Origin of the sequence: Streptomyces sp. CC53, assembly GCF_001865245.1 — a bacterium.
GTDB lineage: Bacteria > Actinomycetota > Actinomycetes > Streptomycetales > Streptomycetaceae > Streptomyces.
On the sequence record NZ_MKXB01000106.1, the window covers coordinates 1 to 57,082 of the forward strand.

General features: G+C 73.6%; 54 protein-coding genes (1 of these 54 cut by a window edge). 40 read left to right on the top strand and 14 right to left on the bottom strand.

Translation table 11 applies throughout. The features are described 5' to 3' along the window. From ftsW to BJP40_RS10190, 9 genes are all read left to right on the top strand, one after another. Window positions 1-1,118 (top strand): putative lipid II flippase FtsW (ftsW, locus tag BJP40_RS10150; protein ID WP_071280090.1); only part of this gene is annotated, 1,118 nt, incomplete at its 5' end. Window positions 1,119-1,124: 6 nt separating this feature from the next. After that, entirely contained in the window at window positions 1,125-2,216 is a 1,092-nt protein-coding gene (murG, locus tag BJP40_RS10155) for an undecaprenyldiphospho-muramoylpentapeptide beta-N-acetylglucosaminyltransferase (protein WP_071265461.1), read from the top strand. 47 nt (window positions 2,217-2,263) lie between these two features. Next, the gene (locus BJP40_RS10160; RefSeq protein WP_071280091.1) at window positions 2,264-3,073 is read left to right on the top strand and encodes a cell division protein FtsQ/DivIB; all 810 of its coding nucleotides are present in this window, start codon (window positions 2,264-2,266) and stop codon (window positions 3,071-3,073) included. 279 nt (window positions 3,074-3,352) lie between these two features. Beyond that, a complete protein-coding gene (gene ftsZ, locus BJP40_RS10165; RefSeq protein WP_071280092.1) occupies window positions 3,353-4,582 on the top strand; it encodes a cell division protein FtsZ in 1,230 nt (409 codons plus the stop codon). A 7-nt stretch (window positions 4,583-4,589) separates the two neighbouring features. Next, entirely contained in the window at window positions 4,590-5,357 is a 768-nt protein-coding gene (gene pgeF, locus BJP40_RS10170; protein WP_071280093.1) for a peptidoglycan editing factor PgeF, read from the top strand. Further along, window positions 5,354-6,073, top strand: coding sequence for a YggS family pyridoxal phosphate-dependent enzyme (locus BJP40_RS10175; RefSeq protein ID WP_071280094.1), 720 nt, complete (start codon window positions 5,354-5,356; stop codon window positions 6,071-6,073). Before pgeF ends, BJP40_RS10175 begins: the two co-directional genes overlap by 4 nt. A gap of 124 nt (window positions 6,074-6,197) precedes the next feature. Beyond that, complete coding sequence (locus tag BJP40_RS10180) at window positions 6,198-6,815, top strand: cell division protein SepF (protein ID WP_071265471.1); 618 nt, start codon at window positions 6,198-6,200, stop codon at window positions 6,813-6,815. An 80-nt stretch (window positions 6,816-6,895) separates the two neighbouring features. Next, window positions 6,896-7,192 (top strand): YggT family protein, encoded by a 297-nt coding sequence (locus BJP40_RS10185; RefSeq protein ID WP_071265473.1) that lies wholly within the window; start codon window positions 6,896-6,898, stop codon window positions 7,190-7,192. A gap of 50 nt (window positions 7,193-7,242) precedes the next feature. Beyond that, complete coding sequence (locus BJP40_RS10190; protein ID WP_071280095.1) at window positions 7,243-8,322, top strand: DivIVA domain-containing protein; 1,080 nt, start codon at window positions 7,243-7,245, stop codon at window positions 8,320-8,322. Window positions 8,323-8,738: 416 nt separating this feature from the next. Here BJP40_RS10190 and ileS read toward each other — a convergent pair whose 3' ends face one another. After that, window positions 8,739-11,918, bottom strand: coding sequence for an isoleucine--tRNA ligase (ileS, locus tag BJP40_RS10195; protein ID WP_071280096.1), 3,180 nt, complete (start codon window positions 11,916-11,918; stop codon window positions 8,739-8,741). A 569-nt stretch (window positions 11,919-12,487) separates the two neighbouring features. Here ileS and BJP40_RS31620 point away from each other — a divergent pair. From BJP40_RS31620 to BJP40_RS10225, 5 genes are all read left to right on the top strand, one after another. After that, on the top strand, window positions 12,488-13,846 hold the full coding sequence (locus BJP40_RS31620; protein ID WP_079171062.1) for a TraR/DksA C4-type zinc finger protein: 1,359 nt from the start codon (window positions 12,488-12,490) through the stop codon (window positions 13,844-13,846). A 106-nt stretch (window positions 13,847-13,952) separates the two neighbouring features. Then, the gene (lspA, locus tag BJP40_RS10210) at window positions 13,953-14,513 is read left to right on the top strand and encodes a signal peptidase II (protein WP_071266763.1); all 561 of its coding nucleotides are present in this window, start codon (window positions 13,953-13,955) and stop codon (window positions 14,511-14,513) included. A 76-nt stretch (window positions 14,514-14,589) separates the two neighbouring features. Beyond that, window positions 14,590-15,531: an RluA family pseudouridine synthase gene (locus BJP40_RS10215; protein WP_071266761.1), complete on the top strand. Its 942-nt coding sequence runs from the start codon at window positions 14,590-14,592 to the stop codon at window positions 15,529-15,531. Continuing rightward, on the top strand, window positions 15,528-15,995 hold the full coding sequence (locus BJP40_RS10220; RefSeq protein WP_071280098.1) for a GNAT family N-acetyltransferase: 468 nt from the start codon (window positions 15,528-15,530) through the stop codon (window positions 15,993-15,995). Before BJP40_RS10215 ends, BJP40_RS10220 begins: the two co-directional genes overlap by 4 nt. A 527-nt stretch (window positions 15,996-16,522) precedes the next feature. Then, complete coding sequence (locus BJP40_RS10225; protein ID WP_071280099.1) at window positions 16,523-18,109, top strand: Na+/H+ antiporter; 1,587 nt, start codon at window positions 16,523-16,525, stop codon at window positions 18,107-18,109. A 12-nt stretch (window positions 18,110-18,121) separates the two neighbouring features. Here the strand turns inward: BJP40_RS10225 and BJP40_RS10230 are convergent, their stop codons facing one another. Beyond that, window positions 18,122-19,225, bottom strand: a complete 1,104-nt coding sequence (locus BJP40_RS10230) for a mechanosensitive ion channel family protein (protein WP_071266755.1) — start codon at window positions 19,223-19,225, stop codon at window positions 18,122-18,124. 39 nt (window positions 19,226-19,264) lie between these two features. On the opposite strand from BJP40_RS10230, the gene BJP40_RS10235 reads away from it, so the two are divergent. Beyond that, the gene (locus tag BJP40_RS10235; RefSeq protein WP_071280100.1) at window positions 19,265-19,834 is read left to right on the top strand and encodes a dienelactone hydrolase family protein; all 570 of its coding nucleotides are present in this window, start codon (window positions 19,265-19,267) and stop codon (window positions 19,832-19,834) included. Window positions 19,835-20,167: 333 nt separating this feature from the next. On the opposite strand, the gene BJP40_RS10240 is transcribed toward BJP40_RS10235, so the two are convergent. The 4 genes from BJP40_RS10240 to BJP40_RS10255 form a co-directional block, all read right to left on the bottom strand. After that, entirely contained in the window at window positions 20,168-21,181 is a 1,014-nt protein-coding gene (locus tag BJP40_RS10240; RefSeq protein WP_071280101.1) for a zinc metalloprotease, read from the bottom strand. Between the two features lie 297 nt (window positions 21,182-21,478). Then, a complete protein-coding gene (locus tag BJP40_RS10245; RefSeq protein WP_071280102.1) occupies window positions 21,479-23,155 on the bottom strand; it encodes an alkaline phosphatase in 1,677 nt (558 codons plus the stop codon). A gap of 143 nt (window positions 23,156-23,298) precedes the next feature. Beyond that, window positions 23,299-24,114 carry a DsbA family protein gene (locus BJP40_RS10250; RefSeq protein ID WP_071280103.1) on the bottom strand — a complete coding sequence of 272 codons (816 nt, stop codon included), beginning with the start codon at window positions 24,112-24,114 and terminating at the stop codon, window positions 23,299-23,301. A 107-nt stretch (window positions 24,115-24,221) separates the two neighbouring features. Then, window positions 24,222-24,923 carry a hypothetical protein gene (locus tag BJP40_RS10255; protein ID WP_371258622.1) on the bottom strand — a complete coding sequence of 234 codons (702 nt, stop codon included), beginning with the start codon at window positions 24,921-24,923 and terminating at the stop codon, window positions 24,222-24,224. A 487-nt stretch (window positions 24,924-25,410) separates the two neighbouring features. Between BJP40_RS10255 and dnaE the strand changes: the two genes are divergently transcribed. Next, on the top strand, window positions 25,411-28,947 hold the full coding sequence (gene dnaE / locus BJP40_RS10260) for a DNA polymerase III subunit alpha (RefSeq protein WP_071280105.1): 3,537 nt from the start codon (window positions 25,411-25,413) through the stop codon (window positions 28,945-28,947). A gap of 178 nt (window positions 28,948-29,125) precedes the next feature. On the opposite strand, the gene BJP40_RS34155 is transcribed toward dnaE, so the two are convergent. Next, entirely contained in the window at window positions 29,126-29,284 is a 159-nt protein-coding gene (locus BJP40_RS34155; protein ID WP_175499957.1) for a hypothetical protein, read from the bottom strand. 270 nt (window positions 29,285-29,554) lie between these two features. Between BJP40_RS34155 and BJP40_RS10265 the strand changes: the two genes are divergently transcribed. The 4 genes from BJP40_RS10265 to BJP40_RS10280 all read left to right on the top strand — a co-directional run bounded on the left by BJP40_RS10265 (window position 29,555) and on the right by BJP40_RS10280 (window position 33,664). Further along, window positions 29,555-30,910, top strand: a complete 1,356-nt coding sequence (locus BJP40_RS10265) for an NYN domain-containing protein (RefSeq protein ID WP_071280106.1) — start codon at window positions 29,555-29,557, stop codon at window positions 30,908-30,910. 80 nt (window positions 30,911-30,990) lie between these two features. Then, entirely contained in the window at window positions 30,991-31,965 is a 975-nt protein-coding gene (locus tag BJP40_RS10270) for an ABC transporter ATP-binding protein (protein ID WP_177204351.1), read from the top strand. Window positions 31,966-32,017: 52 nt separating this feature from the next. Further along, window positions 32,018-32,848 carry an ABC transporter permease gene (locus tag BJP40_RS10275; protein ID WP_071269045.1) on the top strand — a complete coding sequence of 277 codons (831 nt, stop codon included), beginning with the start codon at window positions 32,018-32,020 and terminating at the stop codon, window positions 32,846-32,848. Between the two features lie 114 nt (window positions 32,849-32,962). Beyond that, window positions 32,963-33,664 (top strand): DUF2567 domain-containing protein, encoded by a 702-nt coding sequence (locus tag BJP40_RS10280; RefSeq protein WP_226962694.1) that lies wholly within the window; start codon window positions 32,963-32,965, stop codon window positions 33,662-33,664. A 371-nt stretch (window positions 33,665-34,035) separates the two neighbouring features. On the opposite strand, the gene ybaK is transcribed toward BJP40_RS10280, so the two are convergent. The 4 genes from ybaK to BJP40_RS10305 all read right to left on the bottom strand — a co-directional run bounded on the left by ybaK (window position 34,036) and on the right by BJP40_RS10305 (window position 38,377). Continuing rightward, a complete protein-coding gene (gene ybaK / locus BJP40_RS10290; protein WP_071269044.1) occupies window positions 34,036-34,533 on the bottom strand; it encodes a Cys-tRNA(Pro) deacylase in 498 nt (165 codons plus the stop codon). A gap of 43 nt (window positions 34,534-34,576) precedes the next feature. Then, complete coding sequence (locus tag BJP40_RS10295; RefSeq protein ID WP_071269043.1) at window positions 34,577-35,314, bottom strand: LON peptidase substrate-binding domain-containing protein; 738 nt, start codon at window positions 35,312-35,314, stop codon at window positions 34,577-34,579. Window positions 35,315-35,325: 11 nt separating this feature from the next. Further along, window positions 35,326-36,396, bottom strand: a complete 1,071-nt coding sequence (locus BJP40_RS10300; RefSeq protein WP_071280138.1) for a hypothetical protein — start codon at window positions 36,394-36,396, stop codon at window positions 35,326-35,328. Window positions 36,397-36,814: 418 nt separating this feature from the next. Then, window positions 36,815-38,377, bottom strand: coding sequence for an oxidoreductase (locus tag BJP40_RS10305; RefSeq protein ID WP_071269651.1), 1,563 nt, complete (start codon window positions 38,375-38,377; stop codon window positions 36,815-36,817). Window positions 38,378-38,628: 251 nt separating this feature from the next. Between BJP40_RS10305 and hisD the strand changes: the two genes are divergently transcribed. The 8 genes from hisD to hisF all read left to right on the top strand — a co-directional run bounded on the left by hisD (window position 38,629) and on the right by hisF (window position 44,511). Continuing rightward, a complete protein-coding gene (gene hisD, locus BJP40_RS10310) occupies window positions 38,629-39,951 on the top strand; it encodes a histidinol dehydrogenase (protein ID WP_071280109.1) in 1,323 nt (440 codons plus the stop codon). After that, a complete protein-coding gene (locus BJP40_RS10315) occupies window positions 39,948-41,063 on the top strand; it encodes a histidinol-phosphate transaminase (RefSeq protein ID WP_071280110.1) in 1,116 nt (371 codons plus the stop codon). The genes hisD and BJP40_RS10315 overlap by 4 nt, the downstream gene beginning before the upstream one ends. After that, window positions 41,060-41,653, top strand: a complete 594-nt coding sequence (hisB, locus tag BJP40_RS10320) for an imidazoleglycerol-phosphate dehydratase HisB (RefSeq protein WP_071280111.1) — start codon at window positions 41,060-41,062, stop codon at window positions 41,651-41,653. The genes BJP40_RS10315 and hisB overlap by 4 nt, the downstream gene beginning before the upstream one ends. Window positions 41,654-41,732: 79 nt before the next feature. Further along, window positions 41,733-41,900: a hypothetical protein gene (locus BJP40_RS34160; RefSeq protein ID WP_175499907.1), complete on the top strand. Its 168-nt coding sequence runs from the start codon at window positions 41,733-41,735 to the stop codon at window positions 41,898-41,900. Window positions 41,901-41,907: 7 nt separating this feature from the next. Next, window positions 41,908-42,546, top strand: a complete 639-nt coding sequence (gene hisH / locus BJP40_RS10325) for an imidazole glycerol phosphate synthase subunit HisH (RefSeq protein ID WP_071280112.1) — start codon at window positions 41,908-41,910, stop codon at window positions 42,544-42,546. 74 nt (window positions 42,547-42,620) lie between these two features. After that, complete coding sequence (gene priA / locus BJP40_RS10330) at window positions 42,621-43,346, top strand: bifunctional 1-(5-phosphoribosyl)-5-((5-phosphoribosylamino)methylideneamino)imidazole-4-carboxamide isomerase/phosphoribosylanthranilate isomerase PriA (protein WP_071268584.1); 726 nt, start codon at window positions 42,621-42,623, stop codon at window positions 43,344-43,346. After that, window positions 43,343-43,753, top strand: coding sequence for a RidA family protein (locus BJP40_RS10335; RefSeq protein WP_071280113.1), 411 nt, complete (start codon window positions 43,343-43,345; stop codon window positions 43,751-43,753). The genes priA and BJP40_RS10335 overlap by 4 nt, the downstream gene beginning before the upstream one ends. After that, the gene (gene hisF, locus BJP40_RS10340) at window positions 43,750-44,511 is read left to right on the top strand and encodes an imidazole glycerol phosphate synthase subunit HisF (protein WP_071280114.1); all 762 of its coding nucleotides are present in this window, start codon (window positions 43,750-43,752) and stop codon (window positions 44,509-44,511) included. Before BJP40_RS10335 ends, hisF begins: the two co-directional genes overlap by 4 nt. A 351-nt stretch (window positions 44,512-44,862) precedes the next feature. Here hisF and BJP40_RS10345 read toward each other — a convergent pair whose 3' ends face one another. Continuing rightward, window positions 44,863-45,234, bottom strand: coding sequence for a VOC family protein (locus BJP40_RS10345; RefSeq protein WP_071268587.1), 372 nt, complete (start codon window positions 45,232-45,234; stop codon window positions 44,863-44,865). A 15-nt stretch (window positions 45,235-45,249) separates the two neighbouring features. Further along, window positions 45,250-45,882 (bottom strand): TIGR03085 family metal-binding protein, encoded by a 633-nt coding sequence (locus tag BJP40_RS10350; protein WP_071268581.1) that lies wholly within the window; start codon window positions 45,880-45,882, stop codon window positions 45,250-45,252. A gap of 83 nt (window positions 45,883-45,965) precedes the next feature. Between BJP40_RS10350 and hisI the strand changes: the two genes are divergently transcribed. The 11 genes from hisI (at window position 45,966) to lgt (ending at window position 55,562) form a co-directional block, all read left to right on the top strand. Then, window positions 45,966-46,316: a phosphoribosyl-AMP cyclohydrolase gene (gene hisI / locus BJP40_RS10355; RefSeq protein ID WP_071280115.1), complete on the top strand. Its 351-nt coding sequence runs from the start codon at window positions 45,966-45,968 to the stop codon at window positions 46,314-46,316. 11 nt (window positions 46,317-46,327) lie between these two features. Continuing rightward, window positions 46,328-47,815: an anthranilate synthase component I gene (locus tag BJP40_RS10360; RefSeq protein ID WP_071268579.1), complete on the top strand. Its 1,488-nt coding sequence runs from the start codon at window positions 46,328-46,330 to the stop codon at window positions 47,813-47,815. Between the two features lie 19 nt (window positions 47,816-47,834). Then, window positions 47,835-48,518 carry a TIGR02234 family membrane protein gene (locus BJP40_RS10365; RefSeq protein WP_071280116.1) on the top strand — a complete coding sequence of 228 codons (684 nt, stop codon included), beginning with the start codon at window positions 47,835-47,837 and terminating at the stop codon, window positions 48,516-48,518. Between the two features lie 138 nt (window positions 48,519-48,656). Then, on the top strand, window positions 48,657-48,908 hold the full coding sequence (locus tag BJP40_RS10370) for an HGxxPAAW family protein (RefSeq protein WP_071268577.1): 252 nt from the start codon (window positions 48,657-48,659) through the stop codon (window positions 48,906-48,908). Window positions 48,909-49,057: 149 nt separating this feature from the next. Continuing rightward, window positions 49,058-49,669, top strand: a complete 612-nt coding sequence (locus BJP40_RS36265; protein WP_071280117.1) for a DUF2752 domain-containing protein — start codon at window positions 49,058-49,060, stop codon at window positions 49,667-49,669. Window positions 49,670-49,820: 151 nt separating this feature from the next. Continuing rightward, window positions 49,821-50,630 carry an indole-3-glycerol phosphate synthase TrpC gene (gene trpC / locus BJP40_RS10380; RefSeq protein WP_071273693.1) on the top strand — a complete coding sequence of 270 codons (810 nt, stop codon included), beginning with the start codon at window positions 49,821-49,823 and terminating at the stop codon, window positions 50,628-50,630. A gap of 9 nt (window positions 50,631-50,639) precedes the next feature. Further along, window positions 50,640-50,831 carry a tryptophan biosynthesis modulator TrpM gene (gene trpM, locus BJP40_RS36270; RefSeq protein ID WP_071280118.1) on the top strand — a complete coding sequence of 64 codons (192 nt, stop codon included), beginning with the start codon at window positions 50,640-50,642 and terminating at the stop codon, window positions 50,829-50,831. 185 nt (window positions 50,832-51,016) lie between these two features. After that, window positions 51,017-52,255: a tryptophan synthase subunit beta gene (gene trpB, locus BJP40_RS10390; RefSeq protein WP_071280119.1), complete on the top strand. Its 1,239-nt coding sequence runs from the start codon at window positions 51,017-51,019 to the stop codon at window positions 52,253-52,255. Beyond that, window positions 52,252-53,067, top strand: coding sequence for a tryptophan synthase subunit alpha (trpA, locus tag BJP40_RS10395; RefSeq protein WP_071280120.1), 816 nt, complete (start codon window positions 52,252-52,254; stop codon window positions 53,065-53,067). Before trpB ends, trpA begins: the two co-directional genes overlap by 4 nt. A gap of 83 nt (window positions 53,068-53,150) precedes the next feature. Next, window positions 53,151-53,996, top strand: coding sequence for a thioredoxin domain-containing protein (locus BJP40_RS10400; RefSeq protein ID WP_071280121.1), 846 nt, complete (start codon window positions 53,151-53,153; stop codon window positions 53,994-53,996). 588 nt (window positions 53,997-54,584) lie between these two features. After that, window positions 54,585-55,562: a prolipoprotein diacylglyceryl transferase gene (gene lgt / locus BJP40_RS10405; protein WP_071280122.1), complete on the top strand. Its 978-nt coding sequence runs from the start codon at window positions 54,585-54,587 to the stop codon at window positions 55,560-55,562. An 87-nt stretch (window positions 55,563-55,649) separates the two neighbouring features. Here lgt and rbsK read toward each other — a convergent pair whose 3' ends face one another. Next, window positions 55,650-56,579: a ribokinase gene (gene rbsK / locus BJP40_RS10410; protein ID WP_071280123.1), complete on the bottom strand. Its 930-nt coding sequence runs from the start codon at window positions 56,577-56,579 to the stop codon at window positions 55,650-55,652. Window positions 56,580-56,784: 205 nt separating this feature from the next. Here rbsK and BJP40_RS10415 point away from each other — a divergent pair, with 205 nt between their 5' ends. Beyond that, window positions 56,785-57,082: the 5' portion of a VIT1/CCC1 transporter family protein gene (locus BJP40_RS10415; protein WP_071280124.1), read on the top strand. 431 nt of this gene lie beyond the right edge of the window; only the first 298 of its 729 coding nucleotides appear in the window; the start codon lies at window positions 56,785-56,787; its stop codon lies off the right edge, out of view.

A 57,082-nucleotide genomic window follows, 5' to 3' on the forward strand; every position in this document is an offset into this window, starting at 1 on the left:
TCAAGGCGCTGGCGCTGGACCTGCCCGCCACGTACTTCTTCCGCAAGCAGTTCCTGGCCGCCGCCATCGGCGCCGTCCTGCTGCTGGCCGCCTCCCGGATGCCGGTCAGGCTGCACCGGGCGCTGGCGTACCCGCTCCTCATGGGCACCGTCTTCCTGATGGTGCTGGTGCAGATCCCCGGGATAGGGCACGAGGTCAACGGCAACCAGAACTGGATCCACCTCGGCGGCCCGTTCCAGCTGCAACCGAGCGAGTTCGGCAAGCTGGCGCTCGTCCTGTGGGGCGCCGACCTGCTCGCCCGCAAGCGGGAGAAGCGGCTGCTCGGCCAGTGGAAGCACCTGCTGGTGCCGCTGGTGCCGGTGGCCTTCCTGCTCCTCGGGCTGATCATGCTCGGCGGGGACATGGGCACGGCGATCATCCTCACGGCGATCCTCTTCGGCCTGCTGTGGCTCGTCGGCGCCCCGCCCCGGCTGTTCGTGAGCGTCCTCGCCGTCGCCGCGGCCATCGGGGTGATGCTGATCCGCACCAGCGCCAACCGGATGGCGCGGATCGGGTGCCTCGGCGCCACCGACCCGGGCCCGGGGGACCTGTGCTGGCAGGCGGTGCACGGCATCTATGCTCTGGCGTCCGGCGGATGGTTCGGTTCGGGGCTCGGGGCGAGTGTGGAAAAATGGGGCCAACTCCCCGAACCGCACACCGACTTCATCTTCGCCATCACCGGGGAGGAACTGGGACTGGCGGGGACGCTGTCGGTGCTCGCCCTGTTCGCGGCTCTAGGCTATGCGGGTATTCGCGTGGCCGGACGCACGGAGGACCCCTTCGTGAGGTACGCCGCGGGAGGCGTGACCACCTGGATCACGGCCCAGGCCGTGGTCAACATCGGTGCGGTGCTCGGCCTGCTGCCGATCGCCGGTGTCCCGCTCCCGCTGTTCTCCTACGGAGGGTCCGCCCTGCTGCCGACCATGTTCGCCGTCGGACTGCTCATCGCCTTCGCGCGGGAGGAGCCGACGGCGAAAGCGGCCCTGGCCGTGCGTCAGCCCCGGTCGGGCGGGAGGGCCGGGGTGAGTTGGATGTCGATGCGACGGCGCGTCAAGAAGCGCCCGTCCGGAGAGCGGTGAATTTCGGTGCATGTCGTACTCGCCGGCGGGGGGACCGCCGGCCACATCGAGCCCGCGCTCGCCCTCGCGGATGCCCTGCGCAGGCAGGACCCTTCCGTGGGGATCACGGCCCTCGGCACGGAGCGCGGCCTGGAGACCCGGCTCGTGCCCGAGCGGGGCTACGAGCTGGCACTCATCCCGGCCGTGCCGCTGCCCCGCAAGCCCACCCCCGAGCTGATCACCGTGCCCGGGCGGCTGCGCGGCACCATCAAGGCGGCCGAGCAGGTCCTGGAGCGCACCAAGGCGGACTGCGTGGTCGGCTTCGGCGGCTACGTGGCGCTGCCCGGCTACCTGGCCGCGAAGCGGCTCGGCGTGCCGATCGTCGTCCACGAGGCCAACGCCCGCCCGGGCCTCGCCAACAAGATCGGCTCCCGCTACGCGGCGGCCGTCGGCGTCGCCACCCCGGACAGCAAGCTCCGCAACGCCCGCTACATCGGCATCCCGCTGCGCCACACCATCGCCACCCTGGACCGCGCCCGGATGCGGCCCGAGGCCCGCGCTGCCTTCGGGCTCGACCCGAACCTCCCGACGCTGCTGGTCTCCGGCGGCTCGCAGGGCGCCCGCCGGCTCAACGAGGTCATCCAGCAGGCCGCCCCGGCGCTGCAGCGCTCCGGTATCCAGATCCTGCATGCCGTCGGCCCGAAGAACGAACTGCCCCACGTCGAGAACATGCCGGGGATGCCCCCCTATGTCCCGGTATCGTATGTGGATCGGATGGACCTCGCGTACGCCGCGGCCGACATGATGCTCTGTCGCGCGGGCGCGATGACCGTCGCCGAACTCTCCGCCGTCGGACTCCCCGCCGCGTACGTGCCGCTGCCCATCGGCAACGGCGAGCAGCGGCTCAACGCCCAGCCGGTGGTCAAGGCCGGCGGCGGCATGCTGGTGGACGACGCCGAACTCACCCCCGAGTGGGTCCAGGGCAACGTCCTCCCGGTCCTCGCCGACCCGCACCGGCTGTACGAGATGTCCCGTGCCGCCGCCGACTTCGGCCGCCGGGACGCCGACCAGCTGCTGGTCGGCATGGTCTACGAGGCGATCGCCGCCCACCGGGCCTGACCGCCCGGACGCGACAGCACGCCGCCAGGCGTGAGAAGGCAGGGAGCATGGCCGGACCGACGACCACCGAACGCGGCGCCCAGGGGCCGTCCGCGGGGGCGTCGTCGGGCCGGCCCTCCGGGGCGGCGCGGTCCCGGGGCGGGCCCGCACGCAGGTGGCCGCACCTCCGGCCGGTCCTGCTGTCCCTCGGCGGCCTGGCCCTCCTCGGCGGCGCCCTGTGGGCCCTGTACGGCTCCTCGTGGCTGAGGGCCGACCACGTCACCGTCTCCGGTACGCGCGTCCTGACCCCCCGTCAGGTTGAGGGCGCGGCCAGGGTCCCGCTCGGCGCGCCGTTGGCCTCCGTCGACACCGGCGCCGTCGAGGAGCGGCTGCTGCGTGAGCTGCCCCGGATCGACTCGGTGGACGTCGTCCGGTCCTGGCCGGACGGAGTCGGTCTGGAAGTGACCGAACGCACCCCCGTCCTGGTGCTCGAACAGGACCGGAAGTTCGTCGAAGTGGACGCCAAGGCCGTCCGTTTCGCCACCGCCGCGACCGCCCCGCGCGACGTCCCCCTCCTCCGACTCGACACCGCCGGCGCCCCCGGCCTGCGGCGCTTCGGTGAGGAGCGGCTCACCCGCGAGGCCGTCGGCGTGGTGACGGGACTGCCCGGCAGGCTCGCCCGCGAGGTGTCCTCCGTCCGCGTCCGCTCGTACGACTCGGTCACCCTGGAGCTGGCTGGTGGCCGGACGGTGTTCTGGGGGAGCGGTGAGCAGGGCGGTGCGAAGGCCCGTGCGCTCCTCGCACTGATGAAGGCGGCGCCCGGAGCGGACCGCTTCGACGTCAGCGCCCCGAGCGCCCCCGCCGCGTCACGGAGTTGACGCACATCTGCGCTGACCAGCACCCTGGTTGGTCAGCAACCCGGGTGATCACATAGGGTGAAAAGAAAAACGGGAGGTTCGGCGTGTTCGTTGAACGTGCGCCGCTTGTCGACTTAGTGTCCTGTTCGGAAGAGTCCAGGGAGCAGGCACACTGGTAACCCTAAACTTCAACGTTAGGGTTTGGGTCGGCGATTGGGACCGTCCCATCGGCATCCGTCGTCGCGGCGCGCCAGGCAGCGCGAAGCGGCGGCCCGTTAATCGAGGCGAGAGGCCTTCGACGTGGCAGCACCGCAGAACTACCTCGCAGTCATCAAGGTCATCGGTGTCGGCGGCGGTGGTGTCAATGCCATCAACCGAATGATCGAGGTCGGTCTCAAGGGCGTCGAGTTCATCGCCATCAACACGGACGCTCAGGCGCTGTTGATGAGCGACGCCGACGTCAAGCTCGACGTCGGCCGCGAACTCACCCGGGGACTCGGCGCCGGCGCCAACCCCGACGTCGGCCGCAAGGCCGCCGAGGACCACGCCGAGGAGATCGAGGAGGTCCTCAAGGGGGCCGACATGGTCTTCGTGACGGCGGGTGAGGGCGGCGGCACCGGCACCGGCGGCGCCCCCGTGGTCGCCCGCATCGCGCGCTCGCTGGGCGCCCTCACCATCGGCGTGGTCACCCGCCCCTTCACCTTCGAGGGCCGGCGCCGGGCCAACCAGGCCGAGGACGGCATCGCGGCGCTGCGCGAAGAGGTCGACACCCTCATCGTCATCCCCAACGACCGGCTGCTGTCCATCTCGGACCGCCAGGTGAGCGTGCTGGACGCCTTCAAGTCCGCCGACCAGGTGCTGCTCTCCGGTGTCCAGGGCATCACCGACCTCATCACCACCCCCGGTCTGATCAACCTCGACTTCGCCGACGTCAAGTCGGTCATGTCCGAGGCGGGTTCGGCGCTCATGGGTATCGGGTCCGCGCGCGGCGACGACCGCGCCGTGGCCGCCGCCGAGATGGCGATCTCCTCGCCCCTGCTGGAGGCGTCCATCGACGGCGCCCGCGGGGTGCTGCTCTCCATCTCTGGCGGCTCGGATCTCGGCCTGTTCGAGATCAACGAGGCCGCCCAGCTGGTCAGCGAGGCGGCCCACCCCGAGGCGAACATCATCTTCGGTGCCGTCATCGACGACGCCCTCGGCGACGAGGTGCGGGTCACGGTCATCGCGGCCGGGTTCGACGGCGGCCAGCCCCCCGCCCGGCGCGACACCATCCTCGGTGCGTCGGCCGGCGGCAAGCGCGAGGAGACGGCGGCCCCCGCTCCGTCCCGTCCCGCCGAGGCGGCCCGTCCGGTGAACGGCGGCCTCGGGACCGTCCCCGTGCGCGAGGAGCCTCCCGCCGCGCCGGCCGAGCCGGCTCCCGCCGTGGCGGAGACCCAGCTGCCGCCGATCGCCCAGACCTCCATCCCCACGACCCGCCCGTACCAGGACAGCCAGGCCGAAGAGCTGGACGTCCCGGACTTCCTGAAGTGACACCGGAGTGATAGGGCAGCACGACTCCGCGGACGGCGCGCACTTCGCCTTCACCGACCGGTGGGGCGGGGTGAGCGCCGTTCCGTACGAGGAGCTCAACCTCGGTGGCGCGGTCGGGGACGACTCGGCCGCCGTACGCGAGAACCGGAACCTCGCCGCCAGTGCCTTGGGCGTCGACCCCGCACAGGTCGTGTGGATGCGCCAGGTGCACGGGCGTGTGGTGCACGTGGTCGACGGCCCCTGGCCGGCGGAAGCGGAGGTTCCGGAAGGGGACGCGGTGGTCACCGCCCGGCGCGGGCTGCCGCTCGCCGTCCTCACCGCCGACTGCGTCCCCGTCCTGCTCGCCGACCCGGTCGCAGGAGTCGTCGCGGCCGCCCACGCGGGGCGTCCGGGAATGGTCGCCGGTGTCGTCCCCGCGACCGTGGAAGTCATGGTCGCCCTGGGCGCGGAACCGTCCCGGATCACCGCCGTGACCGGACCCGCCGTGTGCGGACGGTGCTACGAGGTGCCCCAGGCCATGCGGGACGAGGTCGCCTCCGTAGAGCCGGCCGCCTGGGCGGAGACCGGCTGGGGCACCCCGGCCGTGGACGTCGTCGCCGGCGTCCATGCCCAGTTGGAGCGGCTGGGGGTGCACCGCCGCCGTACCTCCGGCGTCTGCACCCGGGAGTCGGTCGACCACTTCTCGTACCGCCGTGACCGCACGACCGGGCGGCTCGCGGGGTACGTCTGGCTGGACGCCTCCCCGTCGGAGGTACCGGAAGGAGGTGACGGGTGACGGACCGCAAGGCGGAACTCGCCGAGAACCTGGCGCGGGTGGAGGAGCGCATCGCTGCCGCCTGCGCCGCCGCCGGACGGAGGCGGGAGGACGTGACCCTCATCGTGGTCACGAAGACCTACCCGGCAGACGACGTCCGGCTCCTGCACGAGCTGGGCGTGCGCCACGTCGCGGAGAACAAGGACCAGGACGCCCGGCCGAAGGCCGCCGCCTGCGCCGGCCTCGATCTGACCTGGCACTTCGTCGGTCAACTCCAGACCAACAAGGCCAAGTCGGTGGCCGGCTATGCCCAGGTCGTGCAGTCCGTCGACCGGTTGAGGCTGGTTTCCGCCCTGTCCGCCGCGGCGGTACGGAACGGCCGGGAGCTGGACTGCCTCGTGCAGGTGGCCCTTGACGCCGGGTCGGGTGAGCGCGGGGACCGGGGCGGGCTCGCCCCGGAGGGCGTCGACGAGGTGGCGGCCGCGGTGGAGGCGGCCGAGGGGCTGCGGCTGCGCGGCCTGATGACCGTGGCCCCGCTGACCGGTCCGTACGCGGGACGGCAACGCGCCGCGTTCGACCGGCTGATGGAATTGTCATCCCGCCTGCGCGCGGCACATCCGGCTGCGAACATGGTGTCAGCAGGGATGAGCGCGGACTTGGAGGACGCCGTCGCGGCCGGGGCGACACATGTGCGCATCGGCACGGCGGTACTCGGAGTCCGTCCCCGGCTCGGGTAACGTCGCGAAGCAAGTCGGACCACAGTAGAAAATATGGTCATTTCCGCCGACAGGCGGACAGGCCACGTGGATCGCAGGCGCGACGTGACGTTGCCGATCCACCACAGAGCGGAGGACTCAGAGAATGGCCGGCGCGATGCGCAAGATGGCGGTCTACCTCGGCCTCGTGGAGGACGATGGGTACGACGGCCGGGGCTTCGACCCCGACGACGACTTCGAACCCGAGCTCGAGCCGGAGCCGGAGCGCGACCGGCGACGTCACCAGCCCCCGCATCAGGTGGAGCGCGAGGAACCGGTCCATGCCCCGGTGGCGCAGCCGCCGGCCCCGCGCGAGCCCGTCTCGCTCCCCGCGGACAGTGGCCGACCCGCACGGATCGCCCCCGTGGCGTCCATCACACCTGAACGCCCCAGTCTGGAGAAGAGCGCACCGGTGATCATGCCCAAGGTCGTGTCCGAGCGGGAGCCCTACCGCATCACCACGCTGCACCCGAGGACCTACAACGAGGCCCGTACCATCGGGGAACACTTCCGCGAGGGCACCCCGGTGATCATGAACCTCACGGAGATGGACGACACGGACGCGAAGCGACTTGTCGACTTTGCCGCCGGACTGGTCTTCGGGCTCCATGGCAGCATTGAGCGAGTGACGCAGAAGGTGTTCCTGTTGTCGCCTGCTAACGTCGACGTTACGGCGGAGGACAAGGCCCGCATCGCAGAGGGCGGATTCTTCAACCAGAGCTGAGACCAGAGCACGGACACGAGACCGGAACGGCCCGGCCGGGAGGCCGGTGAGACGAGAGCCAGGGGAAAGGGAAGCACGGCATGGGCGTCGTACTACAGGTGATCTACATCGCCTTGGCCTGCTTCATGGTCGTGCTGATCTTCCGGCTGGTCATGGATTACGTCTTCCAGTTCGCCCGATCCTGGCAACCTGGCAAGGCGATGGTGGTCGTTCTGGAGGCCACCTACACTGTCACCGATCCACCACTCAAGCTTCTGCGGCGGTTCATCCCACCGCTGCGTCTCGGGAGCGTGGCACTCGACCTGTCCTTCTTCGTTCTGATGATCATCGTGTACATCCTGCTGAACATCGTGGGTAGCCTCGCGATGGGGGTGTGAGCGATAACGGTCCTGCCGACTGCCGACGACTACGTAGAGGTGAAGAAGAGATGCCGCTGACCCCCGAGGACGTGCGGAACAAGCAGTTCACGACCGTCCGCCTCCGAGAAGGCTATGACGAGGACGAGGTCGATGCCTTCCTCGACGAGGTCGAGGCCGAGCTGACGCGCCTGCTCCGCGAGAACGAGGATCTGCGCGCCAAGCTGGCGGCCGCGACGCGCGCCGCCGCGCAGAACCAGCAGCAGGCCATGCGCAACCCACCGGAGCAGCAGGAGCGACCCGCCGGCCCCGGGGGTCCTGGCGGCCCTGGCGGTGCTCCGGTCCCCGCCGGGATATCCGGTCCGCCGGTCCAGCAGCAGCCGCAGATGGGCCCGCCCCAGCTGCCGGGCGGTGCGCCGCAGCTGCCGGCCGGTCCCGGTCACGGTGGCCCGCAGGGCCCCGGTCCCATGCAGGGCGGTCCCATGGGCGGCCCGATGGGTGGTCCGATGGGCGGCCACATGGGCGGTCCCGGCATGCCGCAGCAGGGTCCGGGCGGCGACAGCGCCGCGCGTGTCCTGTCGCTGGCCCAGCAGACCGCCGACCAGGCGATCGCCGAGGCCCGTGCCGAGGCCAACAAGATCGTCGGTGAGGCCCGTTCGCGCGCCGAGGGTCTGGAGCGGGACGCCCGTGCCAAGGCCGACGCGCTGGAGCGGGACGCGCAGGAGAAGCACCGCGTCGCGATGGGCTCCCTGGAGTCCGCCCGCGCCACGCTGGAGCGCAAGGTCGAGGACCTGCGCGGCTTCGAGCGCGAGTACCGCACGCGCCTGAAGTCGTACCTGGAGAGCCAGCTGCGTCAGCTGGAGAGCCAGGGCGACGAGTCGCTGGCGCCTCCGCGCACCCCGTCCGCGGCCCCGTCGCTGCCGCCGTCCCCGTCGATGGCGTCAGCCGGCGCGAGCGGCCCCTCGTACGGTGGCAACCAGCCGATGGGCGGCCCGCCCGGGATGGGCGGTGCTCCGTCCTACGGCGGCCAGCAGCAGATGTCGCCGGCGATGACCCAGCCGATGGCTCCGGTGCGTCCGCAGGCGCCGCAGCCGATGCAGCAGGCGCCGTCCCCGATGCGGGGCTTCCTCATCGACGAGGACGACAACTGACGTAGCCGCCGTCGGCAGTCGGCAGCAGGGCCGGGGCCCGCACACCATCGGTGTGCGGGCCCCGGCCCTTTCGCGCGCGCCCCACGGTCGGGTTCCGGACGGCCGCCTGCCCGCGGGCGGTGGCTCCGACGGCTCCTGGCCGGCCTGGGCACCGTCGAGCGGTGCCCGCCGCTCCGGCCGCCGGCCGCCCGCTGTCGTGCTCACCGACTGCGCCCACGCGGCCGGGCCGGTCCCTGTGCGCGGCCCGGCCGCGTGCACGCTGCGGGCCGCGGCGGCACGGGCGCTCCGAGGCGTGCGGCCGTCGGGGTGCGGGCGTCAGGGGTACGGACGGTGCCCCGGGATCGGCAGAGCCCCGGGCCGCCGAGGCGGCACCGGGGCTCCGGTGACGGGCGGGGGCGCAGCCGCCCCCGCCGCGGTCAGGCCTTGCGCAGGCGGAACGTCAGGGACAGCGACTCGTCGGTGAACGGCTCGCCGTACGTCCCGTCGGCCTCCCCTTGCGCGAAGTCCGTCGCCAGCACCTCGTCCGCGATGAGGGCCGCGTGCTCGCCCAGTGCGGAGGCGACCTCGGCGTCCGAGGACTCCCAGCGCAGCGCGATCCGGTCCGCCACGTCGAGGCCGCTGTTCTTGCGGGCTTCCTGGATCAGTCGGATCGCGTCGCGGGCGAGGCCCGCACGCCGCAGCCCGGGCGTGATCTCCAGGTCCAGCGCGACCGTCGCGCCGGCGTCGGACGCCACCGACCAGCCCTCACGCGGGGTCTCCGTGATGATCACCTCGTCGGGTGCGAGGGCCACCGTCTCGCCGTCGACCTCGACGGTGGCCTCACCCTCGCGCAGTGCCCGCGACAGTGCTGCCGCGTCGGCCGCCGCGATGGCCCTGGCGACGTCCTGGACCCGCTTGCCGAACCGCTTGCCCAGCGCCCGGAAGTTGGCCTTCGCCGTCGTGTCGACCAGCGAGCCGCTGTCCCCCGTGCCGGCGGAGTCGGCCAGCGACGCCAGCGACGAGACGTTCAGCTCGTCGGTGATCTGGTCGTGCAGCTCGGGGGAGAGCGCCTCGAAGCCGGCCGCGGCCACCAGCGCCCGCGACAGCGGCTGACGGGTCTTCACGCCGGACTCCGCACGCGTGGCGCGGCCCAGCTCCACCAGCCGGCGCACCAGCGCCATCTGCTGCGACAGCTCCGGGTCGATCGCCGACAGGTCGGCCTCGGGCCAGGTGGACAGGTGCACCGACTCGGGCGCGTCCGGGGTCACCGGGACGACGAGGTCCTGCCAGACCCGCTCGGTGATGAACGGGACCAGCGGGGCCAGCAGCCGCGTGATCGTCTCGACCACGTCGTGCAGGGTGCGCAGCGCGGCCGGGTCGCCCTGCCAGAACCGGCGGCGCGAGCGGCGCACGTACCAGTTCGACAGGTCGTCGACGAACGCCGACAGCAGCTTGCCGGCCCGCTGCGTGTCGTACGCCTCCAGCGCCTGGGTGACCTGGTCGGTCAGCGCGTGCAGCTCGCTGAGCAGCCACCGGTCCAGCACGGGCCGCTCGGCGGGCGCCGGGTCGGCGTCGGACGGGGCCCAGCCGGCCGTGCGGGCGTACAGCGCCTGGAAGGCGACCGTGTTCCAGTACGTGAGGAGCGTCTTGCGGACGACCTCCTGGATCGTGCCGTGGCCCACGCGGCGGGCCGCCCACGGCGAGCCGCCGGCCGCCATGAACCAGCGCACGGCGTCCGCGCCGTGCTGGTCCATGAGCGGGATCGGCTGGAGGATGTTGCCCAGGTGCTTGGACATCTTCCGGCCGTCCTCGGCCAGGATGTGCCCGAGGCAGACCACGTTCTCGTACGGCGACTTGTCGAAGACGAGCGTGCCGATCGCCATCAGCGTGTAGAACCAGCCGCGGGTCTGGTCGATGGCCTCCGAGATGAACTGCGCCGGGAAGCGCTTCTCGAAGAGGTCCTTGTTCTTGTACGGGTAGCCCCACTGCGCGAACGGCATCGAGCCGGCGTCGTACCAGCAGTCGATGACCTCGGGGACCCGCGTGGCGGTGGTGCCGCACTGGGGGCAGTCGAAGGTGACCTCGTCGATGAACGGGCGGTGAGGGTCGAAGTCCGACAGGTCGCGGCCCGCGAGCCCGCCCAGTTCGGCGCGGGAGCCCACGACGGTCAGGTGGTCGTCCTCGCAGCGCCACACCGGCAGCGGGGTGCCCCAGTAGCGGTTGCGGGACAGCGCCCAGTCGATGTTGTTGTTCAGCCAGTCACCGAAGCGGCCGTCCTTGACGGAGTCCGGGTACCAGTTGGTGGCCTGGTTCTCCGCCAGCAGGCGGTCCTTGACCGCGGTCGTGCGGATGTACCAGGAGGGCTGTGCGTAGTACAGCAGTGCCGTGTGGCAGCGCCAGCAGTGCGGGTAGCTGTGCTCGTACGCGATGTGCTTGAACAGCAGGCCGCGCGCCTCCAGGTCGGCCGTCAGCGCCTCGTCGGCCTTCTTGAAGAACTGGCCGCCGACCAGGCCGACGGACTCCTCGAAGGTGCCGTCCGCGCGGACCGGGTTCACCACCGGCAGACCGTAGGCACGGCACACCTTGAGGTCGTCCTCACCGAAGGCGGGTGCCTGGTGGACCAGGCCGGTGCCGTCCTCGGTGGTGACGTACTCGGCGTTCACGACGAAGTGGGCCCGCTCCGGGGCGGACTCGCCGCCGCTCTCGGCCGGGGCCGGGAAGTCGACCAGCTCGAACGGCCGCTGGTACTCCCAGCGCTCCATCTCGGCGCCGGTGAAGGTCTGCCCGGTGGCCTCCCAGCCCTCTCCGAGGGCCTTGGCGAGCAGCGGCTCGGCGACGACCAGCTTCTCCGCGCCGTCGGTGGCGACGACGTACGTCACCTCGGGGTGTGCGGCCACGGCGGTGTTGGACACCAGGGTCCAGGGAGTCGTCGTCCAGACGACGAGGGACGCCTCACCGGCGAGCGGGCCGGAGGTGAGCGGGAAGCGCACGTACACGGACGGGTCGACGACCGTCTCGTAGCCCTGGGCCAGCTCGTGGTCGGACAGACCGGTGCCGCAGCGCGGACACCAGGGCGCCACCCGGTGGTCCTGGACGAGGAGGCCCTTGTCGTGGATCTCCTTCAGGGACCACCACACCGAGTCGATGTACTCGGGGTTCAGCGTCCAGTACGCCTCGTCCAGGTCGACCCAGTAGCCCATGCGGGTCGTGAGTTCCGCGAAGGCGTCGGTGTGGCGGGACACGGAGGCGCGGCACTTCTCGTTGAACTCGGCGATGCCGAAGGCCTCGATGTCCTTCTTGCCGGAGAAGCCCAGCTCCTTCTCGACGGCGAGCTCCACCGGCAGGCCGTGGCAGTCCCAGCCCGCCTTGCGGGCCACGTGGTAGCCGCGCATCGTGCGGAAGCGCGGGAACACGTCCTTGAAGACGCGGGCCTCGATGTGGTGGGCACCGGGCATGCCGTTGGCAGTCGGCGGGCCCTCGTAGAACACCCACTCCGGGCGGCCCTCGGACTGCTCCAGGCTCTTGGCGAAGATCTTCTGCTCGCGCCAGAAGTCGAGCACGGCGTGCTCAAGGGCGGGCAGGTCGACCTGTGCGGGTACCTGACGGTACTGCGACATCGAATCCTCCGGCGGACAGGTTCGTCGTTCCGTCGGAGGGACGAGAGCCGTGCGCTCCCGCGGTACCACCCTCCTTGACCCCGGGTGTGACACCCGCGGCCCCCTCATTCGGGTCGCGAAGCCGGTTCTACTGACCTGCGCCGTGGGACGGGCCCACGCGCCGAGGCTTTCTTCCGGCAGCTCCGGGGTGATGTTTCACATCGGGCTCGCCCCCGGGCTCTCACCGTCCCCGGGTCGCTCATGGCCGCTCGCGACGCTACTCGTCCCCATCCACGCCTTTCGCTCCGCCCAGTGTACGGGCCCCCGCCGACACGGGCCGACCGGATTTCGGAGCAGCCCTCCGGCACGCGTGTCGCACGCCTCCGAATGGGCATACCAGGACATATTTCACCCAAAGGGGCAATGGCGTGGTTATCGCCCGCGGACCTGGGCACAAGCCTCCCAGGCTTCTCACGGGGCGTGCCGGGCGGGCGGACCCGGCGGCGCGCCCCGTTGCCGCCGGACCCGGGTCGATTTATCGTCCCAGCACGATTCGCGAGCAAGATCACAATATGTGAAGGGGTCGCGGCATGGTGGCGAAGCAGACCGCGAGGGCGACCGGGACGGCCGCGCGGAAGTCCACGGAGGCCAAGGCCCCCGCCACCGCGCCGACCCCCAAGAAGTCCGTCGCGAAGAAGGCTGCTTCCGGGAAGAAGGCGAGCGCCGCCCGGGAGGCCGCGTCCAAGAAGGCCACCGCATCCGCGGAGACCACTGCCAAGGGGCACGACGTCAAGCGGGGCTCCGCCGCCAAGAAGGCGCCTGCCAAGAAGGCGCCTGCCAAGAAGGCTGCCACCGCAAGGTCCGCCGCCCACGGAAGAGCTGCCGCCGCAGAAGGCGCCGTCGAAGGGGTCGAGCCCCGGAAGCGGTCCGGCGCGGTGCCCGGGAAGCCCCCCACCAAGAGGGCCGCCACGGAGAAGGGGCATGCGCGGAGTGCGGCGGCCGCCGGAGACGGGCCGGACGCAGGCGCAGCGGCTGAGGGCGTCACGGGGGCCGCGGTGGGGAAAAGGACGGCTGGGAGGAAGACGGGCCCGCAGACGGAGACGCCGGCCCGGAGGACCCCCGCGCGGAGGGCCGCCGCCGCACCCGCCGAAAAGCAGGGGGCGCCGGCGGCTTCGGAAGGCGGGGTCGTGGAGGCGGTGGCGGGGAAAAGGACGGCGGGCGCGCGCACGAAGGCCCGTGCGGAGAAGGCCCCCGCCGGGAAGGACGCGGGCGGCAGGGCGGCTGCCGCCGGGTCCGGACAGCATGAGACGGCCGCCCGGGCCGCCGGTGCCGGGAAGGCCGCCCCCGGGCGGTCCGCCGCCAAGGAGGCCGCCGCCAAGAGGTCGGCGGCCAGGAAGGCCACGGCCGCCAAGGCCGGCAGGAAGGCCGCACCCGCGGCTTCGGCCGCAGAGCAGACAGGAGACCGGACGGTGGCAGCGAAGAAGACGGCGGACATGGAGGCGACGGCCGGCGCGGGGGTTCCCCCGGCGCGCGGGCTCGCCGAGGCGGCGCCCGAGGAGCTCGCCGTACGGCCGGGCGAGGAGCCGTGGACCTCCGAGGAGGTCGCCGGGGCCCGCGCCGAGCTGGAGGGGGAGGTCCAGCGGCTCCAGCACGAGCTCGCGGCCTCCGAGACCGCGCTGACCGGCCTGATGCGTGACTCCGGCGACGGTGCGGGGCACGACGAGGCCGACACCGGCACGAAGAACATCACGCGGGAGCACGAGATGGCCCTGGCCGCCAACGCCCGGGCCACCCTGGAGCAGACCGAGCACGCCCTGGAGCGGCTCGACACCGGTACGTACGGCCTGTGCGAGGTGTGCGGCAAGCCCATCGGGAAGGCCCGCATGCAGGCGTTCCCGCGTGCCACGCTGTGCGTCGAGGACAAGCAGAAGCAGGAGCGGCGGGGCTGACCCGCCGCCGCTGCGGCAGGCGGCCGCCGCCGTGCGGGACCCGTCCGGGGCCGTACGCGTGTGCCGTACCCTCGTCACAGTCAGGCACCTAGGTTGAGGGACTCACGTGACAGAGGCGGAGCACGTCATCGGTACGCCGGATGCGGACGACGCGGCTGGGACGCCCGCCGAGCCGCGCACGGGAAGGCGGAGGATCGCGGCGCTCGTCGCCGTGGCCCTCGTGGCGTACCTGCTGGACCTCGGCAGCAAGATGCTGGTCGTGGCCAGGCTGGAGCACCACGAGCCGATCGTGCTCGTCGACGGTCTGCTGAAGCTGGAGGCGGTGCGCAACCCGGGCGCGGCGTTCGGGATCGGCGAGGCCTTCACCGTGATCTTCACGGTCATCGCGGTCGCGGTGATCGTGGTGATCATGCGCATCGCCCGCAAGCTGTACAGCCTGCCCTGGGCGATCGCGCTGGGCCTGCTGCTCGGCGGCGCGCTCGGCAACCTCACCGACCGGATCTTCCGGGCGCCGGGCGTCTTCGAGGGCGCGGTGGTGGACTTCATCGCCCCGGCGCACTTCGCCGTCTTCAACCTCGCGGACTCCGCGATCGTCTGCGGCGGTTTCCTGATCGTCATCCTCTCCTTCCGGGGGCTCGACCCGGACGGCACCGTCCACAAGGACTGACCGGCCGGGGCGCGGTGCGCCGGCGGTTGTCCACAGGGCCGACCGGGTGAGCGCGCGGACAGGGCATACTCGACGGGTGAGCACGATTCCCGAGATCCGCGCCCTGCCCGTTCCCGACGGCCTCGAAGGCGAGCGCGTCGACGCCGCCATCGCCCGCATGTTCGGGTTCTCCCGTACGAAGGCCGCTGAGCTGGCCGCGGCCGGGAAGGTCCTGGTGGACGGGGCCGTCGTCGGCAAGTCCGAGCGGGTCACCGGCGGTGCCTGGCTGGAGGTCGAGATGCCGACGGCGCCCGCGCCCGTGCAGATCGTCGCCGAACCGGTCGAGGGCATGGAGATCGTCCACGACGACGACGACATCGTCGTGATCGCGAAGCCCGTGGGCGTAGCCGCCCACCCGAGCCCCGGCTGGACAGGGACGACCGTGATCGGCGGACTCGCCGCCGCCGGGTACCGCATCTCGACGTCGGGCGCCGCCGAGCGGCAGGGCATCGTGCACCGCCTGGACGTCGGCACGTCCGGCCTGATGGTGGTCGCCAAGTCCGAGCGTGCGTACACCCTGCTGAAGGCGCAGTTCCGCGAGCGGGTCGTCGACAAGCGCTACCACGCGCTGGTGCAGGGCCACCCGGACCCGCTCAGCGGCACCATCGACGCGCCCATCGGCCGGCACCCGAACCACGACTACAAGTGGGCGGTCACGGCCGACGGCAAGCCGTCCGTCACCCACTACGACCTGATCGAGGCGTACCGGGCGGCCTCCCTGCTGGACATCAAGCTGGAGACCGGCCGGACGCACCAGATCCGCGTCCACATGTCCGCCCACCGCCACCCCTGCGTGGGCGACCTCACCTACGGCGCGGACCCGACCCTCGCCAAGCGGCTCCGGCTGACGCGGCAGTGGCTGCACGCCGTGCGCCTCGGCTTCGAGCACCCCTCGGACGGCCGCTGGGTCGAGTTCGAGAGCACGTACCCGGACGACCTCCAGCACGCCCTGGACACCATCGCGGCGGAGAGCGCATGAGCCCTTTCGCCGTGCGCGTAGCGGCCGGTGAGGCGGACCGGGAGGCTGCCTTCGCCGTCCGGCGCGCCGTGTTCGTGGTCGAGCAGGGCGTGCCCGAGGACCTGGAGTACGACGCGTACGACGCCACCGCCGTGCACGTCCTCGCGGTCCGCGGCGACGACGGGACCGCACTCGGCACCGGACGGCTGCTGCACGGGCCGGACGCCGCGAGCAGGACGGGCGGCGCCGAAGGCGTCGGGTCCCTGGGCCGTCTCGCGGTCACCCGCGCGGCGCGCGGCCTCGGCGTGGGCGCCGCCCTCGTCCGCGGCATCGAGGACGCGGCGCGCTCCTGCGGTCTGACCGCGGTGGATCTGCACGCGCAGACGCACGCCCTCGGCTTCTACGAGCGGCTGGGTTACGTGGCCTACGGCGGCGAGTTCCTCGACGCGGGCATGCCGCACCGGGCGATGCGCCGACTGCTCTGACGGGCCGCCGCAGTGCCCTGCGGGCGCCCGCAGGGATCGGGGGTCGGTGGGGTTTCCGGCTGCCTGGCCGGGCGGGGGCGCGCTGAGGCCGGTCCTGGTGGTGGGCTGTCTCCCAGGCGGCTTCGGGCTGGAGACAGCCGGCTGCCCGGGCCGGTTCGGCCGGTGGATAAGCCGGGTCGGTGGCCTGCCCTGCGGACGACCGCGGGCGACTGCGGGGGTCGGCGGTCGGCGGGCCCGCGGCTGACCGGCTGCTCCGGGCGACCGGCTGGGCCGGGGCGACCGGTGGCCGTCCCGGGTGGCCGTCGCGTCCCCTGGCGGCTCCGGGCTGTCCGTGCGGGCCCGTGGCCCCCGAGCCGTTGTGGCGGGGGCCGGGCGACCGGAGCCCTTCCGCGCCCCGGGCTCCCCTCCGTCGCGCCCCGACGCCACGGAGGCGGGCGGGGTGCGTGGTTGCCGGGCGCACGCAGTGTGCCGTGGCAGGGTGGGGGCCCGAAGTCGTCGCGTCGTCAGCGTGCGGAGGATCGCGCACCGTGGACCAGTTGGCGCTGCTGCTCGTCCTGCTCCTCGGCGCGGTGGTGACCGTGCCGCTCGGGGACCGCCTCGGCCTGCCGGCACCGGTGCTGATGACGCTCCTCGGGGTGGTGCTCGCGCTGCTGCCGTTCGTGCCGAACGTCGACATCCCGCCCGACTTCATCCTGCCGCTGGTGCTCCCCCCGCTGCTGTACGCGACCGTGCAGCGCACCTCCTGGCGGCAGTTCGCCGCGAACCGGCGGCCCATCCTGCTCCTGGCGGTGGCACTGGTCCTCGTCACCACCGCCGCAGCCGGTGCCGTCGCGCACACCGTGGTGCCGGGCCTGCCGCTCGCCGCGGCCGTCGCCCTCGGCGCGCTCGTCGCGCCGCCCGACCCCGTCGCGGCGACCGCCGTCGCCGGGTCGCTGGGCCTGCCCCGCAGGCTGGTGTCGATCCTGGAGGGCGAGGGGCTCTTCAACGACGTGACCGCGATCGTCGTCTACCACGTGGCCGTCGGCGCGGTGGTCGCCGGGGCGTTCTCGTGGGGCGGCGCCGCCGTGGAACTGCTGCTGTCCGCCGTCGTCGCGGTGGCCGTCGGGCTCGGTCTCGGGCGGCTCGGCGGGCTCCTCATGGACGCCCTCGGTGACGCCACCCTCCGCACCGGTCTCACGCTCCTGCTGCCCTTCGCGGCCTACGCCGTGTCCGAAGAGCTGCACGGCTCGGGGGTCCTGGCCGTGCTGGTCACGGCCCTCGCCCTGTCCGCGTCCACGGTGGACGCCGACGACGTACTGGGGCGGCTCACCGGGCGCTCGTTCTGGGAGGTCGTCGACACCCTCGTGACCGGGGTCGCCTTCGGCCTCGTCGGCCTGGAGCTCAGCACCGTCCTCGACAGCGCCGAGGGCCGGCTGCCGGCCATGCTCGGCTGGGGTGCGGTGGTCGCCGCCACCGTGGTCGCGGTGCGGCTGCTGTGGCTGCTGCCCGCCACGTGGCTGACCAAGCGGCTCCACTCACGGCGCGACACCGCCGAGGAGATCCCCCTGACCTGGCGGGAGGCCGTCGTCATGTGGTGGTCCGGCATGCGGGGCGTCGCGACCGTCGCCCTCGCGCTGGCCCTGCCGTACCGCACGGACGCGGGGGAGCCGTTCCCCGGCCGGGACGAGATCGTCTTCGTCGCCTTCTGCGTGATCATGGCCACGCTGGTCGTGCAGGGCCTCACCCTGCCCTGGCTGGTGGGCCGGCTCGGAGTGCGCGCCGACACCGGCGCCGAACGGCGGCTGGAGCGGGAGCTCGCGGTCCGCGCCGCTCACGCCGCCAGGCGGCGCCTGGGGCAGATCGAGGAGGCGGAGGACCTGCCGGAGGAACTCGTGGAGCGGCTGCGCGGCACCGCGTACGACATCGGCGCCCTGATCAGTCCCGAGGCCGCGGACGCGGGACAGCCGACGGAACACACGCGGCGCAGGGAGCGCGTCGGGCTCGTCCTGCGCGTCAGGCGCGAGCTGATGTCGGCCGCCCGCAGCGAGGTGCTGGTCGCCCGCACCGAGCCCGGCGCCGACCCGGAGGTCGTCGACCGGGTGCTGCACCGGCTCGACGTGCGCAGCCTGCGCTGAGCCCGCGCCGCCTCAGCCGTCGTCGCGGCGGGCCGCCCCGCCGCCGTCCTGGCGGGTCACCGTACCGCCGGCGTCGTGCCGGTCGGGCGCCGGCATCGTGGCGACGCGGGGCAGCGCGTACGGGTGGCGGGCGTACAGCCAGGCGATGAGCTCCTCGCGCACGGAGCAGCGCAGCGTCCACAGGTCGTCGGCGTCCTTCGCGGTGACCACGGCCCGCACGACCATCGTGCTCGGCGTGGTGTCGGTGACCACCAGCGACCATCCCCGCCCGTCCCACGTGGGGGACTGCTCCAGCACCTGCCGCAGCCGCTCCCGCATCAGCGCCACCGGCGCCGCGTGGTCGAGCTGGAAGAACACCGTGCCGGTGATCTGGGCGCCGCCGCGCGACCAGTTCTCGAACGGCTTGCTGGTGAAATACGACACGGGCATGGTGAGCCGGCGCTCGTCCCAGGTCCGCACGGTGAGGAAGGTCAGCGTCACCTCCTCGACCACGCCCCACTCGCCGTCCACCACCACGGTGTCGCCGATCCGCACCATGTCGCCGAACGCGATCTGGAACCCGGCGAACATGTTGCTCAGCGTGGACTGCGCGGCCACACCGGCGACGATGCCGATGATGCCCGCGGACGCCAGCATCGACGTGCCGATCGCGCGGAAGTCGGGGAAGGTCAGCAGCATCGCCGCGACGGCCACCACGCCGACGACCGCCGTGACGATCCGCATGATCAGGGTGACCTGGGTGCGGACCCGGCGGACCCGGGCGGCGTCGACCGTCAGCGCCGCGTACCGGGCGTAGGTCGCCTCCACGGCGGCGGACGCGATCCGCACCACCAGCCAGGCGCTCGCACCGATCAGCAGGACCGTCAGCGCACGGCCGATGCCGACCTCGTGGTCCTGGATGATCCGCCACTGCGTCTGCTCGTAGGAGCCCCGCAGGAGGGCGGTGAGCAGCACCGTCTGCAGGGGCAGCCGGCAGCGGCGCAGCATGCCCCACAACGGGGTCTCGGGGTGGCGGGCGTCGATCCTCTGCAGCAGCTGATCGGCCAGCCAGCCGACCAGGAGGGTGAGGACGATCGAGCCACCGAGCACGATCAACGGGCGCAGTACGTTCTCCATGACTCCGACACGCTAGACGGCGAGTGGCACCATGACCGAATGGAGATCATGTTGTTCCACTCGATGTACGGGTTGCGCCCGGCCGTGCACGCCGCCGCCGAGCGGCTGCGGGCCGCCGGGCACCAGGTGCACGTGCCCGACCTCTTCGAGGGGCAAACCGCCGACACGGCGGAGGAGGGCCTGGCGATCAAGGACCGCATCGGCTGGGACGAGCTGGTGCGCCGGGCCGTGCGCGCCGCGGCCCCGCACTCCGAGCGGGGGCTGGTCTACGCGGGGCTCTCGCTGGGGGCCGCGTTCGCGCAGATCCTGGCCACCGGCGACGAGAAGGCACGAGGGCTGCTCCTGCTGCACGGCACGTACGACGTGGGGGAGGGCCCGTCGCTGGCCGGCCTGCCGGTCCAGCTGCACCTCGCGGACCCCGACGCGTACGAGCCGGACGACTGGCTGAACTCCTGGTACCTCGCCATGGAGCGGGCCGGCGCGGACGTGGAGGTGCACCGGTACCGGGGCGCCGGGCACCTGTACACCGACCCGGGCCTGCCGGACCACGACGAGGAGGCGGCGGAGGCGGCCTGGACGGCGGCCCTGGCGTACCTGGAGACCCTGTGAGCCCCTGGGCGGGGGCAGCGGCGGAGCCGTGACGGGCCCCGCCCGGTGGTCCGGCGCTGGGCGGGGTGTGAGGAACGCCATGCGGCGGGCGCCTGCCGGTGCGCGCGGTGAGCGGTCGGGCGTACCGCACCGGTGGGGCCGCAGCCGTGCCGCGCGGACCGCGCCGTTCTGCCGCGTGGTGGTGGCAGGAGGGCGCAGGGTCCGGTCTCCGGCGCGGGTCCGCCGTCCCGCGCGCGGGCAGGGCACGGGCCCGGGGCGGCGTCTGCGCCGCGCCGTGCCCGTGCCCGTGCCCGTGGTCCCGGGCCGGCCCGGGTGGGCCGGCCGTGCCGCCCGTCAGGCGCGGTAGGCGACCCAGTGGTCCTGCATGCGCTGCACCTGGCCCGGGGTGAACTGGTACATGCAGGAGTCGTACGTGTAGTCCATGAAGTTGTGGACCGGGTCCAGGCCCGCCTTGCGGGTGCAGGAGTCCCTGCCCTCGGGGCACTGGTACGCGGGGCTCTTCTCGGCCGCGGTGTCCGCCACGTAGTCGCCGTTGCCGTTACAGCCGCCCTGGAAGGTGTGGTAGAGGCCCATCCAGTGGCCGACCTCGTGGGTGGCGGTGTCGCCCTCGTTGTAGTTGGCGGCGGTGCCGCCCGGCAGGGAGGCGTCGAGGACGACGACGCCGTCCATCTCCGGGTTGGACTTGTACGAGGACGGGAAGGTCGCCCAGCCGAGGAGGCCGCCGCTGAGGTTGGCGGTGTAGAAGTTCAGGGCGCCCGCGCCGCCCTGGCGGAGGGCCGACTTCATGGCCTTCTCCTCCTGTGAGCCGGAGGAGAGGTTGTACCAGGCGGCGTTGTCCGTGTAGGTGGTTCCGGCCAGGGTGAACTGGAAGCCGGAGTCGGCGTTGCCGGAGCCCTGGCCGCCGAAGGCGGAGTTGAGGACCGCCATCTGCGCGCTGATGTCGCTGCTCGACAGCTTGCCCTTGGTGCCGTCGTGGATGACGTGGAAGTAGACCGGGACGGAGACCGCGGCGGCCTGCGCCCGGGAGGCGTCGAAGCGTCCGGCGTCCAGGCCCTTGATCGCGGCCGCCTTCAGCTTCGTCTTGAGGTCCCGCTCCATCGCCTCGGCCTTGGCGGCGGTCACCTCGTTGGGCTCGTGCTTGTGGACGCCCTCCCCGGGATGCGCTGCGCGGGCGTGGGCGTTCGTGCCGGTCTCCTCGCACTCCTCGGCCGCGGTGGCGGCCGACGTGGTGGCGGCGGAGGCGCCGGTGGGCGCGGAGAACGGAGCCAGGGCCAGTGTTCCGGCCAGGACCGTGGCGCCGAGGACACGGCGGTGCGTACGCGGCGATATTCGGACAAGAGCACGCATGGGCGACTCCTCGCGGGGGGTTGTGGGAGGGCCTTCCTCGCCACCGCCGGGAGGACATTACGTGGCCATGTCAGATCTGGAAGAGAATCGTTCCGGCCCAATCAATCGTTGGGAGGATGAAGGCGTCGATGAGAAATCCTGCGGTCTGTCCCGGGAGTTGAGATGCGGACGTCATGCGCGTGCATACGTGGGCGGGCGGTGTGTCCGGATTCGATCTCCCGGACGCACCGCCCGTCACACGCTTGTGATCACCGCTTAACGGGACCGTCTTTGGCTGATACTCGCCCTTGCGTCAGCTCAGCGGATCGGTGTGTACGCCCGCTCGACCTTCTGTGTTCCGCTCAGCGTCCGGTAGGAGCGCGTCCACCGGGCGGAGGCGGCCGGGTCCTTGCGCTGCGAGAGCACGTAGTAGTCCATCTGCGACCGCTCCGCGGTCACGTCGAGGACGCCGTACCCGTGGTGGTCCATGTCCACCCAGTGCACATGGCTGTTGGCCGCCTTGATGGCCGCCGCCGCCACGTACGAGGCGGTGTTCGCCGGGACGCGCAGGATGTCGTCGAGGTTGTCCGAGGTCACCGACGTCACCACGAACTCCGTGGCCGCCGAGGGCGACTTCGGGTAGGTGGCCGCGGTCACCGGCACGTCGTTCGCCCACGCCATGTGGATGTCCCCGGTGAGGAAGACGGTGTTGCGCACGCCCCGCTCCGTCAGGTGCGCGAGCAGTTCCCTGCGGTCGTCGGTGTAGCCGTCCCACTGGTCCGTGTTGACCGCGAGCCCGCCCGACGGCAGACCCATCAGTTCGGCCACCGGCCCCAGCAGGTGCGCCGGGAGCGACCCGAACGCCACCGGCGAGATCATCACCGACGTGCCGACCAGCCGCCACGTCGCGTCCGAGGACGCCAGCCCCGCCTTCAGCCAGTCCAGCTGGGCCCGGCCCGTGATGGTGCGCTCCGGGTCGTCCACCTCCCCGCTGCCCGTCGCGGTCTGCTGCGAGCGGAAGGACCGCAGGTCCAGCAGGTGCAGGTCGGCCAGCTTGCCGTAGCGCAGCCGCCGGTAGACCGTGCCCTCGGTGGACGTGCGCACCGGCATCCACTCGAAGTATGCGCGCTTCGCGGCCGCCACGCGCTCCGCCCAGGCGCCCTCGCCCTCCGGGGTGTGGTTGTCGGCGCCGCCGGACCACGTGTCGTCGGCGAACTCGTGGTCGTCCCATATCGCGATCACCGGGTGCGCCGCGTGCAGCGCCTGCAGGTCGCGGTCCGTCTTGTACGTGGCGTGCCGGACCCGGTAGTCGGCCAGGGTGACGATCTCGTGCCGCGGCTCGTGCGGCCGCAGCACCCTGCTGGTCTTGGGGTACTGCCCCGAGCCGTACTCGTAGATGTAGTCGCCGAGGTGGAGCACCGCGTCCAGGTCGTTGCGGGCGGCGAGGTGGCGGTACGCGGCGAAGTAGCCCGCCTCCCAGTTCGCGCAGGACGCCACGCCGAACCGGATGCCGGGCAGCGCGGCGTCGTACGCGGGTGCCGTGCGCGTGCGGCCCACGGGGGACGGCGCCTGCGCGCCGCTCCCCGCGTCGCCGGCCGCGGAGAACCGGAACCAGTAGGTGGTGGCCGGCTGCAGCCCGCGGACGTCCACCTTCACGGTGTGGTCGGAGTCGGTGCCCGCCACGGTCGTGCCCCGGGCGACGGTGCGGGTGAACGCCCTGTCCTCGGCGACCTCCCATCTCACCTCCGTGTCCGGCCCCTTCCCGGAGCCCGGGGTGGCGTCCGGGGCCGGGGTCACGCGGGTCCAGAGCAGGACGCCGTCGGGGAGCGGGTCACCCGAGGCGACTCCGTGGAGGAAGGCAGGGGCGCGGGTGTCCGCGGCGGCGGGCGGGGCGGCGGCGAGCAGGGCGGGCGCGGCTACGGCGCTGGCGGCGGCGGCCTTGACGACCGTACGGCGGCTGGGGGTGCTGCTGTGCAGGGTGTTTCGACTGGTCACGGGCGATCAGACTACCCGTCACATTACTCACGGGTACGCCGTAAGTCGGCCTCTTCGCCGTGTGGTTGGCCGGTGTTCGCCGCTCATACACGGAAGGGCCTGCTCCGGTGGCCGGAGCAGGCCCTTCGGGGGAGGGGGAGGCGTCAGCCCTTGAGGGCCTTGTCGATCGCCGCGGTGAAGTCGGCCGCGGTCATCGGCGTGCCCTGGCCGTCCGCACCCGTCACCTTCTTGCCGTCCATCCTCAGCGTCGGCGTGCCCTCGACGCCGCTCTTGTTGAAGGTCTCCGACATCTTCAGCGCCCACGCGTCGAAGGTGCCGTCCTCGACGTCCTTCTTGAACTGCTCGTTGCTCTTCAGCGCGGGGACGGTGTCCGCGATCTCCAGCAGGTAGGAGTCCTTCGCGAACTTGTCCTCCGACTCCTCCGGGTGGAAGTCGGTGGAGAACAGCGCCGACTTGAACTCCATGAACGCCTCGGGGCTCACGTTGAGCGCCGCGCCCATCGCGGACAGGGCGTTCTTGGAGCCCTCACCCGGGAAGCTGTTGTCGATGAAGGAGGCGCCCACGAACCGGAGCTTGTACTTGCCCGCCTCGACGTCCTTCGCGACCGTCTCGCCGACCCGCTGCTCGAACACGGCGCAGACCGGGCAGCGCGCGTCCTCGTAGATCTCCAGCGTCTTCTTCGCCGTCGCCTTGCCGACGACGACCGTCGTCCCGTTCTCACCGGAGGTGTTCTTCGGGGCCTTGACGTCCTTGACCTCGGCCGCCGCCTCCCAGGCCGTGGGCTTGTTGGCCTGGACGACGGCGTAGCCGATGCCGCCGGTCAGCGCCAGCACGCCCACGCCGACCAGGCCGACGGTGAGCTGGCGGCGCCGCTTCTCCTTCTTCGCCTGCAGCTCGCGCTCACGGCGCAGCCGCTCGCGGGCCGCTGCCTTGTTCGCCTTGCTGTTGCGTGCACTCATGGTGGTGTGTCTCCGTCTGCGTCAAACGAGGGGGTGAGGGGCGCGGTGCTCGCCCGAGCCCACGCTGCGCGCTCCCGCCCGTGCCCCGGACGAGAGCGGCCCGCGTCTCAGGCGAGCGCGGCCCGCGGCGGCCCCCGCCGCCCGACGGAGTGCACCAGCAGCCGCGTGCGGGAGGCCCTGGCCCGCACCCGCGGCCGGGCGGACGGGACCCGGCGTCCGCCGCCGCCCCCGGCGGCCGCCACCACGACGGCGCAGGCGGTCAGCAGCGGCCGGAACGTGAAGGTCGCCGCCGCGCGCGCCAGCCGGGCCAGCGCCGCCTCGCCGCGCCGCAGCCAGGCGGCCGCGGCCAGCCCGACCGCCACGTGCGCGGTGAGCAGCAGCCACGGCACGGCGGGGTCGGGGGAGTGGACCAGCGCGCCCACGGCGGAGTCGGGCGCGGCCACCCCCGGCAGGGGCATGCCCAGGGCGTCGCCGCACAGCACGTCGAGCCCGACCGCGCGCAGGGAGCCCGCTATGGGCCCGCCGGACGGTCCGTAGCAGGTGTGCTGGCCGGCCGTGAACACCGTGTCCGCGGCCAGCTCCAGCGGCACCAGCAGCCCGGCGATGGACCAGAAGCCGCGCTCCCGTCCCGCCAGGGCGTAGGCTGCGGCGAACACGCCGCCCGCCACCAGCAGCACGGCCGTCACGGGGAGCGGCACGCGCGACAGCAGCACGTGGGAGGCGACGGACAGCGTCACGACGAGTGCCGTGAAGATCGCTGCCCGCAGCCCCCTCAACCGGGTCCCGGCCGTGCCGTCCATCGCGTCCATCGTCGGAGAGTGTGCCACGCCTGCGCGTAAGGACCCGCTAAACCGACCGCGAGGCCGGTTCCCGTACGCGGTGAGGCCCGCCCCCGAGCCGTCGGCACGGCCGCCGGGCGGCGCCCGCCGTCCCGCCCGAGCCCCCGCGCGGCCCCGTACCGCCTCCGGGCATCCAGTCACCGTCCCTGCCGGCGGCCTCGTCCGGACGGGACGGCGGGCCGGCCCGCGCCACCCGCCCGCCCGCCGCCGTCGGCCCGCCCGCACCCGTCCCGGCGGTTCGGTACGGGCCGACCGGGAGGCACCGCACGCGTGCCCTGCGCGGGGCCCGGCCGTGCTCGGCGCCCACGCGCTTCGCGTGGCCGGAGCGTCCCTCGGGGCGCCGTACCCGCGCCGTGTGCGCCCCCGCGCGCTGTGTCGCGACGCGCCCGGAGGTGTCACCGCGGAGCCGTAGACTTCCCAGCGACCCCCCTTCCCAGGAACCCCGGAGGCCGCAGCCGTGTCGAAGCCGCCGTTCACGCACCTTCACGTGCACACCCAGTACTCGCTGCTGGACGGTGCCGCGCGGCTCAAGGACATGTTCAACGCCTGCAACGAGATGGGCATGACCCACATCGCCATGTCCGACCACGGCAACCTGCACGGGGCGTACGACTTCTTCCACACCGCGAAGAAGGCCGGGGTGACCCCGATCATCGGCATCGAGGCGTACGTGGCCCCCGAGTCCCGGCGCAACAAGCGCAAGATCCAGTGGGGCCAGCCGCACCAGAAGAGGGACGACGTCTCCGGCTCCGGCGGCTACACGCACAAGACGATCTGGGCGGCGAACAACACGGGTCTGCACAACCTCTTCCGGCTGTCCTCCGACGCCTACGCCGAGGGCTGGCTCCAGAAGTGGCCGCGCATGGACAAGGAGACCATCTCCCAGTGGTCGGAGGGGCTCATCGCCTCCACCGGCTGCCCCTCGGGCGAGCTCCAGACGCGGCTGCGCCTCGGACAGTTCGACGAGGCACTGAAGTCGGCCGCCGAGTACCAGGACATCTTCGGCAAGGACCGCTACTTCCTGGAGCTGATGGACCACGGCATCGAGATCGAGCGCCGGGTCCGCGACGGCCTGCTGGAGATCGGCAAGAAGCTCGGCATCCCGCCGCTGGTCACCAACGACTCCCACTACACGTACGCGCACGAGGCGGGCGCCCACGACGCCCTGCTGTGCATCCAGACCGGCAAGAACCTCTCCGACCCCGACCGCTTCAAGTTCGACGGCACCGGCTACTACCTGAAGTCGACGGACGAGATGTACGCCATCGACTCCTCGGACGCCTGGCAGGAGGGCTGCCGCAACACCCTCCTGGTCGCCGAGCAGGTCGACACCACCGGCATGTTCGAGAAGCGCGACCTGATGCCGAAGTTCGACATCCCCGAGGGCTACACCGAGGTCACCTGGTTCCAGGAGGAGGTCCGCCGCGGCATGGAGCGCCGCTTCCCCGGCGGCGTCCCCGAGGACCGGCAGAAGCAGGCCGAGTACGAGATGGACGTCATCATCCAGATGGGGTTCCCCGGCTACTTCCTCGTCGTCGCTGACTTCATCATGTGGGCCAAGAACAACGGCATCGCCGTGGGCCCCGGCCGAGGCTCCGCCGCCGGCTCGATCGTCGCGTACGCCCTCGGCATCACCGACCTCGACCCGATCCCGCACGGCCTGATCTTCGAGCGGTTCCTCAACCCCGAGCGCGTCTCCATGCCCGACGTCGACATCGACTTCGACGAGCGCAGGCGCGGCGAGGTGATCCGGTACGTCACGGAGAAGTACGGCGCCGACAAGGTCGCCCAGATCGGCACGTACGGCACCATCAAGGCCAAGAACGCGATCAAGGACTCCGCGCGCGTGCTGGGCTACCCGTACGCGATGGGCGACCGCATCACCAAGGCCATGCCCGCCGACGTCCTCGGCAAGGGCATCCCGCTCTCCGGCATCACCGACCCGAACCACCCGCGCTACTCGGAGGCGGGCGAGGTCCGGGCGATGTACGAGAACGAGCCCGACGTGAAGAAGGTCATCGACACCGCGCGCGGCGTCGAGGGCCTGGTCCGGCAGATGGGCGTGCACGCCGCCGGCGTGATCATGTCCAGCGAGACCATCACCGACCACGTCCCGGTGTGGGTGAGGCACACCGACAACGTGACCATCACCCAGTGGGACTACCCGAGCTGCGAATCGCTCGGCCTGCTCAAGATGGACTTCCTGGGCCTGCGCAACCTCACGATCATGGACGACGCCGTCAAGATGGTGAAGGCCAACAAGGGCATCGACATCGAGCTCCTGAGCCTCCCGCTCGACGACCCCACGACCTTCGAACTGCTCCAGCGCGGCGACACCCTCGGCGTCTTCCAGTTCGACGGCGGCCCCATGCGGTCCCTGCTGCGGCTGATGAAGCCCGACAACTTCGAGGACATCTCCGCCGTCTCGGCCCTCTACCGGCCGGGCCCGATGGGCATGAACTCGCACACGAACTACGCCCTCCGCAAGAACGGCCAGCAGGAGATCACCCCGATCCACCCCGAGCTGGAGGAGCCGCTCAAGGAGGTCCTGGACGTCACCTACGGCCTGATCGTCTACCAGGAGCAGGTGCAGAAGGCCGCCCAGATCATCGCGGGCTACTCGCTCGGCGAGGCCGACATCCTCCGCCGCGTCATGGGCAAGAAGAAGCCCGAGGAGCTCGCGAAGAACTTCGTGCTCTTCCAGAAGGGCGCCCGGGAGAAGGGCTTCAGCGACGAGGCCATCCAGGCGCTCTGGGACGTGCTGGTCCCCTTCGCCGGCTACGCCTTCAACAAGGCCCACTCCGCCGCGTACGGACTGGTCTCCTACTGGACGGCCTTCCTCAAGGCGAACCACCCCGCCGAGTACATGGCGGCGCTCCTCACCTCGGTCAAGGACGACAAGGACAAGTCGGCCGTCTACCTGAACGAGTGCCGCCGCATGGGCATCAAGGTGCTCCCGCCGAACGTCAACGAGTCGGAGTCCAACTTCGCGGCCCAGGGCGACGACGTGATCCTCTTCGGCCTGTCCGCCGTACGGAACGTCGGCACGAACGTCGTCGAATCGATCATCAAGTGCCGCAAGTCGAAGGGGAAGTACTCCTCCTTCCCCGACTTCCTCGACAAGGTCGAGGTCGTCGTCTGCAACAAGCGGACCGTCGAGTCGCTGATCAAGGCCGGCGCCTTCGACACGATGGGCCACACCCGCAAGAGCCTGGTCGCCCACCACGAACCGATGATCGACAACGTGGTCGCGGTCAAGCGCAAGGAGGCCGAGGGCCAGTTCGACCTCTTCGGCGGCATGGGCGGCGACGAGGACAGTGGCGAGCCCGGCTTCGGCATGGACGTGGTGTTCTCCGACGACGAGTGGGAGAAGTCCTACCTGCTCGCGCAGGAGCGGGAGATGCTCGGCCTGTACGTCTCCGACCACCCGCTCTTCGGCATCGAGCACGTCCTCACCGACAAGGCCGACGCGTCCATCGCCCAGCTCGCCGACCTCTCCGACGGCTCCGTCGTCACCATCGGCGGCATCATCTCCGGCCTCCAGCGCAAGATGACCAAGCAGGGCAACGCCTGGGCCATCGCCACCGTCGAGGACCTGGCCGGCTCCATCGACTGCATGTTCTTCCCCGCCTCCTACCAGCTGGTCTCCACCCAGCTCGTCGAGGACGCCGTGGTCTTCGTCAAGGGCCGGCTCGACAAGCGCGAGGACGTGCCCCGGCTCGTCGCCATGGAGCTGATGGTCCCCGACCTCTCCGACGCGGGCACCAACGCGCCGGTCGTCATCACCATCCCCGCCCTGAAGGTCACCCCGCCCATGGTCGGCCGCCTCGGCGAGATCCTCAGCCACCACAAGGGCAACACCGAGGTGCGGATCAAGCTCCAGGGCCCCCGCAAGACGACCGTGCTCCGCCTCGACCGGCACCGCGTCCAGCCCGACCCGGCGCTCTACGGCGACCTGAAGGGGCTCCTCGGACCGTCCTGCCTGGCCGGCTGACCGCACACCCCACAGCCGGACCGCACCGCACGCCGGCCGACGGGCCCGCCCCCCACGGCCACGCGGAGGGGCCGGGCCCGTCGTCACGGCCAGGCGGAGGGGCCGGGCCCGTCGTCACGGCCAGGCGGAAGGGGCGTGGCCGTCGTCACGGCCACGCCCCTTTTCCCTGCCGACCGCGTCAGTTGTGGCCGAACCTCTTCTGCCGGCCCTTCTGCGCCACGTCCGCCGGCGTCACGTGCGCCGCATGCTGCTCCATCGACGTGTCCCGTGCCTGCTGCGTCTCGCGCTCGGACTGCCGCTGCTGCTGGGTGCGGTCGCTCTTCTTGTTCTTGGCCATGAGGGTGCCTCCTGGGGGGGGGATGTGTGGGGGCCAGGGCCGCGACCAGCCTCACACACCCCCATGAGCTGCGCATTTTGGATCATTGCGGACCGTAGCGGAGCCCGTTCGTCGACCGCGCACCCCACCGGACCCGTAGTCAGGAGCGGGCCGAGCGCGTACGGTGAGGCGCCACGCCGAAGATCGCGTTCCGGCCGTTAAGACCCCGGCAGTCGGGCAGACTCGAAGGAAACCCGAAGCAACCTCCGATCCCGAGGTTCCCGAAAGAGGGTGGAACACGTGGACCGCTGCGTCGTGCTCGTGGACGCCGGCTATCTGCTCGGCGCCGCAGCAAGCCTCATCGCCGGAGAACCGGCCCGCTCCCGGATCACCGTCGACCACGCCGCCCTCGTCCAGGCCCTGCGCGAAGGCGCCGAGGCGGACACCCGGCAACCCCTGCTGCGGATCTACTGGTTCGACGGCGCCCCCGACCGCGTCCCGCAGCCCGAGCACCGCCGGCTGCGCGTGATGCCCCGCGTCACCGTCCGGCTGGGAGCCCTGACCCGCAGCGACGGACGCTGGGCGCAGAAGGGCGTCGACGCCGCCATGCACGCCGAACTCACCGAACTGGCCCGCAACCGCGCCTGCTCCGACGTCGTGCTCGTCACCGGCGACGGCGACCTTCTGCCCGGCCTGATGTCCGCCAAGGAACACGGGGTCGCCGTCCACCTGTGGGCCGTCCAGGCCGCCGACGGCGACTACAACCAGTCCGAGGACCTCGTCGCCGAGGCCGACGAGCGGCGCGTCCTCGACCGCGCCTGGATCACCCGGGCCGTCCGCGCCAAGGACCTCACCGGCCCCTGCGCCCCGCCCCCGGCCCCCCGCCCCGAGATCGCCGCGATCCTCGCCGCACCGCTCCCCGAGGCCGCCCTCGCCGCCTCCACCGAACGTGCTTCCGGCAACGGCTCCCACGCCTCGGGGACCGGCCAGGACCCTGGCGCCCCCGCTTCCCGGCCCGCCGGCACCTCCCGATCCGGTGCGTCCGACGCGCCTGCCGACGGGACCGCGTCCGGCGCCGCCTCCGCACCCTCCACGGCCTCCAGGGGCGTCCCCACCCCGAAGGACCTCGCCGGGCTGCGCCCTCCCGGACACCCCCAGGCGCCGCCCGCCCCCGCCGTCCCCGCCAACGCCACCCTGCGCTGGTCGTCCGACCGCGGCTGGATCGACCGGCCCGGCGGCCCCGTCGGCGAGCCCCCCGAGACGGCCTCCCTGCCCACCCTCGCCCAGCTCACCAGCGCCGAGCAGCGCTGGGCGGACCGCGAGGAGGACATCACGACCGTGGGCGGGGACCCCTTCGAGGTCGGCCAGGTCTTCGCCCGCCGCTGGATGGACCGGCTGCCCGACCCCTCCCACGTCGACAACCTCTCCAGCATGTACCCGCGGATCCCGCACCGCATCGACGGCGAACTGCTCCGCTACGCCGCCCGCTTCGGGCTCCTCGCCCACAAGGACGACCAGATCGACGAGCACGACCGCTACGCGATCCGGGCCGGCTTCTGGCGCGAGATCGACGTCCGCGCCGCCGCCGCGAACCACACCGGGCACCCGTCGGCCCCCCACGCCGGGCCCGCCGCGCCCGTCGAGTGACGCCGGCGGACGGCACCGCGGCACCGCCCCGGACTCGGCCCGGCCGCCCCGACCCCTTAGGCTCATCCCTCGTGAGTACGGTGTGCGTGGTGCGGGACCTGGTGAAGACGTACCCCGCCGCGCGCGGCAGACGCGGAGCGCCCGCCACCCCCGAGGTGCGGGCCACCGACGGGGTCTGCCTGGACGTGCGGCGCGGTGAGGTCTTCGGGCTGCTCGGACCCAACGGCGCCGGCAAGTCCACCCTCGTGCGCCAGCTCACCGGCCTCATGCGCCCGGACTCCGGCAGCGTCGAGGTCCTCGGCCACGACCTCGTCCGCCACCCCGAGCGGGCCGCCCGCCTCATCGCGTACCTCGGCCAGGAGTCCACCGCCCTCGACGAGCTCACCGTGTCCCTGGCCGCCGAGACCACCGGGCGGCTGCGCGGCCTCACCGCCCGCGACGCCCGCGCCGAGCGGGACGCCGTGCTCGCCGAGCTCGGTCTCGGCGAGCTCGCCGGCCGCCCCCTGAAGAAGCTGTCCGGCGGCCAGCGCCGACTGGCCTGCTTCGCCGCCTCCCTGGTGGGGCGGCGGTCCCTCCTCGTCCTCGACGAACCCACCACCGGGATGGACCCGGTGGCCCGCCGCGCCGTCTGGGCCGCCGTGGACCGCCGCCGGGCCGAGCACGGCGCCACCGTCGTGCTGGTCACCCACAACGTCATCGAGGCGGAGACCGTCCTCGACCGGGTCGCCGTCCTCGACCGCGGCCGGGTCATCGCCTGCGACAGCCCCGCAGGGCTCAAGCAGCGCCTGGCCGGCGAGGTCCGCGTCGAACTGGTGTGGCGCGAGCGCGCCCCCCTGGAGCTGCCCGAGGTGGCGGCCCTGCGCGCGGCCGCCCGCGAGTCCGGGCGCCGCTGGGTGCTGCGCCTCCCCCCGGACGAAGCCCGCGCCGCGGTGGCCGCCGTCACCGGCGGCTCCGCCTTCGCGGCCCTCGACGACTTCACCCTCGCCACGCCCAGCCTGGAGGACGTCTACCTGGCGCTCGGCGGCGAGACGACCAAGGGGCTGGTCAAGGCATGACCGCCCCGCACCCCGCCCGGCAGGCCGGCGACAACGACGGGAGCAGCGAACGGTGAGCACTCTGCCCGCGGAGGCGCTGTCGACGAGTGCCGTGCCCGCACAGGCCGCCGCGGCACCCGAGGACCGGGCCGCGCCGCTGGCCCCGCGCGCCCGGCTGCTGCCCGCACTCGCCGCCGTCTATCGCGCCCAGCTGTCCCGGGCCCGGGTGGCCAGGATCCCGCTGCTGTTCGTCGCCACCTTCCAGTCCGTCGGGATCATGGTCCTGATGCGCGGAGTCGTCGACGGCGGCAGCGAGGCCCGCGCCGTCGTCGCCGGCTCGTCCGTCCTCGTCGTGGCGTTCGTGGCGCTGAACCTGCTCGCCCAGTACTTCGGGCAGCTCCGCGCGAGCGGCGGCCTGGACCACTACGCCACCCTGCCGGTGCCGCCCGCCGCCGTCGTGCTCGGCGCCGCGGGCGCCTACGCCTCCTTCACGGTGCCCGGCACGGCCGTCACGGCGGTCGCCGGCTCCCTGCTCTTCGGGCTGCCGCTCACGCACCTGTGGGTGCTGGCCGCCGTGGTGCCGCTGGCGGGTGCCGCGCTCTCCGGGCTCGGCGCGGCGCTCGGGCTGCTCGCCCCCCGCCAGGAGCTGGCCACCCTGCTGGGGCAGCTCGGCATGTCGGCGGCCCTGCTCCTCGGGGTCCTGCCGGCCGAGCGGCTGCCCGGTCCGATCGGCTGGGCGCGTGACCTGCTGCCCTCGACGTACGGCGTGGAGGCGCTGGCCCGCAGCTTCGACGCGCGCCCGGACTGGGCGGCCGTCGCCGCGGACCTGTCCGTCTGCGCGGCCGTCGGCGTCGTGTCGCTGGCGCTCGCCACGTGGGCGTACCGCAGGGCCGCCGTCCGGTGAGACGACAGGGGCGGCGGGGAGCCGCCGGTAGGCGCGGCGGCCCCCGACGGCACCTGGCACGATGACAGGGTGACCCCACCCTTGACCCCATCCCACCAGCCATCGAGTGAGAACGTGCCCCACGACGTACCGGACCACCCGCACCGGCCGCAGCAGCCCGCGCCCGGCGGCCCTACCGGATGGCCGCCGCGCCACCCCGTGCCGCCGTACCCCTCCGTGTACGGCGAGGCCGAGCCGACGGCACCGGACGTGGCCGGCGAGGTGCGGCGCGGGGCCCTGGTGCTGCTCGCGGTGGCGGTCCCCGGCATCCTGCTCGGCCTGCTGTGGCTGTGGCTCGCCCCGCGCATCCCCCTGGTGTCGGACGGCTCGGCGGTGCTGCTGAAGGAGACGGAAGGGGAGGGCGCGGTCGGCGCCGACGGCACCTTCGTGCTGCTGGCGGTCGCGTTCGGGGCGGTCAGCGCGGCCGTGGTGTACCTGCTGCGGCGGGAGGGCGGCGTGTCCGTGGTCGTCGGGCTCGCGCTGGGCGGCCTGCTGGGATCGGTGCTCGGCTGGGGCACCGGGACGCTGCTCGGCCCGACGCACGACGTGGTGGCCCACGCCAAGGAGGTCGGCGAGGGAGTCACGTTCGACGCGCCGCTGGAACTCCGCGCGTTCGGGGCGCTGCTGGTCTGGCCGGTCGCCGCGATGTTCGTCCATCTGGCCCTCACGGCGCTCTTCGCCCCCCGCGAACCCGAAGCGGTGTGGGAGCCGGGGCTGCCCGCCCCGCCGCAGGCTCCGCCACGGTACGAGCCGCCGCAGGGCGGCCCCGGCGCCTGAGCCCCCGATGCGGCCGTGCGGTGAGCGCCGGCACGACGCCGCGGACCCGGCCCGGTGGGAGGGTTCCGCGGCGCCGGCCGCGACCGGGCAGACCGGCTCCCCCGTGCGGGCCCCGACCCCGCCGCGTGCACTCCGCCCGGGCGGCCCGGACCGGCAGGCCGCCTCCGCGGCGCGTGACGCGGTGTGAGGGCCCGCGGAGAAGTGCGCCGGCTGCCAGGAGAGCACCAGTCCCATGCGCCTTCGCGGGGCGTGCCGTGGGGCGGATCCGGACCGCCCGTGCGGCGGGGTGGCTCCGCGGCTGCGGCCCGGCCGGTGCGCGGCGGGGCAGCTCGGTTGCGCGAGCCGGGGCGACCACCGGCCCGGCTGGCCGGCTAGCCGCGGCCGATCGGGGCGACGACCGCGTCCGTGAGGTCGGCCAGGTCACGGGGGGACAGCTCGACCTCCAGCCCGCGGCGGCCCGCCGACACACAGATCGTCTCGTGGTGCGACGCCGAGGCGTCCAGCACCGTCGGCAGCCTCCTGCGCTGGCCCAGGGGCGAGATGCCGCCCCGGACGTAACCCGTGGTGCGTTCGGCGGCAGCGGGATCGGCCATCGCCGCGCGCTTGCCGCCCACCGCCGCCGCGAGCGCCTTCAGGTCGAGCTGCCCCGCCACCGGCACCACCGCGACGGTCAGCGTGCCGTCCACGTCCGCGACCAGCGTCTTGAACACCCGGTCCGGGGACACCCCCAGAGCCTCGGCCGCCTCCTCGCCGTAGGACGGGGACGCCGGATCATGGTCGTACGCGTGCACCGTGAACGGTGTGCCCGCCGCCGTCAGCGCCACCGTCGCCGGGGTGCCGTTCGCCTGCTTCTTCGCCTTCTTCGCCAACGCCTCGCGTTCCCCTCTTCTCTCGTACGCCCCCGACCGCCCGTCAGTTGGGGCTGGTCGGGGTCTGGGTCAGGTCCACCGCGGGCAGCGACGGCAGGTGGCGCAGCAGCGCCGTCTCCGACCGCAGCATCCGCAGCTCCTCACGCAGCCGGGTCGCCGTGTCCGGGGCCTCCAGCAGCCGCTGCTTGGCCGACGTGTCCAGCACGGACGCGGCGGCCACCAGGTACGACACCACCGACGGCTCGTCGGGCAGCTCGGCCGCCGCCAGGGACCGCTCCCGCGCGCCGGCCAGCCGCTTCTGGTAGGCGCGGAACGCCCGCAGCACGCCTTCGGCCAGCGCCCCCGCCCCCTCCCCGCGGCGCTCCGGCAGTTCCTCCAGTTCCGCCTTGAGGAACGGGCCGCCCGCGTCCACCGACAGCAGCCGGACCCGGGTCGTACCGGTCGCCAGCACCTCGAAGCTGCCGTCCTCCCGCTCCCGGATGCTCGCCGCGTCCGCGACGCACCCCACGCGGTGGAACGCGGCGGCGGGATCGGGCCCGAAGCCCGCGGCGGGGCCCTTCTCCGGCAGGGCGGTCGGGTCCGGCATGCCCGGTGCGGTCCGTGCGACCTCGTGCCCGTCGCGGATCGAGACGACGGCGAAGCGGCGCGGCTGCGACTCGTCGATGGTCAGCAGCTCGCGCATCATCGCGCGGTACCGCTCCTCGAAGACGTTCAACGGCAGGACGAGGCCCGGGAACAGCACCGCGTTCAGCGGAAAGAGGGGCAGGGAAGCGGTGGTCACAGCGGTCAAGCCTAATGGCCGACCGCCCCGCCGCGTCCGGCCCGTCCGCGCACCGCTCCCCCTCCCGCCGTGCAGGGCACCAGGACCGGAGCCGCGCCCGCCTCCGCGGCGGCCGCGCGGCGCGTCAGCTCCCGGGCGTCCAGGAAGCGGCCCAGCGGGTCGCCGCCGCCACCGAGCGACCACGGGAAGGACGTCGCGTACGGCCCGGTGAGCCGGAACTGCTCCAGTGCAGCCGACCACCGCCCGCGTGCGACCAGCACGTACGCGAGGGTGTTCCGGGCCTCCGCGGCCGCCGGGTCGCCCGGCCGGCGGCGGGCGCAGAACGCGGCGGCACGGTCGGCCGCCGCATCGCTGCGCGCGCCGGCCACGGTGCCGGGTCCTCCGGCGGTCAGCTGCGCGAGCGCCGCGCGCAGCGGCAGCGTCTGGACCGGCGAGTCGGGGCGGGCGTCGAGCGCGGCCTGCTCGGCGAAGTCGAAGCACACCCGGTGCGAGCCGTACCAGCGGGCCGACAGGTAGGTGAGCGCCGCCAGGTGGCATCCGTAGTGGTGGGCCGACCGGCGCAGCGCCTGCTCCCACAGCGCGGCGAACACCTGGTGCGGGGTGCGTGCCCCGCGCGCGTGGTCCAGTGCCAGGCGCCACGGCACCGGGTCGTGGGGCGCGGCCTCCGCGGCCGTGCGGATCGCCGGCTCCAGTTCGCGGAGCCGCTCCGCCCGTGCGGGCGACCGCCAGGCCCGGTGCACCGACAGCTGGGCGGACAGCAGCAGCGCGTCGGGGTCGTCCGGCACCTGGGTGAGCCAGCGGGTCAGCCAGGAGTCGCGGCTGCGCGCGAAGAGCGCGAACCGCAGGGCGTACCGGTCGCGGGCCTCCCAGTCCGCGGACCGTCGCGTCGCCGCCATGAGTGCGGCGGCCGGGGCGTGGTCACCGCGGGCGGCCGCCACCAGCGCCGGACCGAGCCGCTCGTCCGGCACGTCCAGCAGCACCGCGTCGTCCGGTGCCAGCCCGGACGCGGACGGCTCGTCCGCGGGCGGCGCGGCGTGGCGGACCGGACGCGGACGGCTCAGCAGGGAACGCAGCAGAGACATGGTGCCGCCCATTGAAAGCCGCAGGTGGGGGGTGCGCCAGGGCCGTGCTGTGAAGCTTTGGTGGGAGCCGGGTGGGGAGCCGGAACCCGCACGCCCGGCACTCGTACGCCACACCGCCCCGGGCCCCGTACGCCGGGCGCCCGTACACGCGGCAGCCGTAGGCCGGGCGCGCCCGCCCGGAACCTGCTGTACCGGGGCGCCCGCACCCTTGGGCGACCGACGCCCGTGCTGCCTGCTGCCGGTCGGCAGCCCCGCTCGGGCCGTGGGGCCCGGGACGCCCGGCCGCCGACCGCGTGCCCGGCCTGCGTCGGGCCCCGCCCCGGCCGCCCGGCCGGTGGACTACCTGGCCGCGCTCCGGCGGGGGCGGCCCCTGCCGGGCGCCCGCCCCCGCCGGGGCGGCCGGGCCGCAGGGCGACGCTCAGCTGCGCCGCAGCAGGCGGGACGCGCCCGCCGCCACGGTCGTGGCCAGCACCCAGCCGATGAGGATCAGGGCGGTCGACATCCACTGCCACGGCTCCGTCAGTTGCCAGTACCCCTCCTGCCCCAGGTTGATCACCGGCACCAGCAGGTCCAGGGCGTACAGCGCCGCGTTCCAGTGCGGGGCCTCGTCGTCCTTGATCGGCACCGGGTCGTACCGGGAGAACGCCAGCGCCCCCGCCGCCCACAGGACCGCCATCCACACCGCCGCCCGGCCCGGCCGGTAGCCGTACGCGACGGCCAGGTCCTGCACGTACCCCCACAGCTTCGCGCCCAGCGGCAGGGTCTCGCGCCGCCGCCGCTGCTTGGCGAGCAGCACCTCCCGGGCGTCGGCGTCCTCGCCGGTGGCCCGCAGCACGGCCGCGAGCCGCTCGTACGGCTCGGGGGAGTACTCCGGGGTGGCCGCCGCCACCCACTCCAGGCGGCGGGTCAGCGGGAACGGCCCATACGGCACGAGGTTCTCGTACACGAACCCGTGCAGCGCGAGGCCGCCCGGGCCCGGCCAGCTCGCCGCCTGGTCGACCAGCGTCACCACCTTCGCGCCGTTGAGCACCACCCGCCCCTCCTCGGGCCGCTCGCAGGTGAACCGCAGCTCCGGGGTCACGATCCGGCGCATCGACAGCTCCTCCTTGCGGGCCGAGGACAGCAGGAACCGGGAGTGCCGCAGGTCCACGGCGTCCTGGAACCTCCCGTCGTCCAGCCGCACCCCGCCGTGGCACTCGAAGGGCCGCATCCGCGTCCCCCGCATCGGCGTGTGCACGTCCCCGAGCCCGTACGGCGGTGTGCCGCCCAGCGAGTCGCCGGGGCCGCCCACCGAGTCGCTCACCCACGCGTACGTCATGTACAGCGTCCGCTCCACCGACAGCTGCGGGGCGTTCAGCGCGCGGCGCCCCTCGGCGCCCCGCAGGCGGCTCCCGCGCAGGCTCAGCGATCCGCCCACCTTGGCGCCTCGCATGCTGAACTCGCCGTACGTCTCGACCAGTTCCGCCTGGAGGTCCTGCGCCACCGACAGGCCGTCCGCGACGATCGCCTGCCCGCGCCGGTCCGGCTCCACGTGGATCTGGCTGATCAGCAGGTCCGTGCCGATCTGCGCGTCGCTCAGCCGCACCCCCCGGTCCACCCGGCAGCGCGGCAGGTGCAGATCGCCCTCCGTGTGCAGTCTGGCCGCCTCCACGCGGGGGATCGCGCAGCCCACCATCCGCAGGGTCGTGAACCGCGACTCGGGCAGCACCACCTCGTTCTCGAACCGGCAGCCCCGGAGCTCCACGTACGGCGCGATCTGGCCACCCGCCAGGTCCAGCGTCCCGGTGATCAGCACGCCGCGCAGCTTCAGCGCGGGCACCCGGCCCGCCGCGGCGGTCGGCCCGGACAGCAGCAGCCGCGCCACCACCTCCGCCCGCACCCGCCGCTCCCCGGGCCACACCCGGGGCGAGAACGGATCGTCCAGCACCGGATGGCCGGCGCGCAGGTCGTGCCACGCGCCCACCCGGTACGCCAGCCACATCCCCGCCTCGACCGCCGTCAGGTCGCCGGGCACCTCGGCGTCGTGCCCGTCCCCTGCCGGCTCCCCGCCCTGAGCGTCGTGCGGCTCGGTCACTGCCACCCCTCGCTTCCCCGAATTCGTACAGCCGTTCTTCCCGCTGAGTGACGAGGTGAACGCTAACGGTCAGCAGTGACAGTCCGGGGGTGGTGTGGCGTGTATCAGCCAGTGATACGGGAGGCCGGCCGGCCGAAGCGGTCTGCGAGAATTGACCCGTGATCTCTCGAATCGATCTGCGCGGTGACGCCCTCCCGAAGGGCGGCGCCCTGCGCGACCTGCTGCCCCGAGCCGAGTTCGACGTCGAGGCCGCCCTGGACAAGGTGCGGCCCATCTGCGAGGCCGTCCATCATCGGGGAGACGCCGCGCTGATCGACTACGCCGAGCGGTTCGACGGCGTGAAGCTGGACCAGGTGCGGGTTCCGGCCGCCGCGCTGACCCGCGCCCTGGAGGAGCTGGACCCCGCCGTCCGCGCCGGCCTGGAGGAGTCCATCCGGCGCGCCCGGACCGTCCACCGCGCCCAGCGCCGCTCCGCGCACACCACGCAGGTCGTGCCCGGCGGCACGGTCACCGAGAAGTGGGTGCCGGTCGAGCGCGTCGGCCTCTACGCACCGGGCGGCCGGTCCGTCTACCCCTCGTCCGTGATCATGAAGCCCGCCCCGGCCCAGGAGGCCGGCGTCGAGTCCATCCCCCTCGCCTCCCCGCCGCAGCGGGAGCACCACGGACTGCCGCACCCCACGATCCTCGCCGCCTGCGCCCTCCTCGGCGTCGACGAGGTCTACGCGGTCGGCGGCGCCCAGGCCGTCGCCATGTTCGCGTACGGCACCGAGACCTGCGCCCCCGCCAACATGGTCACCGGACCCGGCAACATCTGGGTCGCCGCCGCGAAGCGCTACTTCACCGGCCGCATCGGCATCGACACCGAGGCCGGCCCCACCGAGATCGCGGTCCTCGCCGACTCCACCGCCGACCCGGTGCACGTCGCCGCCGACCTGATCAGCCAGGCCGAGCACGACCCGCTCGCCGCGGCCGTCCTCGTCACCGACTCCGTCGAGCTCGCCGACGCCGTGGAACGGGAACTGGCCCCGCAGATCGCCGCCACCAAGCACGTCGAGGACCGCATCGTCCCCGCGCTGAGCGGCAAGCAGTCCGCGATCGTCCTCGTCGACGGCCTCGACGAGGGCCTGCGCGTGGTCGACGCGTACGGCGCCGAGCACCTGGAGATCCAGACCGCCGACGCGGCCGCCGTCGCCCAGCGCGTCCGCAACGCCGGCGCGATCTTCGTGGGCCCCTGGTCGCCGGTCTCCCTCGGCGACTACTGCGCCGGCTCCAACCACGTCCTGCCCACCGGCGGCTGCGCCTGCCACTCCTCGGGCCTGTCCGTGCAGTCCTTCCTGCGCGGCGTCCACATCGTCGACTACACCCGCGACGCCCTCGCCGAGGTCGCCCACCATGTGGTCACCCTCGCCGAGGCCGAGGACCTGCCGGCCCACGGCGCCGCCATGAAGGCCCGCTTCGGCTGGAAGGTGCCGCAGCAGTGAACGACGCCCTCCGCGCCGACGACCTTCCCCTGCGCGACGAACTGCGCGGCAAGTCCGCCTACGGCGCCCCGCAGCTCGACGTGCCGGTCCGGCTGAACACCAACGAGAACCCGTACCCCCTCCCGGAACCGCTCGTCGAGCGCATCGCCGACCGCGTGCGGGAAGCCGCCCGGCACCTCAACCGCTACCCCGACCGCGACGCCGTCGAACTCCGCACCGAACTGGCCCGCTACCTCACCCGCACCACCGGGTACGAGGTCGGCGCCGCCCAGGTCTGGGCCGCCAACGGCTCCAACGAGGTCCTCCAGCAGCTCCTCCAGGCGTTCGGCGGGCCGGGCCGCGCCGCGATGGGCTTCGAGCCCTCGTACTCCATGCACGCCCTCATCTCCCGCGGCACCGGCACGGGCTGGATCCCCGGCCCCCGCGGCGAGGACTTCCGCATCGACGCGGACACCGCCACGGCGGCCATCGCCCGGCACCGTCCCGACGTGGTCTTCATCACCTCCCCCAACAACCCCACGGGCACCGCCGTCGACGCGGACACCGTGCTCGCCCTGTACGACGCCGCCCAGGCCGCCAAGCCGTCCCTGGTCGTGGTCGACGAGGCGTACGTGGAGTTCAGCCACCGTCCCTCGCTGCTCCCGCTCATCGACGAGCGCCCGCACCTGGTGGTCTCCCGCACCATGTCCAAGGCGTTCGGCGCCGCCGGACTGCGCCTCGGCTACCTCGCCGCCCACCCGGCCGTCGTCGAGGCCGTGCAGCTGGTACGCCTCCCGTACCACCTGTCCGCCGTCACCCAGGCCACCGCACTCGCCGCGCTCGAACACACCGATACCCTGTTGGGGTACGTCGAACAGCTGAAGGCCGAGCGGGACCGGCTGGTCGCCGAGCTGCGCGCCACCGGCTACGAGGTCACGGAGTCGGACGCGAACTTCGTCCAGTTCGGGCGGTTCGAGGACACCCGGGCCGCCTGGCGCGGCATCCTCGGCCGGGGCGTCCTCGTCCGCGACAACGGCGTACCGGGATGGCTGCGGGTCACGGCCGGCACGCCGGAAGAGAACGACGCGTTCCTCGATGCGGTTCGCGCACTGAAGAAGGAGCAGAGCTCATGAGCCGCGTAGGACGGGTCGAGCGCACCACCAAGGAGACGGCCGTCGTCGTCGAGATCGACCTCGACGGCACCGGCAAGGTCGACGTCTCCACCGGCGTCGGCTTCTACGACCACATGCTGGACCAGCTCGGCCGCCACGGCCTGTTCGACCTCACGGTGAAGACCGACGGCGACCTCCACATCGACTCGCACCACACCATCGAGGACACCGCCCTCGCCCTCGGCGCAGCCTTCAAGCAGGCCCTCGGCGACAAGGTCGGCATCTACCGCTTCGGCAACTGCACCGTGCCGCTCGACGAGTCGCTCGCCCAGGTCACCGTCGACCTCTCCGGCCGCCCCTACCTCGTGCACAGTGAGCCCGAGAACATGGCGCCGATGATCGGCGCCTACGACACGACGATGACCCGGCACATCCTGGAGTCGTTCGTCGCCCAGGCCCAGATCGCGCTGCACGTCCACGTCCCGTACGGGCGCAACGCCCACCACATCGTGGAGTGCCAGTTCAAGGCCCTCGCCCGCGCCCTCCGCTACGCCTCCGAGCGCGACCCGCGCGCCGCCGGCATCCTGCCGTCGACGAAGGGCGCACTGTGACCACCGGCACCCGTCACCCGGCCCGCACCGCCCCCGCCCCGCGCGCCACCGCTGCCACGGGAGCGCACGGGGGGACACCGTGACCGGACTGTCCGCCGTCCTGATCGTCGTCGGCCTCTTCCTGGCCGGCGGCGTGTACTCCTTCACCAAGCAGAAGATGCCCAAGAGCCTCATCGGCCTCCTGGCAGGCGCCTCCGTGCTCTGCCTGGTCGCGGGCGTCCTGCGGATCCAGGGACTCTGGGAGTGAGCACCGCATGACCGCGAAGAAGGTCGTCGTCTTCGACTACGGCTTCGGCAACGTCCGTTCGGCGGAGCGCGCCCTCGCGCGCGTCGGCGCCGACGTCGAGATCACCCGCGACTACGACCGCGCCATGAACGCCGACGGGCTCCTCGTGCCCGGCGTCGGCGCGTTCTCCGCCTGCATGGCCGGGCTCAAGGAGGCCCGCGGCGACTGGATCGTCGGCCGCAGGCTCGCCGGCGGCCGCCCCGTCATGGGCATCTGCGTCGGCATGCAGATCCTCTTCGAACGGGGCGTCGAGCACGGCGTGGAGACCGAGGGCCTCGACGAGTGGCCCGGCACCGTCGGCCCCCTCAAGGCGCCCGTCGTGCCCCACATGGGCTGGAACACCGTCGAGGCCCCCGAGGAAAGCGAGCTGTTCGCCGGACTCGACGCCGACGCCCGCTTCTACTTCGTCCACTCGTACGCCGTGACCGACTGGACCCTGGAGACCGCCAACCCCGCCCTGCGCGCCCCCAAGGTCACCTGGTCCACCCACGGCGAGCGGTTCGTCGCCGCCGTGGAGAACGGCGCCCTGTGGGCCACCCAGTTCCACCCGGAGAAGTCCGGCGACGCGGGGGCCCGGCTGCTGACCAACTGGCTCGCCACCCTCTGACCCGCGCCCCCGCTCCGACGACGACCGCGACCCGCTCCGACGACTCCTTCCAGACAGACGCTAGGACCGCTGAGATGACCAAGCTCGAACTCCTCCCCGCCGTCGACGTCCGCTACGGCCAGGCCGTGCGGCTCGTCCACGGCGAGTCCGGCACGGAGACGTCCTACGGCTCCCCGCTGGAGGCGGCGCTGACGTGGCAGCGCGCGGGCGCCGAATGGCTCCACCTCGTCGACCTCGACGCCGCCTTCGGCACCGGCGACAACCGCGCCGTCATCGCCGAGGTCACCGCCGCCATGGACCTCAAGGTCGAGCTGTCCGGCGGCATCCGCGACGACGCCTCCCTGGCCGCCGCCCTCGCCACCGGCTGCACCCGCGTCAACCTCGGCACCGCCGCCCTGGAGACCCCGGAGTGGGTCGCCAAGGTCATCGCCGAGCACGGCGACCGCATCGCCGTCGGCCTCGACGTCCGGGGCACCACCCTGCGCGGCCGCGGCTGGACCCGCGACGGCGGGGACCTCTACGAGACGCTGGCGCGCCTCGACAAGGAGGGCTGCGCCCGCTACGTCGTCACCGACATCGCCAAGGACGGCACCCTCCAGGGCCCCAACCTGGACCTGCTGAAGAACGTCTGCGCGGCCACGGACCGCCCCGTCGTGGCCTCCGGTGGCGTCTCCTCGCTGGACGACCTGCGCGCCCTCGCCGGCCTCGTCCCGCTGGGCGTCGAGGGCGCCATCGTCGGCAAGGCGCTGTACGCCGAGGCGTTCACCCTGGAAGAGGCCCTGGCGGCGGTGGCCGCATGACGGCCGGCGCCGTACGGAAGGTCGTCACCGGCGCCCCCTGGGAGGAGCAGTTCGGCTACTCCCGCGCGGTGGAGCTGCCCAACGGCCTGGTGCTCGTCGCCGGCTGCACGTCCGTCGTGAACGGCCAGATCGTCGAGGGCGGCCCCTACGAGCAGGCCCTCAACGCCTTCCGCGCCGCCTTCGCCGGGCTGGAGCAGCTCGGCCTCGGCCCGGCCGACGTGGTGCGCACCCGCATGTACCTCACCCACGCCCGGGACGTCGAGGAGGTCGGCCGCGCCCACAAGGAGCTGTTCGACGCCGTCCGCCCCGCGTCCTCGATGCTCATCGTCTCCGGCTTCGTCGACTCCCGGCTGCTCGTCGAGGTCGAGGTCGAGGCCTACCGCACGAACGGAGGAGCCGCGTCATGAGCCTCGCGGTCCGTGTCATCCCCTGCCTGGACGTCGACAACGGCCGTGTCGTCAAGGGCGTCAACTTCCAGAACCTCCGCGACGCCGGCGACCCCGTCGAGATGGCCAAGCTGTACGACGCCGAAGGCGCCGACGAGCTGACCTTCCTCGACATCACCGCCTCCTCCGGCGACCGGGAGACCACGTACGACGTGGTGCGCCGCACCGCGGAGCAGGTCTTCATCCCGCTCACGGTCGGCGGCGGCGTCCGCAGCGCCGAGGACGTCGACAAGCTGCTGCGCGCGGGCGCGGACAAGGTCGGCGTCAACACGGCGGCGATCGCCCGGCCCGAGCTGATCCGGGAGATCGCGGAGCGCTTCGGCCGTCAGGTCCTCGTCCTGTCGGTCGACGCCCGCCGGGCGCCCGGCACCCCGTCGGGCTTCGAGGTCACCACCCACGGCGGCCGCCGCGGCACCGGCATGGACGCCGTCGAGTGGGCCCACCGCGCCGCGAACCTGGGCGCCGGCGAGATCCTGCTGAACTCCATGGACGCCGACGGCACCAAGGACGGCTACGACATCGAGATGATCGCCGCCGTGCGCAGGCACGTCGGCGTCCCGGTGATCGCGTCCGGCGGCGCGGGACGACTGGCGGACTTCCCGCCCGCCATCGAGGCGGGCGCGGACGCGGTCCTGGCGGCGTCGGTGTTCCACTTCGGAGACCTGCGCATCCCGCAGGTGAAGGACGCCCTCCGCGAGGCGGGCCACCAGGTCCGCTGAGCGCCCTGCCGGGCGGGGAGCGCGGGGAGGCCGGCCGCCCCGCCGAGGTGCGCGGGCGCCCGTCGACGTCCGGCAGGCGACAGCGCCCGCTGAGCACACCCTCCGGGCACGGGAGCGTGCGCGGGGGCCCGTCGACCGCCCGTGCCGGGCCGGGGAAGCGCCGCGAGGCCCACAGCGGGCCTCTGCACGTGACGGGGCACCCGGCCCGGGGGTCCGCTGCGCTGCACGACCGGTCCGGCGAGCCGGGTCGCGGAGCGCCTGCCGGCCGCGGTGGCCCGCCGGGTCCGGCGGGGCCACCGTCGGCGCCCGGGAGCGCCGCCGTGCGGCCGGCGGGCGCCTCGGAGCCCGAGGTCAGCCGAGGCGCTGCGTCAGCTGGACCAGGTTGCCCACCGTGTCGTCCAGCACGGCCGTCAGCACGGGGCCCTGCTCGACGGGCTCCTGCGTGAAGGCGACCCCCAGCGCGCGCAGCCGCTCGTACTCCGCCCGCAGGTCGTCGACCGCGAAGACGATGCACGGCAGGCCCGCCTCCCGCAGGCCCTTGGTGTAGGCGCGGGCGACCGGGCTGTCGCCCGGCTCCAGCAGCAGCTCCACGTCCTGGCCCGGCGCGCCGACGGTGACGAACAGGGCCTCGCCGAGATCGATGTGCGCCCGCGTCTCGAAGCCGAGCACGTCCGTGTAGAAGGCGTGCGCCTTCTGCTCGTCGTCCACGAACACGTTGGTCATCGCGATCCGCACGGCTCAGATCCCCAGTTCCGCTTCCAGGACCCGCGCCACCGCGTCCTTGTCGCCGTCGAGCTCCACCCGGGCCGCCTCCTGCCGCCCGTACAGGAACAGCACCAGCTCACCCGGCTCACCCGTCACCGTGACCACGGGCGCACCTCGGCGCGCCACCGCCGTCTGGCCGTTCGGACGGCGCACGACCAGGCCCACCGGGCAGCGCCGGCCCGCGAGCCGGGCGCCCTTCTCCAGCCGGGCCCACAGCGCGTCCGCGAACACCGGGTCCAGCTCGCGCGGCGTCCAGTCCGGCTGCGCCCGCCGCACGTCCTCCGTGTGCACGTAGAACTCCGCCGTGTTCGCGCCCTCGTCCACCTGCTTGATCGAGAACGGCGACATCCGCGGCGGCCCGCTGCGGATCAGCTGCACCAGCTCCTCGTACGGCTTCGCCGCGAACTCCGCCTGCACCCGCTCCAGCCGGTCCCGCAGCGCCCCCACCAGCACCCCCGCCGCGGCGTCCGGGCGCCGCTCCCGCACCACCAGGTGGGCCGCGAGGTCGCGGGCCGTCCATCCGTCGCACAGGGTCGGGGCGTCCGGCCCGACCGCCTCCAACAGATCGGCCAGCAGGAGCCGTTCACGCTTCGCATGGGTCGACATGTCGGCCAGCGTACGGCGGTCCGCCCCGGTCCGCCCAGTGGACACGGCCGGGAGCGCCCCGCCGCTCGCGGCACAATGGCCTCATGACCAGCAACCTTGACCCGGCCATCGCCGCCCGTCTCAAGCGCAGCCCCGACGGGCTGGTCCCGGCCATCGCCCAGCAGTACGACACCGGCGAGGTGCTCATGCTCGGCTGGATGGACGACGAGGCCCTGCACCGCACCCTCACCACCGGCCGCTGCACCTACTGGTCCCGCAGCCGCCGCGAGTACTGGGTCAAGGGCGACACCTCCGGCCACGTCCAGCTGGTCAAGTCCGTCGCCCTGGACTGCGACGCCGACACCCTCCTCGTCAAGGTCGACCAGATCGGCGCGGCCTGCCACACCGGCGCCCGTACCTGCTTCGACGCCGACGTCCTCCCCCTGGGCCAGTAAGGTCGGGCGCCATGGACCTCGAGACCTTCCGCAAGCTGGCGACCGACCGCCGCGTGATTCCCGTCAGCCGCCGCCTCCTCGCGGACGGCGACACCCCGGTGGGCCTCTACCGCAAGCTCGCCGCGGAGCGCCCCGGGACGTTCCTGCTGGAGTCCGCGGAGAACGGCCGTTCCTGGTCCCGTTACTCCTTCGTCGGGGTCCGCAGCTCCGCCGCCCTCACCGTGCGCGACGGCGAGGCCCACTGGCTCGGCACGCCACCCGTCGGCGTCCCCGTCGACGGGGACCCGCTGGCCGCGCTGCGCGCCACCGTCGAGGCCCTGCACACCCCCCGGGACCTGGCCGGCGGCATGCCGCCCTTCACCGGCGGCATGGTCGGCTACCTCGGCTACGACATCGTGCGCCGCCTGGAGCGCATCGGCGAGCACGGCACCGACGACCTGCGGCTGCCCGAGCTGACCATGCTGCTCACCTCGGACCTCGCCGTCCTCGACCACTGGGACGGCACGGTCCTGCTGATCGCCAACGCGATCAACCACGACGCCGCGGACTCCGGCGTGGACGAGGCGTACGCGGACGCCGTGGCCCGGCTCGACGCCATGCAGGCCGACCTCACCAAGTCCGTCGAGTCCGCGCCCGCCGCCCTCCCGCCGTCCGAGCTGCCCGACTCCACCGCGCGGTGGGGCGGTCCGGCCTACCAGGACGCCGTGGAGGACATCAAGGAGCGCATCCGCGCCGGGGAGGCCTTCCAGGTCGTGCCCTCGCAGCGGTTCGAGACGCCCTGCACGGCGAGCGCCCTCGACGTGTACCGGGTCCTGCGGGCCACCAACCCGTCGCCGTACATGTACCTCTTCCGCTTCGACGGGTTCGACGTCGTCGGGTCCAGCCCCGAAGCGCTGGTCAAGGTCGAGGACGGCCGCGCGATGGTGCACCCCATCGCCGGCACCCGGCCGCGCGGGGCCACCCCGCAGGAGGACCAGGCCCTCGCCGACGAGCTCATCGCCGACCCCAAGGAGCGCGCCGAGCACCTCATGCTCGTCGACCTCGCCCGCAACGACCTGGGCCGCGTCTGCCGGCCGGGCTCCGTGGAGGTCGTCGACTTCATGTCGATCGAGCGGTACTCGCACGTCATGCACATCGTGTCGACCGTGACCGGCCGGGTCGCGGAGGACCGCTCCGCCTTCGACGTGCTCACCGCCTGCTTCCCCGCGGGGACGCTGTCCGGGGCGCCCAAGCCGCGCGCCATGCAGATCATCGAGGAACTGGAGCCCAGCAGGCGCGGCCTGTACGGCGGCGCCGTCGGCTACCTGGACTTCGCGGGCGACTCCGACACCGCGATCGCCATCCGCACGGCCGTGCTGCGCGACGGCACCGCCTACGTGCAGGCCGGGGCAGGTGTCGTCGCCGACTCCGACCCGGTCGCCGAGGACACCGAGTGCCGCAACAAGGCGGCCGCGGTGCTGCGCGCCGTCCACACCGCCAACCGGATGAACCGGGTCTGACTGCGGCGAGCCGGGAGGCATGGGGGATAGTGGGTGCGTGAGTGCCGCATCCGTACCCCAGCCCCGTCCCGCGCGCGCGGGTGACGCGGCGGCCGCAGGCGGCGGCCGCCGCAGCCTCGCCGCAGCCCTCCTCCTGGGCGCCGTCGGCGCCGCCGTCGTCCTCCTCGCCTCCGGCCAGACCTGGACCACGGGCACGGTCACGGGCAGCGGCGGCAGCTTCCGCCTCGACGCGTCGGGCGGCGACGTCACCGGCGTCCCGACCGCCCTCGCGGTGGTCGGACTCGCGGCCCTCGTCGCCGTCCTCGCGGCCCGCGGCACCGGCCGGCGGATCGTCGCCCTGCTGCTCGCCGCCAGCGGCGCGGGAGCGGCCCTGGCCGCCTTCCTGGGCGCGTCCGACACCGCGGCGCTCGACGCGGAGGCCGCCCGCACCACCGGCGACGCCGCCGCCCGCGTCGAGGGCCTCGCCCAGACCGCCTGGCCGACCGTGGCGGGCGCGGCGGCCCTGCTGCTCCTCGCCGCCGGGCTGATCGCCCTGCGCCACGGCTCCGCCTGGCCCACCATGTCCGGCCGGTACGAGAGGGACGGCGGCCCGCGCACCCGTGCCGCCCGCCGCCCGGCCGAGGAGTCCGAGCGGCCGGAGGAGCTGTGGAAGGCCCTCGACCGCGGCGAGGACCCCACGGACCCGGTCGACCGCACCGACTGACCCGAGGCCGCGCCCACCAGCCCCCGGGTGCGACGGCACCCCCGGATCACCCGCGGGTGCGCGCGTGCGGGACAATGGCCGCGAGCGACCGCACTCCGCGGGGCCTCACCACAGAGCAACATCAACGAGGAGCAACTCATGGCGGGCAGCGCCCACGGACACACCCCGGCCGCCTGGACCGGTGTCATGATCGCCTTCATCGGCTTCTGCGTCGCCGGTGTCTTCATGGTGGCGGCCAACCCGCTCGGTTTCTGGGCCGGTCTGGGGATCGTGGTGCTCGGCGGCGTCGTCGGCGGCATCATGCGCATGATGGGCATGGGCCAGCAGAAGCCGACCGCGGAGCAGCTGGAGGCCCGCTCCCGCGCCGCGGGCGCCCAGGCGGCCTCCTGACCCTCGGGTCCGCCGCGGACGGCGGCGGCGCGCGCAAGGCGCGGTCCGGAAGCCCCTGACCGCGCCTTTCCGCTGTGCGCCGCGCCCGTGCGGCACCCGCGCGGACCGGTGGGGCTGCGCGGCCTCCCGCCCGCGGCGACAATCACCGGATGGACGCCACCCCGCACGCCAGCGCCCCGCCCCGTCCCGCCCCACCGCAGGCCGCCCCGCACCCGGCCGCCGGGGCCCCGGAGCACCCCGCCCCGACCCACGGGACCCCCGGGGGGCCCGCCCCGCTCCAGGGGGAGGCCACCGTGCCGCCGCACGCCGCCCGGCCCCCCGCGGCTCCGGCACCCCGCGCGGTCCCGCCGTACGGCGCCCCCCCGCCGTTGGCCCGGCGGGTCGCCGGTCCCCTGGGGCTGCTCGCCGGTGCCGCAGCCGCCTTCGCGTTCGTCGCCGCCGTGGACCCCAACGAACCCGGCCACTACCCGGCCTGCCCGCTGCTCCAGTACACCGGCCTGTACTGCCCCGGCTGCGGCGGGCTGCGCAGCGCGCACGCCTTCGCCCACGGGGACCTGGCCACTGCACTCGGGGCGAACGCGATGGCCGTAGCCGGCTACGTCGTCTTCGCCGCACTGATGCTCGTCTGGCTCGTCAGGGCCGTCCGCGGCGTACGGTTCCACCTCACCGTCCATCCCGCCGCCTGGTGGGTGTTCGGCACCGCGGGCGCCCTGTTCTGCGTGATCCGGAACCTGCCGTTCGGTGGCGCGCTCGCTCCGTGAGACGGTCCCCCGAAACAGCAGGTCAGAGCCGTAGGGTGGAGGAGAGCCGACGGCACCGGCCGCGGCCCGTGCGGTTTCCCGCCGCGCGGCCGGATACCATCGAGGTGTCCGGCTGATCAGACATCACACCCTCCGGAAGGGGGCCTCTCGCGTGAGTGTGCTCGACGAGATCATCGACGGAGTGCGCGCCGACCTCGCGGAGCGGCAGGCGCGGGTCTCCCTCGACGAGCTCAAGGAGCGGGCCGCCAAGGCGCCCCAGGCCCGTGACGGAGCCGCCGCACTGCGCGGCGACGGCGTCCAGGTCATCTGCGAGGTGAAGCGGTCCAGCCCCTCCAAGGGAGCCCTCGCCGCCATCGCGGACCCCGCGGCCCTCGCGGCCGACTACGAGGCGGGCGGCGCCGCCGTCATCTCCGTCCTCACCGAGGAGCGACGCTTCGGCGGGTCGCTCGCCGACCTGGAGGCCGTCCGCGCCCGGGTCGACATCCCCGTCCTGCGCAAGGACTTCATCGTCACCGCGTACCAGCTCTGGGAGGCGCGGGCACACGGCGCCGACCTCGCCCTGCTGATCGTGGCCGCCCTGGACCAGCCCGCGCTGGTCTCGCTGATCGAGCGCGCCGAGTCCATCGGGCTCACCCCGCTCGTGGAGGTCCACGACGAGGAGGAGGTCGCCCGGGCCGTCGACGCGGGCGCCCGCGTCATCGGCGTCAACGCCCGCGACCTCAAGACCCTCAAGGTCGACCGCTCCACCTTCGAGCGGGTCGTCCCGGAGATCCCGTCGGGCATCGTCAGGATCGCCGAGTCCGGTGTCCGGGGACCGCACGACCTGATCGCCTACGCCAACGCCGGCGCCGACGCCGTCCTGGTCGGCGAGTCGCTCGTCACCGTCCGCGACCCGAAGGCGGCCGTGGCCGACCTCGTCGCCGCGGGCGCCCACCCCGCGCTGCGCCACGGGCGGGACTGACCCCCCGCCATGACCGCCCCTGTCACCCGCCACCCCGCCGCGCCCCCCGCGGCGTACGCCCGCCTGGCCCGGGGCTGCCGCCCGCGCGGCTGCCGGGCCCCGGCCCGGCGCGTGCACGGGCGGCGGGTGCGGTACGTGATCGGCGACGAACCGGGCCAGGTCAACGGGATGCGATGGCGCGTCAGGACCGCGTGCCGCTAGCGGTCCACCCGGGGGGCGCCCCGCGCCCCCCGTACCCCCGGACGTATGACCCAGGGGGCGGAGGCATCGCCTCCGTGTGCTCTCCCGCGCAGCGCGGGGGAGCGGACCGCCGACGGCACCACCACGTGCACCCACACCATCGCAGGCCCCCGCGGGGGCCGGTCCTGGCATAGGAGCATGCGCTGATGTCCAGCGAGTTCTTCATCCCCGACCCGGAACGCCGGGTCCCCGACGCCGCCGGCTACTTCGGCGCCTTCGGCGGCAAGTTCATCCCCGAGGCCCTCGTCGCCGCCGTCGACGAGGTCGCCGTCGAGTACGAGAAGGCGAAGGCCGATCCCGCCTTCGCCCGCGAGCTCGACGAGCTGCTGGTGCACTACACCGGCCGGCCCAGCGCCCTGACCGAGGTGCCGAGGTTCGCCGAGCACGCCGGAGGTGCCCGCGTCTTCCTCAAGCGCGAGGACCTCAACCACACCGGCTCCCACAAGATCAACAACGTGCTGGGGCAGGCCCTGCTCACCCGGCGCATGGGCAAGACCCGCGTCATCGCCGAGACGGGCGCCGGGCAGCACGGTGTCGCCACCGCCACCGCCTGCGCGCTGTTCGGACTCGACTGCACCATCTACATGGGTGAGGTCGACACGCAGCGCCAGGCCCTCAACGTGGCCCGCATGCGCATGCTCGGCGCCGAGGTCGTCGCCGTGAAGTCCGGCAGCCGCACCCTCAAGGACGCCATCAACGAGGCGTTCCGCGACTGGGTCGCCAACGTCGACAGCACGCACTACCTGTTCGGGACCGTCGCGGGCCCGCACCCGTTCCCGGCGATGGTGCGCGACTTCCACCGCGTCATCGGCGTCGAGGCGCGCCGCCAGGTCCTGGAGCGCGCCGGCCGGCTGCCCGACGCCGCCGTGGCCTGCGTGGGCGGCGGCTCCAACGCCATCGGCCTCTTCCACGCCTTCATTCCCGACGCCTCCGTCCGCCTCGTCGGCTGCGAGCCCGCAGGGCACGGCATCGAGAGCGGCGAGCACGCGGCCACCCTCACCGCGGGCGAGCCGGGCATCCTGCACGGGTCGCGCTCGTACGTCCTCCAGGACGACGAGGGCCAGATCACCGAGCCGTACTCGATCTCGGCCGGCCTGGACTACCCCGGCATCGGCCCCGAGCACGCCTACCTCAAGGACTCCGGGCGCGGCGAGTACCGGGCCGTCACCGACGGCGCCGCCATGCAGGCGCTGCGCCTGCTGTCGCGCACCGAGGGGATCATCCCGGCCATCGAGTCGGCGCACGCCCTCGCCGGGGCGCTGGAGCTCGGGCGCGAACTCGGCCCGGACGGGCTGCTCGTGGTCAACCTGTCCGGCCGCGGCGACAAGGACATGGACACCGCCGCCCGCTACTTCGGGCTCTACGACGGGGAGGGGTCCGAGTGAGCGGCACCATCCACCTGCTGAACGACACCCTCGCCAAGGCGAAGGCGGAGAACCGGGCGGCGCTCATCGCCTACCTGCCGGCCGGCTTCCCCACCGTGGACGACGGCATCGACGCGATCAAGGCGGTACTGGACGGCGGCGCCGACGTGGTCGAGGTCGGTCTGCCGCACAGCGACCCGGTCCTCGACGGCCCGGTCATCCAGACCGCCGACGACATCGCCCTGCGCGGCGGCGTGAAGATCGCCGACGTGATGCGGACGGTGCGGGAGGCGTACGAGGCGAGCGGCAAGCCGATCCTCGTCATGACGTACTGGAACCCGATCGACCGCTACGGCGTGGAGCGGTTCACCGCCGAGCTGGCCGAGGCGGGCGGCGCCGGCTGCATCCTGCCGGACCTGCCGGTCCAGGAGTCCGCGCTGTGGCGGGAGCACGCCGAGAAGCACGGCCTCGCGACCGTCTTCGTCGTGGCCCCCAGCAGCAAGGACGAGCGGCTCGCCACCATCACGGCCGCCGGCTCCGGCTTCGTCTACGCGGCCTCCCTCATGGGCGTCACCGGCACCCGCGCGTCCGTGGGCGAGCAGGCCGCCGACCTCGTGGAGCGCACCCGCGCCACCACGGACCTGCCGGTCTGCGTCGGACTCGGCGTCTCCGACGCCGCTCAGGCCGCCGAGGTGGCCTCCTTCGCGGACGGCGTCATCGTCGGCTCCGCCTTCGTCAAGCGGCTGCTGGACGCCGACGACCGCACGAGCGGACTGGCCGCCGTACGGGAACTGGCGGGCGAACTCGCCCGGGGCGTACGACGCGACTCCTAGCGGTTCCGGGAGTTTCGTCGCTCGAACGGGTGGATGTCGGTCCGGGGAGGCACGCGGGTGCCTCCCCGGTTCGTTTGCCGGGCGTGAACGAGAACAGCAGCGAGGGAAAGCGGAGCGCCCGGGAACGGCTCCAGCAGCAGCGCCAGCGGGAGCAAGCCCGGGAGAAGCGCCGCCGGGCCCTGCTCGTGACGGCGGCCGTCGTCGGCGTGCTCGGCCTGGCCGCCGTGGTCGGCATCGTGGCGGCCAACAGCGGCGGCGACGGCGGGGACGGCGCCGCGGGGCCCGTCGTCGCCCCGTCCGGCACCGTCGGCGACGACCGGCTCATCATCCCCGTCGGCGCCTCCGACGCGCCCTCCACGCTCACGGTGTGGGAGGACTTCCGCTGCCCCGCCTGCGCGTTCTTCGAGACCACGTACCGCGACACCATCCACCAGCTGACCGACTCGGGCCAGATCAAGGTCGAGTACCGGCTCGCCACGATCATCGACGGCAACATGGGCGGCAGCGGGTCACTGAACGCGGCCAACGCGGCGGCGTGCGCTCAGGACGCCGACCGGTTCGTCCCCTATCACGACGTCCTCTTCCAGAACCAGCCGATGGAGACGGACGACGCCTTCTCGAACAACCAGACGCTCTTCGACCTTGCGGCCAAGGTCGAGGGCCTCGACACCCCCGCGTTCCGCAGCTGCGTCGCCGACGGCACCCACAAGGCATGGGTGAACGAGTCGAACGAGGCGTTCCTCGCCGGGGACTTCCGCGGCACGCCGACGGTGCTGCTGAACGGAGAGTCGGTCTTCCCGGCCAAGGGCAGTGAGCAGATCTCGCCGGAGAACCTGAAGAAGTGGGTCGCCGAGGCCAACGAGGGCAAGGAGCCGGGCACGGCGACCCCCACCGGCGCCGCCACCGCGACGGCGTCCCCCGCCGGCTGAGCCCCCACGGCACGCCCCGGGGTACGTCGGCCCCGCTGTACCCCGGGGCGTGCCGTACCCCGGGGCGTCGCAGCGGCCGCGTCCACGCGCACGGTTCATGACCGGCCGGGCCGCCGAGGCTGCGGCCCGGCCTGGATGGTCCCGGGGCCGTTCCGGCCCCGGCGGGCGTGGGGGCGCGCCCGGTTCGTGACCGGCCCGTGCCGCGGTGGCTGCGGCTCCGGTCTGATGGTGCGCAAGGGCGTACTCGCCCGCGCCCCCTCCCGGTGCCGACGGTCGGGGTCCCTCCGGCGCTCGGCCCGTTCCCTCCGGGGACGGGCCCGGCGGCCCCGGGCCGGGGACGCGGCGTCGGGCCCGTCGCGGCGCGGCCGGTCGGCGTGCGCAAGGAGCCCGCGGGCGGGGCTGCTCTTGCCAGGACCCGCCGCCCGGGACGGGCCGGCGCCGTCCGGCTGCGCGGTGGTGGGGCGCCGGGCGGTCGCCGTCGGCTCGGAGCCGGCCCTGGTGGGGGAGCGGAGGCGGCAGTGACGTTATGCAGTCTTTGCCGGGTGGGCTGCCCTCCGGTCGGCCCGGCAAGGTAGCGTCGGTCCTGCCATGGACCTTGCCTACATTCCCAGCCCGTCGACCGGTGTCCTCGAACTCGGACCGGTCCCGCTGCGCGGCTACGCCTTCTGCATCATCATCGGTGTCTTCGTCGCCGTCTGGTACGGCAACAAGCGCTGGATCGCCCGGGGCGGCAAAGCCGGCACCGTGGCCGACATCGCGGTCTGGGCGGTGCCGTTCGGGCTGGTCGGCGGCCGGCTCTACCACGTGATCACCGACTACCAGCTGTACTTCAGCGAGGGTGAGAACTGGGTCGACGCCTTCAAGATCTGGGAGGGCGGCCTCGGCATCTGGGGCGCCATCGCCCTCGGCGCGGTCGGCGCCTGGATCGGGGCCCGCAGGCGCGGCGTCCCGCTGCCCGCGTACGCCGACGCCATCGCGCCCGGCATCGCCCTCGCCCAGGCCATCGGCCGCTGGGGCAACTGGTTCAACCAGGAGCTGTACGGCAAGCCGACCGACCTGCCCTGGGCGCTGGAGATCTCCGAGGGCGTGAACCGGGAGGCGGGCCTCTACCACCCGACCTTCCTGTACGAGTCGCTGTGGTGCGTCGGTGTCGCCCTCCTCGTCGTCTGGGCCGACCGGCGGTTCACCCTCGGCCACGGGCGGGCCTTCGCGCTGTACGTCGCCGCCTACTGCGCCGGCCGCGCCTGGATCGAGTACATGCGCATCGACGACGCCCACCACATCCTGGGCCTGCGCCTCAACGTGTGGACCGCGCTGCTGGTCTTCCTGCTGGCCGTGACGTACATCGTGGTGTCGGCGCGGGTCCGGCCGGGGCGCGAGGAGGTCGTGGAACCGGGCGCCGGGGACGCCGACGGCACCACCGCCGACGGCGGGAAGGACGCCGAGGACCCCAAGGACGCCGCGGACGAGAGGGACTCCGGGGACGGGCAGGGCGCCGAGGCCGCCGGGGGCGGCTCCTCCGCCGGCGGCTCCGGGGACGCGGCCCGCCAGAAGCAGAAGTCGTAGCGACACCACGACCGCCGTACGGGGCGGCCACCGGGCCTCGGGCTCCGGTGGCCGCCCCGCCGCGTGCGGCGGCTGCCGCCCGCCGTCTCACACGGCGTCGATCTCCGCGCGGTACGGCATCGAGGACGACGCCCCGCGCCGCTGCACCGACAGGGACGCCGCCGCGGACGCCCACGACAGGGCCTGCGGCATCGGCCTGCCCTCGCCGAGCGCCACCGCCAGCGCGCCCGCGAACGTGTCCCCGGCTGCGGTCGTGTCCACCGCCCGCACCCGCCGGGCCGGCACAGTCACCGGGCGGGTGCCGCGCGCCGCGTGGAGGCACCCGGCCGAGCCCAGGGTCACCACCACCTCGGGCACCAGGCGCAGCAGCTCCTGTGCGGCAGCCGCCGGGTCGGCCGCACCGGTCAGCTCCGCGGCCTCGTGCTCGTTGGGCAGCAGCAGGTCGACCGAGGCGAGCAGCTCGTCCGGGAGGTGCAGGGCGGGCGCGGGCGTGAGGACCGTACGGACCCCGTGGCGGCGGGCCGCCTCCGCACCGGCAGCCACGGCGTCCAGTGGCAGTTCCAGCTGGAGCAGCAGGGCGCCGGCGGCCGCGATGCACTCCTCGTCCGCCGGGCTCAGGCCCGTCACCGCGGCGTTGGCGCCCGGCACGACGACGATCGCGTTGCCCCCCTCGTCGTCGACGACGATGTGCGCGGTGCCCGACGGGCCTTCCTCGGTGCGGAGCAGCGCCGTGTCCACCCCCGACTCCTCCAGGCCCGCCCGCAATCTGGCGCCGAAGTCGTCCGAGCCGACCGCGCCGATCATGGACACCGTCCCGCCGGCCCGCGCCGCGGCCACGGCCTGGTTGGCGCCCTTGCCGCCGGGCACCGTGCGGAACTCCCGGCCGCGCACGGTCTCACCGAGCCGCGGGGCCCGGCGGGCGTAGGCCACGAGGTCCATGTTGGCGCTGCCGAGCACGGCGATGCGGGGGGCGTGCGGCGGGCCGGAGGCGGGCGGGCCCGCGGGCGGGAGCGTCATGCCGGAGATTCTCCCCTTCCGACGCCCGCGGCACCCCCGACCTCCAGAGAGGTCCGCGATGCGGCCCCGCCCGCGGTTTCCCAGGTCAGGCGGCCCTTACTAAGTAAAGCCTGCCTTGCTGGCGCGCCCCTTACATCGCGCGTACTTTCGACGGCAGGAGGGGCGACGCCCGTACGGGGCCCGCCCGGGGAGCCTGGGGAGAGCTGTGTCCATCATCGAGACCGAGGCCGCGCTGCACGCGGCGCACCGCGACAACCACACCCACCGCGATGTGAACGGCGGCTGGCTGCGGCCCGCCGTGTTCGGCGCCATGGACGGACTCGTCTCGAACCTCGCGCTGATGACCGGTGTCGCGGGCGGCTCGGTGGCCCCGCAGACCATCGTCATCACCGGCCTGGCCGGCCTGGCCGCGGGCGCCTTCTCCATGGCGGCGGGCGAGTACACCTCCGTGGCCTCCCAGCGGGAGCTGGTGCAGGCGGAGCTGGAGGTCGAGCGCCGCGAGC

Bases quoted from the DNA above. Each gene is read 5' to 3' on its own strand.
- BJP40_RS10160 (WP_071280091.1), top strand. From the start codon at position 2,264: ATGGCCGGACCGACGACCACCGAACGCGGCGCCCAGGGGCCGTCCGCG.
- BJP40_RS10180 (WP_071265471.1), top strand. From the start codon at position 6,198: ATGGCCGGCGCGATGCGCAAGATGGCGGTCTACCTCGGCCTCGTGGAG.
- BJP40_RS10185 (WP_071265473.1), top strand. From the start codon at position 6,896: ATGGGCGTCGTACTACAGGTGATCTACATCGCCTTGGCCTGCTTCATG.
- BJP40_RS10190 (WP_071280095.1), top strand. From the start codon at position 7,243: ATGCCGCTGACCCCCGAGGACGTGCGGAACAAGCAGTTCACGACCGTC.
- ileS (WP_071280096.1), bottom strand. From the start codon at position 11,918: ATGTCGCAGTACCGTCAGGTACCCGCACAGGTCGACCTGCCCGCCCTT.
- BJP40_RS31620 (WP_079171062.1), top strand. From the start codon at position 12,488: ATGGTGGCGAAGCAGACCGCGAGGGCGACCGGGACGGCCGCGCGGAAG.
- BJP40_RS10220 (WP_071280098.1), top strand. From the start codon at position 15,528: ATGAGCCCTTTCGCCGTGCGCGTAGCGGCCGGTGAGGCGGACCGGGAG.
- BJP40_RS10230 (WP_071266755.1), bottom strand. From the start codon at position 19,225: ATGGAGAACGTACTGCGCCCGTTGATCGTGCTCGGTGGCTCGATCGTC.
- BJP40_RS10235 (WP_071280100.1), top strand. From the start codon at position 19,265: ATGGAGATCATGTTGTTCCACTCGATGTACGGGTTGCGCCCGGCCGTG.
- BJP40_RS10240 (WP_071280101.1), bottom strand. From the start codon at position 21,181: ATGCGTGCTCTTGTCCGAATATCGCCGCGTACGCACCGCCGTGTCCTC.
- BJP40_RS10250 (WP_071280103.1), bottom strand. From the start codon at position 24,114: ATGAGTGCACGCAACAGCAAGGCGAACAAGGCAGCGGCCCGCGAGCGG.
- BJP40_RS10255 (WP_371258622.1), bottom strand. From the start codon at position 24,923: ATGGACGCGATGGACGGCACGGCCGGGACCCGGTTGAGGGGGCTGCGG.
- BJP40_RS34155 (WP_175499957.1), bottom strand. From the start codon at position 29,284: ATGGCCAAGAACAAGAAGAGCGACCGCACCCAGCAGCAGCGGCAGTCC.
- BJP40_RS10300 (WP_071280138.1), bottom strand. From the start codon at position 36,396: ATGTCTCTGCTGCGTTCCCTGCTGAGCCGTCCGCGTCCGGTCCGCCAC.
- BJP40_RS10305 (WP_071269651.1), bottom strand. From the start codon at position 38,377: ATGTGGCTGGCGTACCGGGTGGGCGCGTGGCACGACCTGCGCGCCGGC.
- hisB (WP_071280111.1), top strand. From the start codon at position 41,060: ATGAGCCGCGTAGGACGGGTCGAGCGCACCACCAAGGAGACGGCCGTC.
- hisH (WP_071280112.1), top strand. From the start codon at position 41,908: ATGACCGCGAAGAAGGTCGTCGTCTTCGACTACGGCTTCGGCAACGTC.
- priA (WP_071268584.1), top strand. From the start codon at position 42,621: ATGACCAAGCTCGAACTCCTCCCCGCCGTCGACGTCCGCTACGGCCAG.
- BJP40_RS10335 (WP_071280113.1), top strand. From the start codon at position 43,343: ATGACGGCCGGCGCCGTACGGAAGGTCGTCACCGGCGCCCCCTGGGAG.
- hisF (WP_071280114.1), top strand. From the start codon at position 43,750: ATGAGCCTCGCGGTCCGTGTCATCCCCTGCCTGGACGTCGACAACGGC.
- BJP40_RS10345 (WP_071268587.1), bottom strand. From the start codon at position 45,234: ATGACCAACGTGTTCGTGGACGACGAGCAGAAGGCGCACGCCTTCTAC.
- BJP40_RS10350 (WP_071268581.1), bottom strand. From the start codon at position 45,882: ATGTCGACCCATGCGAAGCGTGAACGGCTCCTGCTGGCCGATCTGTTG.
- hisI (WP_071280115.1), top strand. From the start codon at position 45,966: ATGACCAGCAACCTTGACCCGGCCATCGCCGCCCGTCTCAAGCGCAGC.
- BJP40_RS10360 (WP_071268579.1), top strand. From the start codon at position 46,328: ATGGACCTCGAGACCTTCCGCAAGCTGGCGACCGACCGCCGCGTGATT.
- BJP40_RS10365 (WP_071280116.1), top strand. From the start codon at position 47,835: ATGGGGGATAGTGGGTGCGTGAGTGCCGCATCCGTACCCCAGCCCCGT.
- BJP40_RS10370 (WP_071268577.1), top strand. From the start codon at position 48,657: ATGGCGGGCAGCGCCCACGGACACACCCCGGCCGCCTGGACCGGTGTC.
- BJP40_RS36265 (WP_071280117.1), top strand. From the start codon at position 49,058: ATGGACGCCACCCCGCACGCCAGCGCCCCGCCCCGTCCCGCCCCACCG.
- trpM (WP_071280118.1), top strand. From the start codon at position 50,640: ATGACCGCCCCTGTCACCCGCCACCCCGCCGCGCCCCCCGCGGCGTAC.
- trpB (WP_071280119.1), top strand. From the start codon at position 51,017: ATGTCCAGCGAGTTCTTCATCCCCGACCCGGAACGCCGGGTCCCCGAC.
- lgt (WP_071280122.1), top strand. From the start codon at position 54,585: ATGGACCTTGCCTACATTCCCAGCCCGTCGACCGGTGTCCTCGAACTC.
- rbsK (WP_071280123.1), bottom strand. From the start codon at position 56,579: ATGACGCTCCCGCCCGCGGGCCCGCCCGCCTCCGGCCCGCCGCACGCC.